At 63.6% G+C, this 56,122-nt stretch carries 52 protein-coding genes and 1 tRNA gene (2 of these 53 running past the window's edge); 34 read left to right on the plus strand and 19 right to left on the minus strand.

Annotated features, from left to right (window positions below; genetic code table 11):
- Positions 1-563: the 5' portion of an FMN-dependent NADH-azoreductase gene (locus EPB08_RS09025; RefSeq protein ID WP_130618759.1), read on the minus strand. The gene continues 22 nt to the left of window position 1, outside the view; the window shows 563 of its 585 coding nt (coding positions 1-563); the start codon lies at positions 561-563; its stop codon lies off the left edge, out of view.
- A gap of 115 nt (positions 564-678) precedes the next feature.
- On the opposite strand from EPB08_RS09025, the gene EPB08_RS09030 reads away from it, so the two are divergent.
- Genes EPB08_RS09030 through EPB08_RS09040 form a run of 3 tightly spaced genes read left to right on the plus strand, consistent with a single transcriptional unit; the run spans position 679 to position 3,629 of the window.
- On the plus strand, positions 679-1,632 hold the full coding sequence (locus EPB08_RS09030) for a LysR substrate-binding domain-containing protein (protein WP_130618760.1): 954 nt from the start codon (positions 679-681) through the stop codon (positions 1,630-1,632).
- 60 nt (positions 1,633-1,692) lie between these two features.
- Complete coding sequence (locus EPB08_RS09035; protein ID WP_130618761.1) at positions 1,693-2,838, plus strand: pyridoxal phosphate-dependent aminotransferase; 1,146 nt, start codon at positions 1,693-1,695, stop codon at positions 2,836-2,838.
- A complete protein-coding gene (locus tag EPB08_RS09040; RefSeq protein ID WP_130618762.1) occupies positions 2,826-3,629 on the plus strand; it encodes an amidohydrolase in 804 nt (267 codons plus the stop codon). The genes EPB08_RS09035 and EPB08_RS09040 overlap by 13 nt, the downstream gene beginning before the upstream one ends.
- A gap of 44 nt (positions 3,630-3,673) precedes the next feature.
- On the opposite strand, the gene EPB08_RS09045 is transcribed toward EPB08_RS09040, so the two are convergent.
- Complete coding sequence (locus tag EPB08_RS09045) at positions 3,674-5,011, minus strand: pepsin/retropepsin-like aspartic protease family protein (protein ID WP_130618763.1); 1,338 nt, start codon at positions 5,009-5,011, stop codon at positions 3,674-3,676.
- Between the two features lie 134 nt (positions 5,012-5,145).
- Here EPB08_RS09045 and EPB08_RS09050 point away from each other — a divergent pair, with 134 nt between their 5' ends.
- Positions 5,146-5,577, plus strand: a complete 432-nt coding sequence (locus EPB08_RS09050) for a DUF2975 domain-containing protein (RefSeq protein WP_165418455.1) — start codon at positions 5,146-5,148, stop codon at positions 5,575-5,577.
- A gap of 7 nt (positions 5,578-5,584) precedes the next feature.
- The gene (locus EPB08_RS09055; RefSeq protein ID WP_130618765.1) at positions 5,585-5,821 is read left to right on the plus strand and encodes a helix-turn-helix domain-containing protein; all 237 of its coding nucleotides are present in this window, start codon (positions 5,585-5,587) and stop codon (positions 5,819-5,821) included.
- A 31-nt stretch (positions 5,822-5,852) separates the two neighbouring features.
- Here the strand turns inward: EPB08_RS09055 and arsC are convergent, their stop codons facing one another.
- The 4 genes from arsC to EPB08_RS09075 are packed head-to-tail and all read right to left on the minus strand — an operon-like array spanning position 5,853 to position 9,551.
- A complete protein-coding gene (gene arsC / locus EPB08_RS09060) occupies positions 5,853-6,200 on the minus strand; it encodes an arsenate reductase (glutaredoxin) (protein ID WP_130618766.1) in 348 nt (115 codons plus the stop codon).
- Positions 6,200-7,717, minus strand: a complete 1,518-nt coding sequence (locus EPB08_RS09065) for a pseudouridine synthase (RefSeq protein ID WP_130618767.1) — start codon at positions 7,715-7,717, stop codon at positions 6,200-6,202. The genes arsC and EPB08_RS09065 overlap by 1 nt, the downstream gene beginning before the upstream one ends.
- Positions 7,714-8,592 (minus strand): SMC-Scp complex subunit ScpB, encoded by an 879-nt coding sequence (gene scpB / locus EPB08_RS09070; RefSeq protein ID WP_130618768.1) that lies wholly within the window; start codon positions 8,590-8,592, stop codon positions 7,714-7,716. The genes EPB08_RS09065 and scpB overlap by 4 nt, the downstream gene beginning before the upstream one ends.
- A 50-nt stretch (positions 8,593-8,642) precedes the next feature.
- A complete protein-coding gene (locus tag EPB08_RS09075; RefSeq protein WP_130618769.1) occupies positions 8,643-9,551 on the minus strand; it encodes a segregation and condensation protein A in 909 nt (302 codons plus the stop codon).
- Positions 9,552-10,020: 469 nt separating this feature from the next.
- On the opposite strand from EPB08_RS09075, the gene EPB08_RS09080 reads away from it, so the two are divergent.
- Together EPB08_RS09080 and EPB08_RS09085 are read left to right on the plus strand one after the other, a co-directional pair.
- A complete protein-coding gene (locus tag EPB08_RS09080) occupies positions 10,021-11,196 on the plus strand; it encodes a DNA polymerase IV (protein ID WP_130618770.1) in 1,176 nt (391 codons plus the stop codon).
- A 91-nt stretch (positions 11,197-11,287) separates the two neighbouring features.
- Positions 11,288-11,656, plus strand: a complete 369-nt coding sequence (locus EPB08_RS09085) for a PilZ domain-containing protein (RefSeq protein ID WP_130618771.1) — start codon at positions 11,288-11,290, stop codon at positions 11,654-11,656.
- 75 nt (positions 11,657-11,731) lie between these two features.
- On the opposite strand, the gene EPB08_RS09090 is transcribed toward EPB08_RS09085, so the two are convergent.
- A complete protein-coding gene (locus tag EPB08_RS09090; RefSeq protein ID WP_130618772.1) occupies positions 11,732-13,420 on the minus strand; it encodes a long-chain-fatty-acid--CoA ligase in 1,689 nt (562 codons plus the stop codon).
- A gap of 137 nt (positions 13,421-13,557) precedes the next feature.
- On the opposite strand from EPB08_RS09090, the gene EPB08_RS09095 reads away from it, so the two are divergent.
- Positions 13,558-13,992, plus strand: a complete 435-nt coding sequence (locus EPB08_RS09095; RefSeq protein WP_229238276.1) for a nuclear transport factor 2 family protein — start codon at positions 13,558-13,560, stop codon at positions 13,990-13,992.
- Positions 13,993-14,171: 179 nt separating this feature from the next.
- Here EPB08_RS09095 and acnA read toward each other — a convergent pair whose 3' ends face one another.
- A complete protein-coding gene (gene acnA, locus EPB08_RS09100) occupies positions 14,172-16,925 on the minus strand; it encodes an aconitate hydratase AcnA (protein WP_130618773.1) in 2,754 nt (917 codons plus the stop codon).
- A gap of 401 nt (positions 16,926-17,326) precedes the next feature.
- Between acnA and EPB08_RS09105 the strand changes: the two genes are divergently transcribed.
- Together EPB08_RS09105 and EPB08_RS09110 are read left to right on the plus strand one after the other, a co-directional pair.
- Entirely contained in the window at positions 17,327-19,918 is a 2,592-nt protein-coding gene (locus EPB08_RS09105; RefSeq protein ID WP_130618774.1) for a bifunctional aconitate hydratase 2/2-methylisocitrate dehydratase, read from the plus strand.
- A gap of 859 nt (positions 19,919-20,777) precedes the next feature.
- A complete protein-coding gene (locus EPB08_RS09110) occupies positions 20,778-21,689 on the plus strand; it encodes a LysR family transcriptional regulator (protein ID WP_130618775.1) in 912 nt (303 codons plus the stop codon).
- A gap of 185 nt (positions 21,690-21,874) precedes the next feature.
- On the opposite strand, the gene EPB08_RS09115 is transcribed toward EPB08_RS09110, so the two are convergent.
- The gene (locus tag EPB08_RS09115; protein ID WP_130618776.1) at positions 21,875-22,561 is read right to left on the minus strand and encodes a DUF2461 domain-containing protein; all 687 of its coding nucleotides are present in this window, start codon (positions 22,559-22,561) and stop codon (positions 21,875-21,877) included.
- Positions 22,562-22,568: 7 nt separating this feature from the next.
- Positions 22,569-24,017: an exodeoxyribonuclease I gene (sbcB, locus tag EPB08_RS09120; protein ID WP_130618777.1), complete on the minus strand. Its 1,449-nt coding sequence runs from the start codon at positions 24,015-24,017 to the stop codon at positions 22,569-22,571.
- Positions 24,018-24,108: 91 nt separating this feature from the next.
- Between sbcB and orn the strand changes: the two genes are divergently transcribed.
- The 5 genes from orn (at position 24,109) to EPB08_RS09145 (ending at position 29,251) form a co-directional block, all read left to right on the plus strand.
- Positions 24,109-24,669 carry an oligoribonuclease gene (orn, locus tag EPB08_RS09125; RefSeq protein ID WP_130618778.1) on the plus strand — a complete coding sequence of 187 codons (561 nt, stop codon included), beginning with the start codon at positions 24,109-24,111 and terminating at the stop codon, positions 24,667-24,669.
- 24 nt (positions 24,670-24,693) lie between these two features.
- Positions 24,694-25,602: a dihydropteroate synthase gene (gene folP, locus EPB08_RS09130; RefSeq protein ID WP_130618779.1), complete on the plus strand. Its 909-nt coding sequence runs from the start codon at positions 24,694-24,696 to the stop codon at positions 25,600-25,602.
- Positions 25,603-25,660: 58 nt separating this feature from the next.
- On the plus strand, positions 25,661-27,013 hold the full coding sequence (gene glmM / locus EPB08_RS09135; protein WP_130618780.1) for a phosphoglucosamine mutase: 1,353 nt from the start codon (positions 25,661-25,663) through the stop codon (positions 27,011-27,013).
- 207 nt (positions 27,014-27,220) lie between these two features.
- Positions 27,221-28,156, plus strand: coding sequence for an isopenicillin N synthase family dioxygenase (locus tag EPB08_RS09140; RefSeq protein WP_130618781.1), 936 nt, complete (start codon positions 27,221-27,223; stop codon positions 28,154-28,156).
- Between the two features lie 594 nt (positions 28,157-28,750).
- On the plus strand, positions 28,751-29,251 hold the full coding sequence (locus EPB08_RS09145; RefSeq protein WP_130618782.1) for a hypothetical protein: 501 nt from the start codon (positions 28,751-28,753) through the stop codon (positions 29,249-29,251).
- Here the strand turns inward: EPB08_RS09145 and EPB08_RS09150 are convergent.
- Entirely contained in the window at positions 29,245-30,060 is an 816-nt protein-coding gene (locus tag EPB08_RS09150; RefSeq protein ID WP_130618783.1) for an SDR family NAD(P)-dependent oxidoreductase, read from the minus strand. The genes EPB08_RS09145 and EPB08_RS09150 overlap by 7 nt on opposite strands.
- A 122-nt stretch (positions 30,061-30,182) precedes the next feature.
- Between EPB08_RS09150 and tpiA the strand changes: the two genes are divergently transcribed.
- The 7 genes from tpiA to EPB08_RS09185 all read left to right on the plus strand — a co-directional run bounded on the left by tpiA (position 30,183) and on the right by EPB08_RS09185 (position 34,571).
- Positions 30,183-30,932 carry a triose-phosphate isomerase gene (gene tpiA / locus EPB08_RS09155; RefSeq protein WP_130618784.1) on the plus strand — a complete coding sequence of 250 codons (750 nt, stop codon included), beginning with the start codon at positions 30,183-30,185 and terminating at the stop codon, positions 30,930-30,932.
- 24 nt (positions 30,933-30,956) lie between these two features.
- Positions 30,957-31,406 carry a preprotein translocase subunit SecG gene (gene secG, locus EPB08_RS09160; RefSeq protein ID WP_130618785.1) on the plus strand — a complete coding sequence of 150 codons (450 nt, stop codon included), beginning with the start codon at positions 30,957-30,959 and terminating at the stop codon, positions 31,404-31,406.
- Between the two features lie 11 nt (positions 31,407-31,417).
- Positions 31,418-31,502 (plus strand) — tRNA-Leu (locus EPB08_RS09165).
- A gap of 175 nt (positions 31,503-31,677) precedes the next feature.
- On the plus strand, positions 31,678-31,992 hold the full coding sequence (locus EPB08_RS21145; RefSeq protein WP_205746320.1) for a putative quinol monooxygenase: 315 nt from the start codon (positions 31,678-31,680) through the stop codon (positions 31,990-31,992).
- A gap of 142 nt (positions 31,993-32,134) precedes the next feature.
- The gene (locus tag EPB08_RS09175; protein ID WP_130618786.1) at positions 32,135-32,494 is read left to right on the plus strand and encodes a BRCT domain-containing protein; all 360 of its coding nucleotides are present in this window, start codon (positions 32,135-32,137) and stop codon (positions 32,492-32,494) included.
- A 494-nt stretch (positions 32,495-32,988) separates the two neighbouring features.
- Positions 32,989-33,423: a hypothetical protein gene (locus tag EPB08_RS09180; protein ID WP_130618787.1), complete on the plus strand. Its 435-nt coding sequence runs from the start codon at positions 32,989-32,991 to the stop codon at positions 33,421-33,423.
- A gap of 581 nt (positions 33,424-34,004) precedes the next feature.
- The gene (locus EPB08_RS09185; RefSeq protein ID WP_229238277.1) at positions 34,005-34,571 is read left to right on the plus strand and encodes a sugar O-acetyltransferase; all 567 of its coding nucleotides are present in this window, start codon (positions 34,005-34,007) and stop codon (positions 34,569-34,571) included.
- Positions 34,572-34,771: 200 nt separating this feature from the next.
- On the opposite strand, the gene EPB08_RS09190 is transcribed toward EPB08_RS09185, so the two are convergent.
- The 5 genes from EPB08_RS09190 to EPB08_RS09210 all read right to left on the minus strand — a co-directional run bounded on the left by EPB08_RS09190 (position 34,772) and on the right by EPB08_RS09210 (position 38,581).
- Positions 34,772-35,137 carry a hypothetical protein gene (locus EPB08_RS09190; RefSeq protein WP_130618789.1) on the minus strand — a complete coding sequence of 122 codons (366 nt, stop codon included), beginning with the start codon at positions 35,135-35,137 and terminating at the stop codon, positions 34,772-34,774.
- 151 nt (positions 35,138-35,288) lie between these two features.
- Positions 35,289-35,594: a HigA family addiction module antitoxin gene (locus EPB08_RS09195; protein WP_165418456.1), complete on the minus strand. Its 306-nt coding sequence runs from the start codon at positions 35,592-35,594 to the stop codon at positions 35,289-35,291.
- Positions 35,595-35,734: 140 nt separating this feature from the next.
- Positions 35,735-36,079, minus strand: a complete 345-nt coding sequence (locus tag EPB08_RS09200; RefSeq protein ID WP_130618791.1) for a hypothetical protein — start codon at positions 36,077-36,079, stop codon at positions 35,735-35,737.
- Positions 36,080-36,437: 358 nt separating this feature from the next.
- Complete coding sequence (locus EPB08_RS09205; RefSeq protein ID WP_130618792.1) at positions 36,438-36,851, minus strand: hypothetical protein; 414 nt, start codon at positions 36,849-36,851, stop codon at positions 36,438-36,440.
- Between the two features lie 260 nt (positions 36,852-37,111).
- Positions 37,112-38,581 (minus strand): DUF2334 domain-containing protein, encoded by a 1,470-nt coding sequence (locus EPB08_RS09210; protein WP_205746321.1) that lies wholly within the window; start codon positions 38,579-38,581, stop codon positions 37,112-37,114.
- Positions 38,582-39,326: 745 nt separating this feature from the next.
- Here EPB08_RS09210 and wecB point away from each other — a divergent pair.
- Genes wecB through EPB08_RS09230 form a run of 4 tightly spaced genes read left to right on the plus strand, consistent with a single transcriptional unit; the run spans position 39,327 to position 46,501 of the window.
- On the plus strand, positions 39,327-40,439 hold the full coding sequence (wecB, locus tag EPB08_RS09215; RefSeq protein ID WP_130618794.1) for a non-hydrolyzing UDP-N-acetylglucosamine 2-epimerase: 1,113 nt from the start codon (positions 39,327-39,329) through the stop codon (positions 40,437-40,439).
- Between the two features lie 16 nt (positions 40,440-40,455).
- Complete coding sequence (locus tag EPB08_RS09220; RefSeq protein ID WP_130618795.1) at positions 40,456-42,693, plus strand: glycosyl transferase family protein; 2,238 nt, start codon at positions 40,456-40,458, stop codon at positions 42,691-42,693.
- The gene (locus EPB08_RS09225; RefSeq protein WP_130618796.1) at positions 42,690-45,602 is read left to right on the plus strand and encodes an NfrA family protein; all 2,913 of its coding nucleotides are present in this window, start codon (positions 42,690-42,692) and stop codon (positions 45,600-45,602) included. Before EPB08_RS09220 ends, EPB08_RS09225 begins: the two co-directional genes overlap by 4 nt.
- A 5-nt stretch (positions 45,603-45,607) precedes the next feature.
- Positions 45,608-46,501, plus strand: a complete 894-nt coding sequence (locus EPB08_RS09230) for a DUF4434 domain-containing protein (protein ID WP_165418457.1) — start codon at positions 45,608-45,610, stop codon at positions 46,499-46,501.
- A gap of 149 nt (positions 46,502-46,650) precedes the next feature.
- Here EPB08_RS09230 and EPB08_RS09235 read toward each other — a convergent pair whose 3' ends face one another.
- Positions 46,651-47,628 carry a hypothetical protein gene (locus tag EPB08_RS09235; RefSeq protein WP_130618798.1) on the minus strand — a complete coding sequence of 326 codons (978 nt, stop codon included), beginning with the start codon at positions 47,626-47,628 and terminating at the stop codon, positions 46,651-46,653.
- Between the two features lie 721 nt (positions 47,629-48,349).
- On the opposite strand from EPB08_RS09235, the gene EPB08_RS09240 reads away from it, so the two are divergent.
- Positions 48,350-48,763, plus strand: a complete 414-nt coding sequence (locus EPB08_RS09240) for a GFA family protein (RefSeq protein WP_130618799.1) — start codon at positions 48,350-48,352, stop codon at positions 48,761-48,763.
- Positions 48,764-48,804: 41 nt separating this feature from the next.
- Here EPB08_RS09240 and EPB08_RS21050 read toward each other — a convergent pair whose 3' ends face one another.
- Positions 48,805-48,981 (minus strand): hypothetical protein, encoded by a 177-nt coding sequence (locus tag EPB08_RS21050; protein ID WP_165418459.1) that lies wholly within the window; start codon positions 48,979-48,981, stop codon positions 48,805-48,807.
- Positions 48,982-49,233: 252 nt separating this feature from the next.
- Between EPB08_RS21050 and EPB08_RS09245 the strand changes: the two genes are divergently transcribed.
- From EPB08_RS09245 to asnB, 4 genes are all read left to right on the plus strand, one after another.
- Positions 49,234-49,524 carry a 2-hydroxyacyl-CoA dehydratase gene (locus tag EPB08_RS09245; protein ID WP_130618800.1) on the plus strand — a complete coding sequence of 97 codons (291 nt, stop codon included), beginning with the start codon at positions 49,234-49,236 and terminating at the stop codon, positions 49,522-49,524.
- A 124-nt stretch (positions 49,525-49,648) separates the two neighbouring features.
- Positions 49,649-50,041, plus strand: a complete 393-nt coding sequence (locus EPB08_RS09250; protein ID WP_130618801.1) for a SpoIIAA family protein — start codon at positions 49,649-49,651, stop codon at positions 50,039-50,041.
- Positions 50,042-50,092: 51 nt separating this feature from the next.
- Positions 50,093-50,221, plus strand: coding sequence for a hypothetical protein (locus EPB08_RS21355; RefSeq protein WP_267873346.1), 129 nt, complete (start codon positions 50,093-50,095; stop codon positions 50,219-50,221).
- A 92-nt stretch (positions 50,222-50,313) separates the two neighbouring features.
- Positions 50,314-51,987, plus strand: a complete 1,674-nt coding sequence (gene asnB / locus EPB08_RS09255) for an asparagine synthase B (protein ID WP_130618802.1) — start codon at positions 50,314-50,316, stop codon at positions 51,985-51,987.
- Positions 51,988-52,103: 116 nt separating this feature from the next.
- Here the strand turns inward: asnB and EPB08_RS09260 are convergent, their stop codons facing one another.
- Positions 52,104-53,405, minus strand: a complete 1,302-nt coding sequence (locus EPB08_RS09260) for a retropepsin-like aspartic protease (protein ID WP_229238278.1) — start codon at positions 53,403-53,405, stop codon at positions 52,104-52,106.
- Positions 53,406-53,557: 152 nt separating this feature from the next.
- Here EPB08_RS09260 and prfB point away from each other — a divergent pair.
- The 3 genes from prfB to lysS all read left to right on the plus strand — a co-directional run.
- A protein-coding gene (prfB, locus tag EPB08_RS09265) for a peptide chain release factor 2 (protein ID WP_130618803.1) occupies positions 53,558-54,683 on the plus strand; the annotation gives its coding sequence in 2 pieces (ribosomal slippage) (positions 53,558-53,632 and positions 53,634-54,683; 1,125 coding nt in all).
- Positions 54,684-54,722: 39 nt separating this feature from the next.
- Positions 54,723-55,061, plus strand: coding sequence for a hypothetical protein (locus EPB08_RS09270; protein ID WP_130618804.1), 339 nt, complete (start codon positions 54,723-54,725; stop codon positions 55,059-55,061).
- Between the two features lie 104 nt (positions 55,062-55,165).
- A protein-coding gene (gene lysS, locus EPB08_RS09275) for a lysine--tRNA ligase (RefSeq protein WP_130618805.1) crosses the window boundary here: on the plus strand, positions 55,166-56,122 show its 5' portion. The gene runs 564 nt beyond the window's last position; 957 of the gene's 1,521 nt are visible here — the first part of the coding sequence; it begins with the start codon at positions 55,166-55,168; the stop codon falls past the right edge of the window.

Genomic DNA, 56,122 nt, shown 5'->3' on the forward strand with positions numbered 1-56,122 from the left:
TCACCAATCGACGCATGAGCCGTCTTCAGTGACGCCACCTTGTTGTCCTCACCCAGATTCACACCCTCGGCGCGGACAAACTCGATATCGGTGACACCGAGGAAGCCGAATACGGCACGCAGGTAGGTCTCCTGGAAGTCCATCGGCGCTGCGGCGCTGCCTTCGCTGTACACGCCACCACGCGATGAGGCGATGATCACGCGCTTGCCGCCTGCCAGGCCTTCCGGGCCATTGGCGGTGTAGCGGAACGTCTTGCCGGCCACCGCGACGCGGTCGATCCAGGCCTTCAGCTGGCTGGGGATCGAGAAGTTGTACATCGGCGCGCCGATCACCACCACGTCGGCGGCAAGGAACTCCTCGATCATCTGGCTGCCAAGTACAGCGGCCGGGTCGCTGGCATCAGCCACCGGGGTCCAGTGCGGGAGCGGGTTGGCGACCAGATCGTGGTAGATAACCTCCGTAGCGGGGGAGTTATGCGTCAGTTCGGCTACGATGGCAGCGGTCAGCGTGCGCGAAACGGAGTGGCCACCCAGGGCGCTAGCGTCGAGATGCAGCAGTTTCATGGCAAATTCCTCAGTAACGGGCCGGACCATCCGGCGACGGAACAAAGGTACTCGGGAGACAATCTCTCGATAAGACGGGTAAAATCGAACGTATTGTTCCAATAAGGAAACAGCGATGACGGTATTGGACGGTGCCTTGCAGGATCTCAATGACCTGTATTTCTTCGCTGCGGTCGTGGAGCACGGCGGCTTTTCCTCCGCGGGCCGGGCGCTTGGCATTCCCAAGTCGCGGCTGAGCAAGCGCATTGCCCAGTTGGAGGAGCGCCTGGGCGTGCGCCTGCTGCAGCGGACCACGCGCCGCTTCGTGGTCACCGAAGTCGGTGAGCGCTTCTACAGCCACTGCCGTGCCGTGCTCGAGGAGGCGCGTGCCGCGCAGGAGGCGGTGGACGAGGTGCGTTCCGAGCCGCGTGGCGTGGTGCGTGTGAGTTGCCCGGTGTCGCTGGTGCAGACCGTGGTGGGCCACATCCTGCCGGACTTCCTGGAGCAGCACCCGAAGATGCAGGTGCGCCTGCAGGCCACTGACCGCCGCGTGGACGTGATAGGCGAGGGCTTCGATATCGCCATCCGCGTGCGCAGCAAGCTGGATACCGACGCCACCCTGGTGATGCGTACCTTTGGCCAGTCGACCACCATGCTGGTGGCCAGCCCGGACCTGCTCAAGCGCTATGGTCGCCCCGAGCAGCCGTCGGACCTGTCCAGGATTCCCGCACTCAGCATGCAGGAGCACGAGGGCGCGCAAAGCTGGGAGCTGCTCGACGCCCATGGCGACCGCATCGTGGTCGACATCCAGCCCCGCCTGATCTGCGGGGATTTCGCCGCGTTGCTGCAAAGCTGCAAGAGCGGCATCGGCGTGACCCTGCTGCCGGAGTTCGTGTGCGGCCCCGCGATTGCCCGCGGGGAGCTCGAGGTGGTGTTGCCCGAATGGAGCGTGCCGCAAGGCACTATGCACTTCGTCTATCCAAGCCGCCGGGGCCTCTTGCCCGGCGTGCGTGCCTTCGTGGATTTTCTTGCGGAGAAGCTGCCCGATACCGTGCGCGAGAAGCACGCCCAATGCAGCAAGTACGTCTGACCTCGGCCTGCCACAGGGCGCGTGTTAGCATCTTTGTTTAGCCTTCCAGACATCCGGACCATGCACATCGATACCAAGCTGCCGAAAGTCGGTACCACCATCTTCAGCGTCATGAGCCAGCTGGCGGTCGAACACAAGGCCGTGAACCTGGGGCAGGGCTTTCCGGATTTCGAGCCGCCCGAGCCGCTGCGCGACGCCATCACGCGCGCCATGGCCGAAGGACGCAACCAGTACGCGCCCGGCATCGGCCTGCCGACGCTGCGCGAACAGATCGCACTCAAGACCGAGCGCATGTACGGCCACAAGCTGAGCGCCGACACCGAAGTGACGGTGACCTCCGGCGCTACCGAGGCACTGTTTGCCGCGATTGCCGCGGTCGTGCGCGCGGGTGATGAAGTGATCGTGTTCGATCCCGCCTACGACAGCTACGAGCCGGCGATCGAACTGCAGGGTGCGCGTGCCGTGCACATCCCGTTGCAGGCGCCGACCTTCTCGGTCGACTGGCAGCGCGTGCGCGATGCGGTGACGCCGAAGACGCGCATGATCCTGATCAACAGCCCGCACAACCCGACGGGCGCGGTACTGTCGTCGGCGGATCTCGACGAGCTCGCGTCCATCGTGCGCGACACCGAGATCGTGGTGTTGTCCGACGAAGTCTACGAACACATCGTGTACGACGGCGCCCAGCACCAGAGCGTGTTGCGCCACGCGGAACTTGCCGCGCGCAGCATCGTGGTGTCCTCGTTCGGCAAGACCTACCACTGCACCGGCTGGAAGCTTGGTTACGCCGTCGCGCCCAAGGCGCTCTCAGCCGAGTTCCGCAAGGTGCACCAGTACCTCACGTTCTGCACGTTCCATCCGGCGCAGGTGGCGTTCGCCGAGTTCATGGCAAGCACGCCCGAGCACTACCTGGAACTGCCGGCCTTCTACCAGGCCAAGCGCGACCGTTTCCGCGAGCTGATCAAGCCGTCGCGCTTCAAGCTGCTCGACGTGCCGGGCGGCTATTTCCAGCTGGTGGACTACTCGGCCATCAGCGACCAGGACGACGTGGCGTTCTGCGAGTGGATGGTGAAGGAGGGCGGCGTGGCCGCGATTCCGCTCACGCCGTTCTACGAGACGGCACCGGGCACGCATCTGCTGCGCCTGTGCTTTGCCAAGAGCGACGCCACCATGGAAGCTGCCGCGGAGCGCCTATGCAAGCTCTGAGAATCTCCCTGGTGCAGGGTGCCACCCGTTGGCACGATGCGCCCGCCAATCGCGAGTACTACGGCGAGCTGGTGCGTCGCGTGGCCGGCCAGACCGATCTCGTCGTGCTGCCGGAAACCTTCCTGTCGGGCTTCAGCAACGACACGCGTGCCAGCGCCGAGACCATGGATGGCGAAGGCGTGGCGTGGATGCGCGCACTCGCGCAGGAAGTCGATGCCGTGCTGTGCGGCAGCCTCGCCATCCGCGAAGGCGACAAAGTCTTCAATCGCCTGATCTGGGCGCGCCCCGATGGCAGCTTCGCGCAGTACGACAAGCGCCATTTGTTCCGCATGGCGGGTGAACACACGCGCTATGGCGGCGGCAACGAACGCCTGATCGTCGAGCTCAAGGGTTGGCGCATTCTTCCGCAGGTCTGCTACGACTTGCGCTTCCCGGTATGGCTGCGCAATGGCCGTCGCGAAGAAGCGACGGGCGGCATGGATTACGACCTCGCCATCTTCGTCGCCAACTGGCCGGCACCGCGCCGCCAGCCGTGGCGCACGCTGCTGCGCGCACGCGCGATAGAAAACCTGAGCTACGTGATCGGCCTCAATCGCGTTGGCGTGGATGGCAATGACTTGCCGTATGCCGGCGACAGCGCCGTGCTCGATCCGGTCGGTGAGCCGCTCGTCGAGCTGGGCCCGCAGGAGCAGGTGGTGACGGTAACGGTCGATCCGGCGCCGCTGCTCGCACATCGCGAGCGGTTTCCCGCCTGGATGGATGCCGACAGCTTCACGCTCGATTCGAACTGAGCGACGACGCGACCAAACCCGAGCGGCTGGTCGCGCTTCCATCGTCAACGCACTGCGGCCTCCCTGGTGGAGGCCGTTTGCGTTTTCGGCGCGCCAACGTCGAATTGCATGCGCCTGAAGTCGATGGTCCAACCGTCGAACGCACGCAGGATGTCGCCACCAAGCACGTTCGGTTCCTTGACGTTGCCGGCGTCACCCAGCGAGACGCTGATGCCGTTGATCTCTACCTGCTGGTCGCCGATATGCACGCGCACATGCGGCCACATCACCGAGGTGCGGTCGCGCGCTCCGCCGGCGCCCGCCACGTGATCCTTCTGCGATGCAAGACCCTTGAACAATGCCGCATGCTCGCGCGCGAAACGCGACGAGAGGGCGGAATGCGAGCCGCCGCTATCCAGGTGCATCGCTACCGGAAGATCGTTCAACGTGACATCGACATAGAGGTCGCTGCCTGCGAGGCGCATGTTGCCCGGCACGTTTGCGGCAGTGCTGCGCGAGGGCACCAGTTTCCCGTCCGAGGTGAACTGGATGCGTTGCAACTCGCGCAGCACGGGAAAACCGACGATGGCATCGATGTGGTAGCCGCCAGGCACCGGCATGCTCAGCTGATCGTCGTCGAGCACGAGAAACGCCACATGGTCGAGTTCGAGACCGGCGAGCGCCAGGTGATCCGCCACGCCGATGCGCGTGGCGACTGCCTGTCGACTTGAGCTGCCTACGCTCGCCGCACCGTCGAGCATGTGCAGCTTGAGCTTGCGTGCGGTGCTCAACGATACGACGGAGAGATTGGCGCCGGTATCGAGCACGGCATCCTGCGCCATGCCATTGATGATGACGCCGCCACGCGGCAGGCCGACCTTGTCGTGCACGATGGTCATGGATTGCGGCGCGTATGTCGTCACTTTCTGCGCGAGTGCGTGGCTCAACTGTTCGGACAGCGTTGCCATCTGCAGCGCATCCGCTTGTTGCTCTGGCTTTGCGCCGGCATCGGCCAGCGCGGTCTGCCACGCGTGGGAAGCCTGTGCAGCCTTGGCGTAATCACCGGCGGCAAAGCTGGCATCCGCGGCGATGGGCCATGCCAGGGCGCATTCGGCCGGGCTGCGTTCGGCCGCCGCGAGGTAGCTGTCGACCAGGCGCCGCGCTTCCACGACATCCATTCGCGCCGCAGCGATCCGCGCGCGGGCGAGCAGGGCGATGCCTGGATCCTTGATACGGGGAAGTTGCGCTTCGAGGCGAAACACCTCGCCCCCGGCAGCATCCTCAAGGGCCGCTCGAGGGTCGGCGTCCGGCGCGACAGCCGTCGCCGTAGCGTGGGTCGGCCCCAGTGCAAGCGCGGCGGCCAGCCACAGCGGTGAAAGCCTGATCAGATAACTTTGTTTCATGCTATGGTGCCCGTATGACGATTAAAAATTATCGTAATACAGAAAAAAATGTTCATGCAACAGCACGGCGACTGACGTCGGCAGCGCATGCGCTCCGCTGGGCAGCCTGGCTGGGTGCTGCCGTTTGCCTGGCGGTGACCGCGCTCGGCATCTGGGGCCCGGGCGGCTCGGGCAGCATCGTGGCGGCCACCTTGTTCACCGACGGATTGCCTCGTGCCTGGGCGGCCGGTATCGCCGCCGTGCTTGCCGTGATCACGAGTGCGGCGTTGGTCGAACTGGCGCGCATGCTTGGACATGTGCACCCGGACGCCTTGTTCTCCGTGGCGGTGACGCGGCACTTTCGCCGCTTCGCGTGCCTGCTGATGGTCGCTGCCCTATTGCGCGTGCTGTTGCCACCCATCGCCTCGTTGTGGGAGGCATGGCAACAGGGTGCGAGCGGGTCACTGCGCCTGACGTTCTCGGGTGACGATCTGTTCTCGCTGCTGCCGGCGGCGGTGTTCTTCTTCGTGGCGCGTCTGTTCGACGAGGCGGCCCGCCTCGAAGACGACCAGCGCTCGATCGTCTGAGGCGCGCATGGCCATCGTAGTCCGACTCGATGTCATGCTGGCCCTGCGCAAGGCGCGATCGCGCGAACTCGCGCAATTCGTGGGCATCACCGAATCCAATCTCTCGCTGCTCAAGTCCGGCCGCGTGCGTGGCGTGCGTTTTGAAACGCTGAGCAAGATCTGCGAGTTCCTGCAGTGCCAGCCGGGTGACCTGTTGGCCTACGAGCCGGGTGATGAGGAAGAGGGCGCGCCAGGCGCCGAATGAAAAACGCCCTGTCGATGACAGGGCGTTTTGATCACAGGATGCAGAGCACCGCTTCGGGCGGACGCCCGATCGCCGCCTTGCCATGTGCGACGACGATGGGACGTTCGATCAGGCGAGGGTGGGTCGCCATCGCGGCAACCAGCGCGGTGTCGTCGAGCGTGGGATTGTCCAATCCCAGCTCGGTGTATTCCGCTTCGTTCTTTCGCATCAACTCGCGCGGCGTCATGCCGAGCATGTCCAGCAACTCCACCAGTTCGGCCGTGCTCGGCGGCGTCTCCAGGTAGTTCACCACCTGGCAGACTTCGCCGCGCGACTCGAGCAGCTCGAGCGTCGCGCGAGACTTCGAGCAACGGCTGTTGTGGTAGATGCGTACCGTCATCAGTGGTTACCGCCGCCGTGGCGATTGCCGCCGCGACCGCCGCCGCCGTGGGGACGTCCACCGCCGGTGCCGCCGCCGTGGCCCTGCGGACGATTGCCGCCGCGACCCTGCGGACGACCGCCCTGGCCGCCGCCGGAACCGGGACGACCGCCGGGCTTGCCGCCACGGCTGCCAGCCGGGCCGCCACTGCGATTACCGCCGGCACCGCCGCCGAAGCCGCCATAGGGGCTGTTGCCGCCGCGGCTTTCACCGGAACGACCGCCGCCACCGCCACCGCCGCCGCCGAACGAGCGGCCGCCTTCGGCCGAGCGTGCGCCAAACGGCTTGCCGCCGCCGGGGCCGCGACGGTTGCCGCCACCAGCGGCGCCACCACGGGCACCACCGCCTTCGCGGCTTTCACCGGCGAACCAGGTGCGCACCGACGGCAGCTCCTGGCCCGGAGCCACGCCGCGCTTGTTCTTGCGCTGCATGCCGCCGGCCGGACGATCCGGACGGGCGACGTTGCCGTTGACCTCGCGGCCGGGCTTGCGGCGCTGCTGCTTGCCGCGCGCCGGTTCCTCGCGGATGCGGTCATAGGCGCGCAGCTCGCGCGCTTCGTCCTGGTAACCGGAGCTGTAGCCGCCGGTTGCACCACGCTCGGGGCGATATTCGGTGACGTTGCGCGGGGCGCGACGCTGGTGCAGCACCGGGCTCAAGGTGAGCACCGGTTGCGGGGCGCCGAGACCGGTGGTCTTGCGCAGGTCCTTCACGGATTCCTCGCCCAGCGCTTCGCAGTCGCCGCGACGCAGGTTGCGCGGCAGTTCCACGCTGCCATAGCGGATGCGCTTCAGGCGGCTGACCAGGAAGCCCTGCGAGTCCCACAGGCGGCGGACTTCGCGGTTGCGGCCTTCGCGGATCACCACGCGGAACCAGCTGTGGCTGCCGCCCTGGCTGATCACGCCGATCTCGTCGAAGCGGGCGGGGCCGTCTTCCAGTTCCACGCCGGCCTTGAGCTTTTCGATGATCTCGTCAGGCACTTCGCCGTGCACGCGGCACAGGTACTCGCGCTCGAGCCCGCTCTTGGGATGCATCAGCGCGTTGGCCAGTTCGCCATCCGTGGTGAGCAGCAGCAGGCCGGTGGTGTTGATGTCGAGGCGGCCCACGGCGACCCAGCGCGCACCCTTCAGGCGCGGCAGCTGTTCGAACACGGTGGGGCGGCCTTCGGGGTCTTCGCGCGTGGTCACCACGCCTTCCGGCTTGTGATAGACCAGCACTTCGGTTTCGTCGCGGTTGTCGGTGGCGACGACGAACTGCTTGCCGTCGAGCACGACGCGGTCGCCGGCGTGGACGCTGGCGCCGATGGTGGCCGGCGCGCCGTTGAGTTCGACTTCACCGGCCTGGATACGCTGCTCGAGCATGCGGCGCGAGCCGAGTCCGGCGTTGGCCAGGACCTTGTGCAGGCGCTCCTCGATGGCGGGCGTGGTTTCGTCGCGCGGGGTGCGCTTGAGGGTCAAAACGGATTTCTGGGGCGCAGTCATGCGCGGTACTCCTCGGTGTCTTGCGTGGCGTCGCCTTCATCGGCGTCCGCGTGGGTCGCTGCCTCATCGGCAGTGTCTGTCGGGGTATCGGCGTGCGGGGCAGCGCCGGGTTCGGTAGAGGCGACTTCCATCGCCTCGGGTTGTTCGTCGGCTGGCGCGTCGGTGACGGCGGCGCCGGTGGTTTCGTCGTCGGCGGGCGCGGGCGCCTCGTCGTGGGTGTCTTCCACGATGGTGTCGGTTGCTTCGCCGGCCACCACCAGGGTTTCGTTCTCTTCGTCCGGATCGATCGGCAGGTCGCGCGCCACGCGAACCGGCAGCGGTTCGGGCGCGATGCTCATCTGAGGATCTTCCATGTCGCGGATTTCCGACAGCGGCGGAAGCTCATCCAGCGACTTCAGGTTGAAGTAGTCGAGGAAGGCGCGGGTGGTGCCGAACAGTGCCGGCTTGCCGGGCACGTCGCGATAGCCCACCACGCGGATCCACTCGCGCTCTTCCATCGTCTTGATGATATTGGAAGAGACCACGACGCCGCGGATTTGTTCGATCTCCGGACGGGTGATCGGCTGGCGGTAGGCGATCAGCGCGAGCGTTTCGAGCAGGGCGCGCGAGTAGCGGCTGGGCTTTTCGGTCCACATCCGCGAAATCCACGGATGCACGTCCTGCTTCACCTGGTAGCGGAAGCCGGAGGCGACCTCGCGCAGTTCCACGCCGCGGTGGGCGCAGTCTTCGGCGAGTTGCTCCAGGGTCCTGGATATCTCCTCGCGGCCGACTTCGTCCTCTTCGCCGAACAGTTCCAGCAATTGAGGAACGGTCATCGGCTGGCTGGATGCCAGCAATGCCGCCTCGATGATGGGTTTGAGTTGTTCGATCTGCATGGCCTCAGTTCGGGTGAGGATGAATGGATGGGCTTGTGCGGCCAGGGTGTTTATTCGACAGCCGCGGCCGGCTCGTCATCGGCGAACAGGTCGCCCGGTTCCTCGGCGTGCGCCGTCTTCGAGCGCACGTAGATCGCCGACAGCGGTTCTTCCTGCACGATCTCCACCAGCATCTCCTTGGCCAGTTCCAGCATGGCCAGGAAGGTGACCACCACGCCCAGGCGCCCTTCGCTTATGTCGAACAGCGTCTCGAAGCGATGGAAGCTGGTGTCGTTCAGGCGGCTGAGCAGTTCGCCCATGCGCTGGCGCACACTCAGTGCCTCGCGCTTGATGGCGTGATGCCCGAACAGCTCGGCGCGGTGCAGCACGTCCTTGAGCGCCAGCAACAACTCCTTCAGTTCCAGCGGCGGCGGCAGCTTGATCACCGTCCGTTCGCCCGTGTCCGCATGGGCCGGCGCGAAGTCGCGTTCCATGCGGGGCATCGCCTCGATATCTTCCGCCGCCCTCTTGAAGCGTTCGTACTCCTGCAGGCGACGGACCAGCTCGGCGCGGGGATCCTCTTCCATGCCTTCTTCGGCCGGCGGCCGCGGCAACAGCAGCCTCGACTTGATCTCGGCGAGGATGGCGGCCATCAGCAGGTATTCCGCTGCCAGCTCCAGCCGCATCACATCGCGCATCATCTCGATGTAATCCATGTACTGCCGGGTGATCTCGGCGACAGGGATGTCCAGGATGTCCAGGTTCTGCCGGCGGATCAGGTAAAGCAGCAGGTCAAGCGGGCCTTCGAATGCTTCGAGGATGACCTCAAGCGCATCCGGCGGGATGTACAGGTCCTGCGGCATCTGCAACAGCGGTTCGCCGCGCACGATGGCCAGCGGCATTTCCTGCTGTTGCGGTACCGACGCGAACGCGTCCTGCGGTGCTGTGACCGGCTGAGGCTCGACTGGCTCAGTGCTCATCAATACCTGTCGTTGGGCCGCCCACGACGGCCTGCGTTGCTTTCAACACGTTAGGAAAGGTTCTGTTCCGCCGCATTCGCCTGACGAATGCCCCCGCCCGGATCACGGCCATCAGCTGGCAATCCGTTGAAGCTTTGTTGCGCGATGCCTAGCCGGTGCGCCTCGCGTCACCGTTACGGGCATGCATGATGAAATCGCGCATCTGGCGTTTCGATCAGGCTGGCCGTAAGCGACCCTTGAGCGCCCTCGGGTGGACTGTGCCACTGCAAGAACGCAAGCCACAACGTGACGAAACCTGCGTCACTGGCTTCTCAATCGGTCGGCTGTGTGCATCGGGATGGGTGCCGTAGCGGTCGATCCTGGTCGACAGTGCGCGCACCCTTATGACCCACGCGTGACCTAGGTTAGCGGCTGCAAGCCTGCAAGTCCAGTGCGCTGATGGACCAGACTGAGGGCAAAATAGCGGTACATGCCGCCCGATGAACGCTCGATCATTCACGTTGATATGGACGCCTTCTATGCGTCCGTGGAGCAACTCGACCAGCCGGAGCTGCGCGGGCGGCCGGTGATCGTGGGCGGATTGGGTCCGCGCGGCGTGGTCTCCACCTGCAGCTACGAGGCGCGGCCGTTCGGCGTGCGCTCGGCCATGCCGACGGCGCAGGCCCGGCGGCTGTGCCCCGATGGCATCTACCTGTGGCCGCGCATGGCGCGCTACGAAGAAGTCTCGGTGCAGGTGTTCGAGGTGTTCCACGAAATGACACCGATGGTCGAGGGCCTGTCGCTGGATGAGGCCTTCCTGGACGTCAGCGCCAGCCTGCGCCTGCTGGGCTCGATGGAGGCCATCGGGCGTCGCATCAAGGATGCCATCCATGAGCGCACTCGGCTCGTGGCTTCGGTGGGGATGGGCCCCAACAAGCTGCTGGCCAAACTGGCCAGTGAGCTGTCCAAGCCGGACGGCTTGCACCGCATCACGGCGCAGCACGCAGCGCAGGAACTCGCGCCGCTGCCGGTCGGGAGGCTGTGGACGGTAGGCAAGGTGACCGAGGAATCACTGCATCGCATCGGCGTGCGTACCATCGGTGAATTGGCAGCATGTGACACAGTGCGTCTGACCCGAGCGTTGGGACGTCAGGCCGACGTCCTCCAGGCATTGGCGCGCGGAGAGGATGCTCGCGACGTGGAGCCCGATCAGGCCGAGCAATCGATCGGTGCCGAGCACACTTTCGACACGGATCTGGCGGACCTGGCCATGGCGGAATCCTGGCTGCTGCGCCACTGTGAGCGCATCGCCGCACGTGCCCGCCAGCGTGGCCTCACCGGCAGGACGGTCACGGTGAAACTGCGCGAACCGCCCTTCGTCACCTCCACCCGGCAGTCCCGGCTGCAGGCTCCCAGCGCCTCGGTCAGCGAGATTTACGAGGTGGCACGAGGCTTGCTTCAACGCTGGTGGAACGCTCAACGCACCCCGCGTCTGCGCTTGTTGGGCGTCAGCCTGTCGGGGTTCGAGGGGCGCAAGCAATCGGACCTGTTCGAGGCGGAACCATCGGCTCAGGCGTCGGACCAAGTACAGGACCGGATCAATTCGAAGTTTGGCTCGGGGAGTCTGGTGCGTGCGGGTGTTTTGCGTACGCGTGGACAGGATTGACGTGTGACAGGAGTGCGCCATCATCACGGCGATGGGGTGTCACTTTCAGGAAGAAACGGCTGGCGGGTCCAGCGTGGGGAGAGCAGGCAGGATGAGCAAAGCGGAAGACAACGCCCGGAACGGCTCCGATACGGAGCAGCTGCGTCCGGCGCGCATGCGGATCGAAACCACGGTACTGATGAGCCGCGGCGGTGAATCGCATCCCACTGAGCTGGTGGATATTTCCGCAACCGGCGTGCTGTTGCGTCGTCCCCTGGGCTGGGACGGCGAGCAGGGGGAAAGCTGGATCCTGGACATGATCTTCGGCCACGACCTGCACATTCATCTGGAAGCGCAGGTCATGCGCATTTCCGACCGCCACCTGGGTTTTGCCTATACGCGCATCCCGGAAGACAAGCAGGTGCCGCTGTGGAACCTGCTCGGCGGTTATGCCGACATCCTGGAGCTGTGGCACGACTGATCGCCGATCACGTTGTCGCACAGCAAAACGCCCGCCTTTCGGCGGGCGTTTGCTTTGGTGAGGCGAAAGCCCGGCTCAGCCGTGGGCGGCGGCGGGCTTCTTCTCGTCGCGCAGTTCGCGGCGAAGAATCTTGCCCACGTTGCTCTTGGGCAGGCTGTCGCGGAACTCGATGATCTTCGGGCGCTTGTAGCCGGTGAGATTGTCGTGGCAGAACTTCTTGAGTTCCTCCACGGTGAGGTTCGGGTCCTTGCGCACCACGAACAGCTTTACCACTTCACCCGAATGCTCATCAGGCACGCCAACCGCGGCCACCTCGGCTACACCCGGGTGCTGCATCACCACGTCCTCGACCTCGTTCGGATACACGTTGAAGCCGGATACCAGGATCATGTCCTTCTTGCGGTCGACGATATAGAAGTAGCCGTTCTCGTCCATGCGCGCGATATCACCGGTATGCAGCCAGCCATCGGCGCCAAGCACCTTGGCGGTTTCGTCCGGGCGCTGCCAGTAACCCTTCATCACTTGCGGGCCGCGCACCATCAGTTCGCCCACTTCGCCTTGCGGTAGCGGCTGGCCTTCTTCAGACCAGATGGCGACGTCTGTGGAGGGGATGGGCAAGCCGATCGAGGCGTTATAGGCCTTCAAATCAAGTGGATTCATGCATGCCGCCGGGGAGGTTTCGGTGAGGCCGTAGGCCTCCACCAGCGTGACACCTGTGACCTTCTTCCAGCGCTCGGCCACCGCGCGCTGCACCGCCATGCCGCCGCCCAGGCTGATGTGCATACGCGAGAAATCGAGCTCCGCGAAGCCCGGTGTATTGAGCAGGCCGTTGAACAGCGTGTTGACGCCGGTGAGCGCGGTGAAATTGGACTGCTTGAGCTCCTTGACGAAGCCGGGCATGTCGCGCGGGTTCGTGATCAGCCAGTTCAGGCCACCCAGGCGCATGAACACCAGTCCGTTCGCGGTGAGCGAAAAGATGTGATACAGCGGCAGCGCCGTGATGATCACTTCCTCGCCGGGCTTGGCGTTGCCGCCAATCCAGGCGCCGGCCTGCATCATGTTCGCCACCATGTTGCCGTGGGTGAGCATGGCGCCCTTGGCCACGCCGGTGGTGCCACCGGTGTACTGCAGGAAGGCGATGTCGTCATGGCTCAGCGCAACCTTCGGCAGCGGGTGCGCGGCCCCCTGCGAAAGCGCGTCGCGGAAACGTACGGCATTCGGAATGCTGTACGGCGGCACCATCTTCTTGACGTTCTTGAGCACGAAGTTGATCAGCACACCCTTGGCGCCCAGCAGATCGCCGATGCCGGTGGTGATGACGTGCTTGACCTCGGTCTCGGCCACCACCTGCTGCAGGGTGGCGGCGAAGTTGTCCAACACCACGATGGCCTTGGCGCCGGAGTCCTCAAGCTGGTGCTTGAGCTCGCGCGCGGTGTACATCGGGTTGGTATTGACCACCACCAGACCCGCGCGCAGCGCGCCGAACAGGGCGATGGGGTACTGCAGGACGTTGGGCATCATGATCGCGATGCGATCGCCCTTGCCGAGCTTGAGCACGCCGGTGAGATAACCGGCGAACTGACGGCTCAGTTCATCGATCTGGCCGTAGCTGAGCTGCTTGCCGAAGCTGGCGAAGGCCGGGCGCTGGCGGAAGCGCTCGAAGGATTCTTCCACCACGGCGGCCACGGAGGCGTACTGGTTGATGTCGATCTGCGCGGGAACGCCTTCCGGATAGTGGGCCAGCCACGGACGCTCGTTGCTCATGTGGAATCCAAAGCTCCTTAGTTGATCGGCCCGTTGGTGATAGTGGCACGCCTGGGGCAAGATGACGTCGCGGCATTGGAGCATACGCCCGCGTATAGCGGCAAGCCGCGCCGCAGCGAGATTCCAGGGGGACGATCGTGCGAAAACTGCTTATGAATCCGCTGCTTTGCAGCGCGCTGCTGTTTGGTCTCGTGGCCTGCCATCGCGCGCCCGACGAAAGTCTGGTGCGCCAGGGCATCGAAACGGCCCAACATGCGGCCGAGACGGTGGACGCCTCGGCACTTGGCGACGTCCTTGCCGATGATTTCACCGGCAACAACGGCGAGATGGATCGACGCCAGTTGCTGGGCATGTTGCGCGCCGCCGCCTTTCGCGGCGAGACGATTCATGCGCTCACCGGTCCGCTGACCGTCGAACCGCGGAGTGACCGCTACGTCGCGCGCTTCACCGTCACGCTGACCAGTGGTGGCAAGTTGTTGCCGGCGCAGATCGGTGTCTATGAAGTCGAGACCGCGTGGCGCAAGGACGGGCGCGAATGGCGTTGCTATTCGGCGACCTGGAAGTCGGCCTAGGTTTTGGGCGGAACAATCAATCTTCTGTGGGAGCGCACCCTGTGCGCGACAAACCAACGGAGCGGCGACGCCGATGTGCCGCTGTCGCGCACAGGGTGCGCTCCCACAAATAACCGCGCCTATAGATAAAAGAATGCCGCCCGAGGGCGGCATTCTCGCTTGAATCACGACAAAGGCTTTCAGGCCGCAGCCTTCTTCCCCGCCAGCTGACGCAGCACGTACTGCAGGATGCCGCCGTGGCGGAAGAACTCGCGTTCCTTGGGCGTGAGCAGCAGCACCTTCACCTTGAAGGTCTTCTGACCGCCGGCGGGGTTGGTCGCGGTGACCTTCGCGGTCCTCGATTCGCCACCATCCAGGCCGACGATGTCGAACGTCTCCTTGCCGGTCAGGCCCAGCGACTGTGCGTTCTGGCCGTCCTCGAACTGCAGCGGCAGCACGCCCATGCCAACCAGGTTGGAGCGGTGGATGCGCTCAAAGCTTTCCGCGATCACGGCCTTCACGCCGAGCAGCAGGGTGCCCTTGGCCGCCCAGTCTCGCGATGAGCCGGTGCCGTATTCCTTGCCGGCAATGACCACCAGCGGCGTCTTCTCGGCCTTGTATTTCATGGCCGCGTCGTAGATGGCCAACTGCTCGCCCGAGGGAACGTGCAGGGTATAGCCACCTTCCACGCCGTTGAGCATCAGGTTCTTGATGCGGATGTTGGCGAAGGTGCCGCGCACCATCACGTCGTCGTTGCCGCGACGCGAGCCGTAGGAGTTGAAGTCCTTCGCATCCACGCCCTTGCTGATCAGGAAGCGGCCCGCCGGGCTGTCCTTCTTGATCGAGCCGGCCGGCGAGATGTGGTCGGTGGTGATGGAATCGCCGAACAGGCCCAGTACGCGGGCGCCGTGGATGTCCTCGACCGTGCCCGGCTCCTTGGTCATGCCGTCGAAGTACGGCGGGTTCTTGATGTAGGTGGAGTCGTCCCACTTGTAGACCGCGCCGTCGGGCGAGGCGATGTGGTTCCAGCGGCTGTCGCCCTTGAACACATCGGCGTAGTTCTTCTCGAACATCTCCGGGTTGAGCGCGCTGCCCACCACGTCCGAGATTTCCTGGTTGCTTGGCCAGATGTCCTTCAGATACACCGGCTTGCCATCGCTGCCGGTGCCCAGCGAATCCTTGCTGAGATCGATGTCGAGCGTGCCCGCCAGTGCATACGCCACCACCAGCGGCGGCGAGGCGAGGTAGTTCATCTTCACTTCCGGATGCACGCGGCCTTCGAAGTTGCGGTTGCCCGACAGCACCGAGGCCACCGCGAGGTCGCCCTCGGCGATGCCCTTGCTGATCTCCGCCGGCAGCGGGCCGGAGTTGCCGATGCAGGTGGTGCAGCCGTAGCCGACGACGAAGAAGCCGACCTTTTCCAGCTCCTTCAGCAGGCCAGTCTTCTCCAGATAGTCGGTGACCACCAGCGAGCCCGGGCCGATCGAGGTCTTCACCCATGGCTGGGCCTTCAGGCCCTTGGCGGCAGCCTTCTTGGCGAGCAGGCCGGCACCAAGCATCACGCTCGGGTTCGAGGTGTTGGTGCACGACGTGATGGCGGCGATCACCACCGCGCCGTCGCCGAGCTTGAAGCTCTCGCCATCCTTCACCACGCGCACGCCGGTGTCGGTGATGTCGTTGGCCGGGTTGCCAATGGCCGACGAACCACCCTCGGCGATGAAGTTGGAGGTTTCGAGGTTGCGCGGCTTGCGGTTGGCCGTGAGCGGGCCGACCGCATCCTGGAAGCTCTTCTGCACGCCTTCCAGCAGCACGCGATCCTGCGGACGCTTGGGGCCGGCCAGTGAGGGCTTCACGTCGGCGAGATTCAGCTCCAGCGTGGTGCTGAAGCGCGGCTCCGGCGTGTTCGCGTCATGCCACAGGCCTTGCGCCTTGGCGTAGGCCTCGACGAGGCCGATCTGCGCTTCGCTGCGGCCGGACAGGCGCAGGTAGTTCAGTGCCTCCTGGTCGATCGGGAAGATGCCGCAGGTCGCGCCGTATTCCGGTGCCATGTTGCCGATGGTGGCGCGGTCGGCCAGCGCCAGGTGCTGGAGGCCGTCGCCGAAGAACTCCACGAACTTGCCTACCACGCCGAGCTTGCGCAGCATTTGCGTAACAGTGAGCACCAGGTCGGTCGCGGTCACGCCTTCGGGCAGCTTGCCGCTCAGCTTGAAGCCCACCACCTGCGGAATCAGCATGGACGACGGCTGGCCGAGCATCGCGGCCTCAGCCTCGATGCCACCCACGCCCCAGCCCAGCACGCCGATGCCATTGATCATGGTGGTGTGCGAATCGGTGCCGAACACGGTGTCCGGATAGGCCCACTGCGTACCGTCCTTGTTCGCCGTGAACACCACGCGAGCGAGATGCTCCAGGTTCACCTGGTGCACGATGCCGGTGCGCGGCGGCACGACCTTGAAGTTGTCGAACGCCTTCTGGCCCCAGCGCAGGAACGAGTAGCGCTCCTGGTTGCGATGGAATTCGATCTCGACGTTCTTTTCGAGCGCGGCCTCGGAGCCGTAGACGTCGACCTGCACGGAGTGATCGATCACCAGCTCGGCCGGTGCCAGCGGATTGATCTGCTTGGCGTCACCACCCAGCTTCACCACGGCATCGCGCATGGCGGCAAGGTCGACCACGCAGGGCACGCCGGTGAAATCCTGCAGCACCACGCGGGCGGGCATGAAGGCGATTTCGGTGTCGGGTTCGGCCTTGGCGTCCCAGTTGGCGACCGCCTCGATTTCCTTGGCGGTGACGTTGACGCCGTCCTCGTGGCGCAACAGGTTTTCCAGCAGGATCTTCAGCGAGAAGGGGAGGGTCTTGAGGTCGAATCGCTGGCCGAGCTTGGCGAGACTGGCGAACTGATACGGGCTGCCGTTAACGGTGAGGGTGTCGCGGGTGGCGAATGAATCCAGCATGGGCTAACTCCTGTTGCTTGAATCTGGCAAACGCGCGAGGCGTATCCGGGGGATCCTAGGACACGGTACGTGAGAGGAATTGCAAGGAGAGGCTTCCCTGAGGGGATAAGGGTCAGTTTGGGGCAAACCACGGAGGGTGCAAGCTGCCTCCTTGCTTATTCCAACCCCGTCGCATTGCAAGATTTCGAACGCTGCCGGAAGCATTGTCTTGCGTTGCGGCAGTTGGGCCGCGGCTGGCAAAATAGGGAGCTGTCATGCCGCCCCAAAGCGGCGTGGCGACAAGGTTTTACGCCTTGCCGAGCGCCGGTAGCGGCCACGCGGAATCTCCCTCGGGCGACCTCCGTCGCGGTGGTGCAAGCCATCGCTCGCTGCCCCTTATGTTGTTCACCGGACGAGATCACATGCTTATCGCCTACCGCCAACACGTTGCCGAGCGCGCCGCGCTGGGAATCCCGCCGCTGCCGCTGTCGGCCCAGCAGACCGCCGACCTGATCGAGCTGCTGAAGAACCCGCCGGCCGGTGAGGAAGCCTTCCTGGTCGACCTGATCACCAACCGCGTGCCGGCTGGCGTGGACGATGCAGCCAAGGTCAAGGCCTCGTACCTGGCGGCCGTGGCGTTCGGCACGGAGAAGAGCGCGCTGATCTCGCGCGAGAAGGCCACCGAACTGCTCGGCACCATGCTGGGTGGTTACAACATCCATCCGCTGATCGAGCTGCTCGACGACGCACAGGTCGGCACCGTTGCCGCCAACGCGCTCAAGCACACGCTGCTCATGTTCGACTCCTTCCATGACGTGAAGGAGAAGGCGGACAAGGGCAACGCCAACGCCAAGTCCGTGCTGCAGAGCTGGGCCGACGCCGAATGGTTCACCAGCAAGCCGGAAGTGCCGGCGAGCCTGACCATCACCGTGTTCAAGGTGCCGGGCGAAACCAACACCGATGACCTGTCGCCGGCGCCCGACGCCACCACGCGTCCGGACATCCCGCTGCACGCGCTGGCCATGCTGAAGAACAAGCGCGATGGCGCGCCGTTCCAGCCGGAAGAAGACGGCAAGCGCGGCCCGATCGCCTTCGTCGAATCGCTCAAGGCCAAGGGTCACCTGGTCGCCTACGTGGGCGACGTGGTCGGCACCGGTTCCAGCCGCAAGTCCGCCACCAACTCGGTGCTGTGGTTCACCGGTGAAGACATCCCGTTCATCCCGAACAAGCGCTTCGGCGGCGTGTGCCTGGGCAGCAAGATCGCCCCGATCTTCTATAACACGATGGAAGACGCCGGTGCGCTGCCGATCGAACTCGACGTCTCCAACATGGAGATGGGCGACGTCGTCGAGCTGCGTCCGTATGACGGCAAGGCGCTGAAGAACGGCGAAGTGATTGCCGAATTCCAGGTGAAGTCCGACGTGCTGTTCGACGAAGTGCGCGCCGGTGGCCGCATTCCGCTGATCGTGGGCCGTGGCCTCACCGCCAAGGCGCGCGAAGCGCTGGGCCTGCCGGTCTCCACCCTGTTCCGCCTGCCGCAGCAGCCGGCCGATAGCGGCAAGGGCTACACGCTGGCGCAGAAGATGGTCGGTCGTGCCGTCGGCCTGCCGGAAGGCCAGGGCGTGCGCCCGGGCACCTACTGCGAGCCGAAGATGACCTCGGTGGGTTCGCAGGACACCACCGGCCCGATGACCCGCGACGAGCTGAAGGACCTGGCCTGCCTGGGCTTCTCGGCCGACCTGGTCATGCAGTCGTTCTGCCACACCGCGGCCTACCCGAAGCCGGTGGACGTGAAGACCCACCACACGCTGCCGGAATTCATCAGCACCCGTGGCGGCATCTCGCTGCGTCCGGGCGACGGCGTGATCCACTCCTGGCTCAACCGCATGCTGCTGCCCGACACCGTCGGTACCGGCGGCGACAGCCACACCCGCTTCCCGATCGGCATCTCGTTCCCGGCCGGCTCCGGCCTGGTGGCCTTCGCGGCCGCCACCGGCGTGATGCCGCTGGACATGCCGGAATCGGTGCTAGTGCGCTTCAAGGGCGAGCTGCAGCCGGGCGTCACGCTGCGTGACCTGGTCAACGCGATCCCGCTGTACGCGATCAAGAGCGGCCTGCTCACGGTCGCCAAGCAGGGCAAGAAGAACATTTTCTCTGGCCGCATCCTCGAGATCGAAGGTCTGCCGAACCTCAAGGTGGAGCAGGCGTTCGAGCTGTCCGACGCCTCGGCCGAGCGTTCGGCTGCCGGTTGCACGGTGCACCTCGACAAGGCGCCGATCATCGAATACATCAACAGCAATATCACGCTGCTGAAGTACATGATCGCCCAGGGCTACAAGGATCCGCGCAGCCTGCAGCGCCGCATCAAGGCGATGGAAGCATGGCTCGCCAACCCGCAGCTGCTGGAGCGCGATGCCGACGCGGAGTACGCCGCCGTCATCGAGATCGACCTGGCCGATGTGCATGAGCCCATCGTGGCCTGCCCGAACGATCCGGACGACGTGAAGACGCTGTCCGACGTGGCTGGCGCCACCATCGACGAAGTGTTCATCGGTTCGTGCATGACCAACATCGGTCACTTCCGTGCGGCCTCGAAGCTGCTGGAAGGCAAGCGCGATATCCCGACCAAGCTGTGGGTCGCTCCGCCGACCAAGATGGACCAGCAGCAGCTGACCGAGGAAGGCCACTACGGCGTGCTCGGCACCGCCGGCGCCCGCATGGAAATGCCGGGTTGCTCGCTGTGCATGGGCAACCAGGCGCAGGTGCGCGAGGGCGCCACCGTGTTCTCCACCTCCACCCGCAACTTCCCGAACCGTCTGGGCAAGAACTCCAACGTGTACCTGGGTTCGGCCGAGCTGGCCGCGATCTGCTCGCGCCTGGGTCGCATCCCGACCAAGGCGGAGTACATGACCGACATCGGCGTGATCGACGCCAATGGCGAGAAGATCTACAAGTACCTGAACTTCGACCAGATCGCCGACTATCAGGACGTGGCCAACACGGTCTCGGCATAAGCCGGTCAGGTCGTAGATAGAGAGCAGGGAAGGGCGGCGCAAGCCGCCCTTCTTTTTTGCCGCAGCCACGGCGTCCGTTCCTCTTTTTTGTAGGAGCCCACCCAGTGGGCGACCGCAGCGCGTCGGCATCACCGCTCCGTAGGCTTATCGCGCACTGGGTGCGCTCCCACAGCAGGACTATCAGGCGTGAGGGGCGTTGCTTATCTGTTGTAGGAGCCCACCCTGTGGGCGACCGCAGCGCATCGGCATCACCGCTCCGTAGGCTTATCGCGCACTGGGTGCGCTCCTACAGTCGGCCTCTCAGGCGAGAAGGGAGTTCCTTCTCTGTAGGAGCCCACCCAGTGGGCGACCGCAGTGCATCGGCATCACCGCTCCGTAGGCTTGTCGCGCACTGGGTGCGCTCCCACAGCGGGACTGTCAGGCGTGAGGGGCGTTGCTTATCTGTTGTAGGAGCCCACCCTGTGGGCGACCGCAGCGCATCGGCGCCACCGCTCCGTAGGCTTATCGCGCACTGGGTGCGCTCCCACAGCGGGACTGTCAGGCGTGAGGGGCGTTGCTTATCTGTTGTAGGAGCCCACCCAGTGGGCGACCGCAGTGCATCGGCGCCACCGCTCCGTAGGGTTGTCGCGCACAGGGTGCGCTCCCACAGCGGGACTGTCAGGCGTGAGGGGCGTTGCTTGTCTGTTGTAGGAGCCCACCCTGTGGGCGACCGCAGCGCATCGGCATCACCGCTCCGTAGGCTTATCGCGCACTGGGTGCGCTCCTATAGGTGAGGGTTCGCCTGAGGTTGAGGGGTAACAGCCCGCACATCGCTCTCTGTCGTTTATGCTTTCGCTGTCCCACCGGCCACAGGCAGCGCATGATCTCCAGCCATCTCTCGGTAGTTTCGTTGCGTGACCTGATGCTGGTGCAGGCGGTTCATCGCCATGGCAGCTTCAACAGCGCCGCGCGGGCGATGCACATCAGCCCGTCGGGCCTTTCGCATCAGGTGCAGAAGGTGGAGCAGGCCCTGGGCGCACCCTTGTTCGAACGTGGCGGCCGCCGCGTGGTGCCCACGGCCGGTGGCCAGCGACTGCTGGAACAGATCGATGCCGTGCTTGCCGCGGGCGAGCATCTGCAGCAGGTGGCGCGTGCAGGCGAGGTGGCCTTTGGCGGCGAGCTTCGCCTGGGCGTGCCGGCGTCGCTGGGCCCTTATCTGCTACCGCACCTCATCGCGCCGTTTCCCCAGCACTTCCCGGGCACCCGCCTCAGTCTTTCGGAAGGCAAACCGCGTGGCCTGCTGCGTCGCCTGAACGAAGGTGAGCTCGATGCCGTGCTGGCGCCGAGCGTGACGCCGGTGAGTGGCGTGGCAATGCGCCCGTTGTTCTTCGAACCGTGGGAGGTGATGTTCCGTGCCGACCATGCGCTTGCGGGCAAACGCACCGTCGCGCTGGAACAGCTGGAAGCGAGTGACGCCACGTTGATGACCGAGAGCCACTGCGAGGACATCCTTGGTGGTGGCCACGTGCAGGATGTGAGCCTGGAGAGCCTTGCCGCGCTCGTGGAGTTGCGTGGCGGCTACGCCCTCGTGCCCGCGCTCGCGCACGATCGCCTGGCCTCGATGCCGAACGTGGTGCTGGCCAAGCTCAAGGGGCAGCAACCGGGGCGCGAGATCGCGCTGTATTGGCGAGAGGCTTCGCCGTGGCATGCGGATCTGCAGAACTTCGCGTTGCTGTTGCGCAAGCTGGCGAAGCAGCGGCCGGGTCTCAAGCTGGCCGATGAGGCCGCCTAGCCCCGGCTCTTGAGCCCCTCTCCCATCGGGAGAGGGGTTGGGGAGAGGGTGCGGGGCTTGCGAGGACTTTCATCATTCGCTCCGCTCGTACCCTCATCCGGCTGCCGCCACCTTCTCTCCCACAGGGACTACCTTCGGGTCGCCGGAGGGAGAAGGATTCACTCAGGTGGCTTACGACACGCCCCCTAAAAATCCAACTCCTGCGAAGCACACAGGTAATCGACCATCGGCGCCGCGCGCTTGTACGTCTCCACCAGCCACGGCAGCAGTTCCGACGAGCACGCCAGCTTCTCGTCAAACCCTTCGCCGCAGGCGAAGTCTTTGCGCTTGATGTCGTCGATCAGCTCATGGTTCGGATCAAAGCCACGCGGCGGACGACTCAGCGTTTCGCCCCAGAACGCGAAGTGATCGCGGAAAGTCTTGCTGCGCGTTGCTCGCTTCCAGGCTTCCGGGTTGTCGGCAAGAAAGTCGCGGATGCGCCTTAGCGAGTCCTTCTCCGGATGCCACATGCCGCCACCGGCAAAGCAATCACCGGGCTGGATGTGCATGTAGAACGACGGCGCGTGCACTTCGTTGCGCCGCTCGTGGAAGAAGCGCGCGCCCTGCCACGGCTTGTACGGCTGTTTGTCGTTGGAAAAGCGCGTGTCGCGATAGATGCGGAACAACGAGCCACCGCTCTTGCGCGGATCGGCGCGGTAGTGCGGGCTGATCTTCTTCAGCGGAGCCTGCATATCGGTGATGAGCGCGAGGAACGGATCGCGCACGTCACGTTCATAGGCATCCTTGTGGTCCTGGAACCATTCGCGGTTGTTGTTGTTCGCGAGCGATCGCAAAAAGCGGAATGTGGCGGGCGTGAAGTAGGCGGTCGGCATGGTGTGGTCAGGCGGGAAGGGTGGCTACGTCGTCGGCGAGCTGTTCGCCCCAGAGCTGGAGCTGGTCGAGCAGCGGGATCTTGCCCTGGTGCAGCGGATCGGCGCGCAAGCTGGCGATGCGCGCGAAGTAATCATCCAGGGTGAGGTTGGTCAGTGGCGAGGGCTTCAGCAGGCGATCGCGGCGGAACGCCTGCCAGCGGGCCTGTTCGTCCGCGCTCAAGGTGTCGGGCCAGTTGCGCGCGCGATAGCGGAACAGCAGCTCGGCATAGCGTGGGTCGCGGAAGGGAAACGCACGTTGTCCCAGTTCCGCGGGCGGTGTGCCGCGCACGTCCGTCAGCAGGCGCTTGTCGGCATCAGGCAGGAAGGCACCGTACAGCCCAAGCTCGGGGTCGGCCGGTGGCGGCAGGTCCGCAGCACGCTGGAACACCCGGCGCAGCTTGGCCGCAAGTCCGTCGGCGCTTGCCAGCATGTCGCGATGGGCCTGCACCTGTTCCAGGTTGATCTGCAGGCGATCGAGGTCTACGCCCTTGAGCACGGACAGCGGCGCCAGTGCCGGCGCACGATTGGCACGCACGGTACGCAATGGGATGCGTGTCACGCCCTCGGGAAGATCCGCGCGCGCAGTGAACACGCGATCGGCGATCTCTTCTTCGTCGAGGGCAAGCAACCCGGAAGGGTCGCTGGCGAGGTCGTACACGATGACTTCACCGGGGCGGCTCGGATGCGCAGCGAGCGGCGCGACCACCGCAAGGCAATGCCGGCTCGACGGATATCGCGACGACACGTGCACGACCGGCGTCATCGTCGTCACATCGAGCATTTCGAACACGCGCTGCTTGCGGCGCAGTGCGAAGTACCAGTCCCACAGGCGCGGCTGGCGGACGCGGATCAGGCGTGCGAGGTCGATCAGTGCGTGCACGTCCGACAAGGCATCGTGCGCGCGCTCCTGCTGCAGATGGTTGGCGGTGGCGAGATGTTCGAGCTTGAAGCTGGGGGTTCCGTCCTCGCGCGTGGGCCATACGATGCCTTCGGGACGCAGCGCCTGGCACATGCGCACCAGGTCGATCAGGTCCCAGCGCGAATTGCCGTTCTCCCACTCCCGTCCGTACGGCTCGTACATGTTGCGGTAGAGCATCTGGCGCGTGATTTCATCGTCGAAGCGCAGGGAGTTGTAGCCCACGCCGCAGGTACCGGGCTGGGCCAGCTGCTCGTGCACGCGCGCCGCGAACTCCGCCTCGATCACGCCCTCCCGCTCAGCCTGCTGGGGCGTGATGCCGGTGATCAGGCAGGCCTCGGGATGCGGGGGCATCTCGCGTGGCGGCTTGCCGAAGAACATCACGGGCTCTTCCACGATCTCCAGTTCGAGGTTGGTGCGGATGCCGGCGAACTGTACCGGGCGGTCGCGCCAGGGATCGGCGCCGAAGGTCTCGTAGTCATGCCAGAAGAAGGTCTGCATGCCGGGATCATCGCACAGGGCTACCCGGCGCTTGCCGAAAAACGAAGCCGGCCCCCGGGCCTGCTGCTAGACTTCGCTGCCAGGAGGGCGCATGAGCCAAGCGAACGACGACAATCTGATCTGGATCGATCTGGAAATGACCGGCCTCGATACGGACAACGACTCCATTCTGGAGATCGCCACCATCGTCACCGACAAGGACCTTCGCATACTCGCCGAAGGGCCGGTGTTTGCCATCCATCATCCGCTGGACCGCCTCGAAAGCATGGATGCATGGAACCGCAACCAGCACCGTCGGTCCGGTCTCTGGGACCAGGTCGTTGCCTCGGCGGACGATCACGCCGCCGCCGAGCAGGCCACGTTGAATTTCCTCAAGGAATGGGTACCGCCGGGCAAGTCGCCCATGTGCGGCAACTCCATCTGTCAGGATCGCCGCTTCCTTCACCGGGAGATGCCGCGGCTGGAGCGCTTCTTCCACTACCGCAACCTCGACGTGTCCACGCTGAAGGAGCTGGCACGCCGCTGGGCGCCAGGCGTCGGCAAGGGTTTCTCCAAGGAATCCGCGCACACGGCCCTGTCGGATATCCGCGATTCGATCGACGAGTTGCGCTATTACCGCCAGTTCATGGGGCCGCTGGGCGGCGAGTCCTGACGCACTTCATCAACGGGAGTCTTCATGTCCCTTGACCTGTTCGCTCCCGTGCTCGACTGCGCCGGTCGGCCGCTGAAGCTCGATCGCGCGCGCGTGGTCGGCATCCTCAACGTCACGCCCGACTCCTTCTCCGACGGCGGCAGTTACGCCAGTCTTGACGCGGCCGTGGCACATGGCCTGCGCATGGTGGAAGAGGGCGCGGACATGCTGGATATCGGTGGCGAATCCACGCGTCCTGGCGCCGCCGACGTATCGGTGGAGGACGAGCTGTCCCGCGTGGTGCCGGTGCTCCAGCAGCTGGCCGCCAAGACCACCGTGCCGCTGGCCATCGACACCTCCAAACCGGAGGTGATGCGGGCCGCCGTGGCGGCTGGCGCCGGCATGGTCAACGACGTGTATGCGTTGCGTCGCGAGGGTGCCCTGGATGCGGTCGCCGAGCTGGGTGTGCCGGTGTGCCTCATGCACATGCTGGGCGAGCCGCGCAGCATGCAGGACGACCCGCAATACGACGACGTGGTGGGCGAGGTCCATCGCTTCCTGACGGACCGCCTGTTCGCCTGCGAAATGTCGGGCATCGACCGCCGCAAGGTCATGGTCGATCCCGGCTTCGGCTTCGGCAAGACGCTGGAGCACAACCTGGCGTTGCTGCGCGCGCTGGAGCGGTTCGCCAACCTCGGCAGCGGCGTGTACGCGGGCCTGTCCCGCAAGTCGATGATCGGTGCCATGACCGGACGCCAAGTGGCGGCTGAACGGGCGTCCGGTTCGGTGGCCGCGGCACTTGTCGCGGTTCAGCGTGGTGCGCGCATGGTTCGCGTTCACGACGTGGCTGCCACGGTCGACGCGTTGGCCGTGTGGCATGCAATACAAGCAGGCGATACCCCGGTGCGCCGCGATCCCAAGCCGTCCGCGCCCCGTTGGCCGGACGACGAATAAGACAATGGAATAAGGGCAAGGAGCGCGCGTTGACCGCGCGGGCCTTTGGAGTGCAGCCATGACGCAACGCAAGTATTTTGGAACGGACGGCATTCGTGGCCTGGTGGGCGAGTGGCCCATCAGCGCGGACTTCATGCTGAAACTCGGTCGCGCCGTCGGCGTGGTGCTGGCACGCCAGGGCCATGTCCGCCCGAAAGTGCTGATCGGCAAGGACACGCGCGTTTCCGGCTACATGTTCGAAGCCGCACTGGAAGCCGGCCTCGTTGCGGCGGGCGCGGACGTGGGCTTGCTGGGCCCGATGCCCACTCCCGCAGTGGCCTTCCTCACCCGCTCCCTGCGGGCCGATGCGGGCATCGTCATCAGCGCCTCGCACAACCCGCACCACGACAACGGCATCAAGTTCTTCTCCGCCGATGGCGAGAAGCTCTCCGATGAGACCGAGCTGGAGATCGAGCAGGAGCTGGAGCTCGAGTTCACCACCGTCCCGTCAGAACGACTGGGCAAGGCGATCCGCGTTGCCGACGCGGTGACGCGCTATGCCGAGTTCTGCAAGTCCACCGTCGAGGAAGACTTCAGCCTGCGTGGCATGAAGATCGCACTCGACTGCGCCAATGGCGCGACCTACCAGGTGGCCCCCAAGGTGTTCTCCGAGCTGGGTGCGCAGGTGACTACCATCGGCGACCGGCCGGACGGCTTCAATATCAATCGCGCCGTCGGTTCCACTCACCCGCAGGCGCTGCAACTCGCCGTGCTGGAGCAGGGGGCGGATATCGGCATCGCGTTTGATGGCGACGGCGATCGCGTGCAGCTGGTCGACCGTAACGGCGAAATCGCCGACGGCGACGACATCCTCTATGTGCTGGCCCATGCCTGGCACGCCAACGGGCAGCTCGAAGGTCCGGTGGTCGGCACGCTGATGAGCAATTACGGCCTGCAGCTGGCATTGAGCAAGCTGAACGTCTCGCTGATCCGCGCGAACGTGGGCGACCGCTACGTGCTGCAGCAGATGAAGCAGAACCAGGGCAACCTGGGCGGTGAAACCTCTGGCCACATCCTGTGCCTGGATCGCGCCACCACGGGTGACGGCATCGTCGCCGCGCTGGCCGTGCTGGAAGCGCTCAAGCAGTCCGGGCAGGACCTCATGGAGGCCCGCCGTGGCCTGCAAAAGATGCCCCAGACCATGATCAACGTACGTGCCGACGGCGCCCGCGAGGCGCTGGACGGTAATGCCGTGCGCGAGGCGCTGGCCGAGATCGAGCAGGCCCTGGCCGGCCGGGGCCGCGTGGTGCTGCGGGCTTCCGGCACCGAACCGGTGGTTCGCGTCACCGTGGAGGCCGCCGACGAGGCCGAGGTTCGCCAGTTGGCCGAAAGGTTGGCTGATGTCGTAAAATCATCGGCAGAACGCTCGTGAGCCTGTAAGAGCCTGAGCAGCTCTACACCCAGGTCGCCAAGGATTGGCCCGACGTGCCCCGCCCCTGCGGTGGCGGATTGACGAGTCTGTTCAACATCTCCATGCAGCCCGCGCCGGCATGGCCGGCCCGGCGGGGCAGCCCCGGCGGCTGCATGGAGATGTTGAGCAGCCTCCAAATGGACCGCACGCACTACCTGTGGACAAGCCATGAAGAAAGTTCCGACCCTCGACATCCGTCGATATGACACTGACCGTGTCGCTTTCGTTGCCGAACTGGGCAACGCCTACCGCGAATTCGGCTTCTGCTGCATCAGCGGTCACGGCATCCCGCGCGAGCTGATCGACGGCGCCTACGACTCGTTCCAGCGCTTCTTCGCGCTGCCGACCGACACCAAGATGAAGTACCACGTGACCGGCAGTGGCGGCGCGCGTGGCTACACGCCTTACAAGGTGGAGACGGCGAAGGACAGCAAGCACGCCGACCTCAAGGAGTTCTGGCACATCGGCCGCGAGATTTCGCGCGACTCGAAGTTTGCCGACGTGATGCCGCCGAACATCTGGCCGGAAGAAATCACCGACTTCAAGCAGAACGGCTACGGCCTGTTCGACGCACTGGACCAGCTCGGTTCGCGCGTGCTGCGCGCGCTGGCGCTGCATATCGACCTGCCCGAGCATTTCTTCGACGACAAGATCGACCAGGGCAATTCCATCCTGCGTCCGATCCACTACCCGCCGATCACCGAAGACAACATCCCGAACGTGCGTGCGGGCGCACATGAAGACATCAACTTCATCACGCTGCTGGTCGGTGCCAGCGCCGAAGGCCTGGAAGTGCTCACGCGCGAAGGCGAGTGGCTGCCGATCACCACCGAAGGCGACGCCATCGTGGTGAACATCGGCGACATGCTGCAGCGCCTGACCAACCACGTGTATCCGTCCACCAGCCATCGCGTGGTGAACCCGCAGAACGACAACGCCCGCAAGCCGCGCTACTCGGTGCCGTATTTCCTGCATCCGAACCCGGACGTGGTGCTCGATCCGTTGCCGCAGACCGTTACCGCGGAAAACCCCAGCCGCTACGACACCAGCATTACTTCGCATGAGTACCTGCTGCAGCGCCTGCGTGAGATCAAGCTGATCTGACAGGCTTCAGGCCCTCTCTCTCCGGGGAGAGGGCTGGAGTGAGGGGCGGGTGCTCGCGACAGCGCTACCTCTCCCTCTCCTGTAGGAGCGCACCCAGTGCGCGAAAAGCCAACGGAGCGGTGACGCCGTAACGCCGCGGTCGCGCAGTGGGTGCGCTCCTACAAAAGGTAGTTCGCGGCCCTGCAGACGGTCACTGCGGAAAACCCCAGCCGCTATGACACCAGCATTACTTCGCATGAGTACCTGCTGCAGCGTCTGCGTGAGATCAAGCTGATCTGACAGGCTTCAGGCCCTCTCCCTCCGGGGAGAGGGCTGGGGTGAGGGGCGGGTGTTCGCGACAGCGCTGCCTCTCCCTCTCCTGTAGGAGCGCACCCAGTGCGCGAAAAGCCAACGGAGCGGTGACGCCGTAACGCCGCGGTCGCGCACTGGGTGCGCTCCTACAAAGGGTAGTTCACGGCCCTGGTGTGCCTCCCAATATCGTGCGGCCACTTCATCCCTCGCCCGGGCCGGCCACCCACGCACACATGACTTGTGGTCGATCCCCCAGCTCGCGGGCCCTACTACGCTGGCCACTCCAGCAAGGAGTGCCCCGCCATGCGCCTGAAGCCCTTCCTCTGTGTCATCAGCCTGCTGTCCAGCGCCGCCATGGCGTCGACCGACGCGCCCCTTCGTGACTTCACCGACCTGCAAGGCACATGGACTTGCCACGGCGTCTTTCCCGCCAGCGGCAAGACCATCGATTCCACCGTGCGTTTCGCGCTCGACCTCGACGGCAAGGCGCTGGTCAAACACCACGACGACACGTCGCCGCCGGCTCTCTACCACGCGCTCGAAGCCTGGGGCTACGACGCGAAGAACCAGCGCTACAACGCCACCATCCTCGACAGCTTCGGCGGTGCGCGCCTGTTCTCATCGACCGGCTGGAAGGACGACCAGCTGGTGTGGAGTTCCGCGTCGGAGGTAAAGCCCGCGCAGCGCTTTACCTATGTGCGCGAAGGCCATGACGGCCTTCGCATCGATTGGGAAGTGGAGCGGGACGGGGCGTTCGTGATCGGCGATACGTTGCACTGCTCACGCCACGACGGCACTCACTGATGGGATTCCAGCGCGCGATAGCGACGCGACTCGCGTGCTGACAACGAAAGCGCCAACCGATCGGGCAGCAGCTTGACCAGCGCCTTGATGAAACGATTGACGCCGCCCGTCACGTGCACGATCTCGCCGCGTTCGACCGCGTCGTATCCCTCGCGAACCACGGCCTCCGCCGTCTGCCACATGAACTTCGGCAGCTTGTTCATCAGCTCACGGGTGCCGGTGACGTCGTGGAATTCCGACCAGGTGAAGCCGGGGCACAGTGCGCAGACATTCACGCCGAGATGGCGGTTCTCCAGCGCGAGCGATTGCGAGAACTTGATCAGATAGGCCTTGCTGGCTGCGTAAAGCGTATGGCCCGCGGATCCCGGCACGTGCCCCGCCAGTGAAGCCACGTTGATGATGCGGCCGTAGCCACGCTGGCGCATGCCGGGCAGCAGTCGCCAGGCCAGTTCGGCCGGCGCGGTCATCAGGACGCGGATGAAGGCCTCGTGCGTGGCCCAGTCGTTTGCCTCAAACGTCCCCGGCACGCCGTAGCCGGCGTTGTTCACCAGCCAGTCCACCGTCAGACCACGCTGGGCGATCGTGTCGCACAGCACGGCCACCGCCTGCGGGTCCGCCAGGTCGGCCGGGAGCACGGTGACGGTGCAGCCGTGTCGCGTACTCAGTTCATTGGCCAGCGATTCCAGGCGCTCGACGCGTCTGGCCGTCAGTATGAGATCGTGTCCGCGTGCCGCCAGATCGCGGGCGAAGGTGGCACCAATACCGGCGGAGGCACCCGTAACGAGGGTGGTTGGACGGGCTGGCGGCATCAACTGGTCTCCTTGTGGTTTGGTGAATTTTTGCCCTGCAGGCAATGGGTTGTCGGTGCTGGCATTGCTGGCGGCTTGCTCGCTCGCTATGCTTTCGCGTTTACACGCAACGGAATAGCGATATGCGCAAGAAGCTCGTCGCAGGCAACTGGAAGATGCATGGTAGCCGCAGCATGGCCACCACTCTGGTGGGCGACATCGTCGCCGCGCTGCCTTCTTCCATCGACGTGGCCGTGTTCCCGCCATTCCCGTATCTGGGCGAGCTGGCCGTCCAGCACGTCGGTTCGGGCCTGGGTTTCGGTGCGCAGGACGTGAGCGAACACGACGGGCAGGGCGCCTACACCGGCGAAGTGTCGGCGGCGATGCTGGCCGACCTGGGGGCGCAGTGGGTCATCGTGGGCCACTCCGAGCGCCGCCAGTACCACCATGAAACCGACAAGATGGTGGCCCACAAGTTTGCGGCGGCACGCGCCGGTGGGCTGACCCCGATCCTCTGCGTGGGTGAGACGCTGGCCGAGCGCGAGGCGCATCTCACCGAGGCCGTGGTGGCCCGCCAGCTCAAGGCGGTGATCGAGCACAACGGCATCGACAGCTTCGCCACCGCCGTCATCGCATACGAGCCGATCTGGGCCATTGGCACCGGTCACACCGCTTCGCCGGAGCAGGCACAGCACGTGCATGCATTCATCCGTAGCCAACTCGGAAAAGAAGATGCTATGATTGCCCGTCTGACCCGGCTGCTTTATGGCGGCAGTGTCAAAGCGGCGAATGCTGCGGACTTGTTCGCGCAGTCGGACGTGGATGGAGGATTGATCGGAGGCGCCTCTTTGGTGGCTGCCGATTTCCTGGGAATCTGCGCTGCGGCGCACTAAGCGCTACGGACTCTTAAGAGAACCATGTTCGTCATCTTCAGCGTCTTCTACATCTTGATCGCCGCGGCGATGATCGTGCTGATCCTCATTCAGCGCGGCGCCGGCGCGGACGCGGGCTCAGGCTTCGGTGGTGGTGCATCCGCTACCGTATTCGGTGCGCGTGGCTCGGCAAGCTTCCTCACCCGCACCACGGGTGTGCTCGCTGCGCTGTTCTTCGTGCTCAGCCTTGGCATGGGTATGTACCTCGGCCATCACGGTGCGCCGCAGAGCTCCAACGGCAGCGATCTCGGCGTGATGTCCGGTCTTGCCAACAAGCCGGCTGCAACGCAGAATGCGCAGCCCGCCGCTCCGGCCAACGCGGAAATCCCGCAGGCCACGAAGCCGGCAAGCCAGGGCGATGTCCCGGCAGCCACCGCTCCGGCCAAGGCCACAAGCGATGTGCCGCCCGCGACGGAACCCGCAAAGAAAAATTAAGTAGTACACCTGCCCAGGTGGCGGAATTGGTAGACGCACTACCTTGAGGTGGTAGCGCCGAGAGGCGTGGGGGTTCGAGTCCCCCCTTGGGCACCATATGTAAGTTTCCGGACGTTTCCTGCAGTCCGGTAACAGTTAAAGAAACCCGCCGACAGGCGGGTTTTTTTATGCCTGAATGTCTGGAGGCGCCGCTATCTGCTGTTCTTTGCTTTGAGTAAGGACTGGCATAGCCTGCTCAATTCACGGTTCAGGACGCAACGGGGGTTACACCATGGCCATACAAGATCAGCCCGCTTACATCATCAGGATGCGCGCCAAGCCGGGCATGGGCGACAAGTTGTTTGAACTGGCCACTATCGGGATGATGAAGTCCGGGGCCTCTGATCGATTCATCATCGCTCGTGAGGACCAGGATCCGGACGTGCTCTGGAACATTGAAGTCTTCAAATCGAACGAAGCGAAGGCCGGTTATGAAAGCAGCCCGCTGGCTGATCAATTGCGCGATGAAATCCTCGGCCTCTTGGCCGAAGCGCCCATGCGCGTCGCGGTTCATCCGTATTCTGCCCTTCCCATTATTGAGACCTAACGATCCATTTGGGGGGGCGGAAGATGTAGGCGGGGCGACGCATTTTGGGTGTTTCCGCATGGCGGGATGCCGTCAGCGTAAAGTTCGCATTCGGCCCAAAAGCAGACCTTAGAAAGTTCGCGCAGGCGCAAAGGGGAAGTTCATGCCATCTGAAAAAGTCACGCGGATATTGACCAAGCGTGGACTGCCAGACGCGGACATCGCCGCCATGTCCGAGGCCCAGGCTTGGGACTACGTCTACGCCACCGAACCACCCAAGCGTGAGAAGGGACTAGAAGTCTGCTTTACGGGCTTTGCCGATGCCGAGAAGGCGGAACTTGTAGCTATGGCCAGGCAGGCCAATATGACTGTGGTCACCAGGGTGACAGTGAGCCTATTCATCTTGTGCGCTGGTCCTGCGCCAGGGGCCGCCAAGATCAAGCACGCGACGGCGCAAGGCGCCCGCATAGTCAGCCGCGAACAGTTGGAAGAATTCATTCAGACCGGCGAGATTTCCGCCTGAACCGCACTGAATGAATCGGCTAGAGATCCAAATAGCGGCGCGAGCTGGTGGCAAGACGGACAGAGGGGCAATCGTCAATTTACTCTGATCGCCGACAGTCCTACTGCGTCCGCTTCCGATCCGACGCAGACATAAAACGTAGAGGGAGATCGTGGCAGTCGCGACCGAAGCGCAGTCTAGGGATGTCCGGCTCCGTCGGTGCCGGTTCAACTTAGTCGCCGTGCTTATTGGCCTACTTTGGTTGTCTGGTTATGCCCTTGTCGACAGTGTGCTGGGGACTCAGTGCGACGGGGCTTACACGATTGCCAGTCTGATGGTGATCGTAGCGCTGGTGATCTTCGTCGCACCTGGCTACTTACGTTGTCCGGTATGTGGGGTTCACTTCTCCCGAGGTGGCTGCTGCGGCTCTTGCGACGTGTGTGGAGCGACCTTTGGCGTATAGAAATAGAGTCCGCTTTCGATTCGGAACGGATGTTCAAGGGGGTATTTCTGTTATGAACAGAGCTGCGCGTTTCGGGATGATTTTCGCAGTCGTTTCTGGATTTTTATCTTCAACCGCATCAGAGGCAACACCGCATTCACACGCCTATAGGCTCAGTTTTCCGCGTCTTGCGCTTCAGCCGGATGAGCAGATAGAGAGCTTCAGGGTGGTGATACCTTGCGGGCACATCGAATCAATTGTTGGTATTCCGCTTGACTGGAATATTGAAGTTACGAGGGCAGTTTCTGAAGTGGAGGAACTTCGCGCTTCGGCGGGCCATGGTGCTTCTTATGTACGACAGATGGATGAGTTCAACGGTGTTATTAACATTGTTTCGACTTCAGACGCCTGCTTCAGCGTGTCCAGCGAAATAACGGTAGTTTTTGACGACGAGAGGGTCATTAAGCTTTCTCGAAAGGAACTCGCGTTGGATCAATCCGGCACCTAGTGGTTCGTCAAGCGCGGACGGCTTCGTTGCTACTTTTGACGCCAATGCCTGATGTCCGCCTTCGACCCACAGTGGACATTCCATCGAACGCCTAGGGGGGGATTCAATGCGCTACTGGTTCTGGGCTCTTCTGGTCCTATCGCTGGCCTCGGGTCCCGTTTTTGCACAAACATCCAAGACGAAGGTAACCGGGATCTATAGCAATCTTCACTACAACCAAGAGGGGGCGACCTGCTGGGGATGGAGTTGTTAGTGATTCCCAGCGAGACTGGATACACCGCCTTCGTGCAAATAGTCGAGGGTGATGCGCCCTACACAGCGGTTGTACCAGTTGCTTTGGTAGGCTCGCAAATCTCATTCACGTTGCCATCCGGCGGCCCATATGGCGGAATGAAATTAGATGGCGAGCTGAGAGGGGCATCACTTGTCATCAAGTCGTCGGACGGAGCCAGCGAGACATTGAGGCGAGGCAAGAGCTACTGGCAATAATCGCTTTAGGAAAGCGCTTGCTTTCGCCCCAAAGTAGGTACGCGAGCATTCGCCAGAATCGGTCGTAGGTATGGATGCAGAAACCATCAATGATGAATGACGATCACATCAAGGTAGTCCACGGTCGGACGCCGGAGTCGGCGAAGATGGTGGCTGGCATCAAGCGAGCGGCGACGATTACCGCGGCACTTAACCGGTTGACGTTCAACGATGCCGACGAAGTGCGTGCGTTGCTCAGCGAACTTATCGGTCGGCCGCTGGATAGCAGTTTTATGTTGATCCCACCGTTCTACACCACCGGCGGTGACGAGATTTACATAGGGCGGAATGTCTTCATCAACCAGAACTGCACCTTCTACGATCTTGGCGGTATCCACATCGCGGATGATGTGATGATCGGGCCGAACGTAAGCATCATTACGTCTGGGCATCCGCTGGAACCGTCGCAGCGCCGATCCGTCACTATCGGGAAGCGCATCGTGATTGAGCGCAACGTTTGGATCGCGGCGGGCGCAACGATCATCGGCGGGGTGACGGTGGGCGAAAATTCGGTGGTCGCTGCAGGTTCTGTAGTCACCAAGGACGTCCCTCCCAATAGCCTCGTCGGAGGAAATCCAGCGCGGGTCATCCGCCGAGTCGACGGCTCCGTGCCGGAATAGAGAGACGCCAGGTAGTACGTCCGCTTCAGCGCCATGGCGGACATCACAGACCATTCCCGGTGTACCGTCTAACACCCGGGTCAGAGTGCACTTTCCGGCGTGGTCATCGCCGACGGCGATGGGATGACCGGAAAAGTGGAATCTGACCCTGGTTATGTTTTCCTGGATGGCAGGCTTTGCGGGCCGGGGCTCGCTTTCGCTTACTTGCTGGACAGCGTGTCCGACTGGGCCTGCGAGGTTGACGAGGCAGCCTGGATGAACAGGCCGTTCTGGTCGAACGTGAGGGACTCGGTCACCGTGTTGGCGTCGGCATGGCCGCGGAACACGCCGACAAAGGGAATCCAGCTGCCGCTGCCTTGCTTGTGCGTGTAGGCGTAGACGATCTGGATGCTGCCGTCGGGCAGCCGGGTCGAAGCGTTCGGCTTGCCAAGCTCGGCCTCCACCTGGGCGATGGTCGTTGTGCCGGGCTGGAACGTGCTGACGACACGGGGGTCCACCTTCGTGCCCGAGCTGGCGCAGCCGGCGAGCAGGGCGGAGGCGAGTAGGGCGAACTTCTTGGTCGTCACAGGGTGTCCTTACGAGGCTTGGCAGTAGGTATCGGGTCATGTCATCGGGTTATCGCCTTGAGCGGCTGGCCGATGAGAGGGAAAAGAAAACTCCCCTGATAGCACATTCTCCCTTTATTGCGCGCGCTGCACTGTTGCCGAGCGCCCATATCTAGCGACTGAGTGTGGCGTCGCGCTGCGCCTCGCGGGCCAGGTCATGGCGCGCCTGCAGCACCAGCCAGTAGAGCGGGGTCGTGCCCAGCACGATGGCAAGCCGTATGGCGTGCCGGGGACTTATGGGTCGGGCGTCGGTGAGGAACTCCCTGAGATGAGGCGCCCGGATGCCTGTGCGGCGGGCGAGCTGCTGGTGATTCATGGTTGCGGGGAGCATGTAGTCGAGCAGCAGCACCTCGCCGGGGGAGCGCAGGTGCAGTGAAGGATTGACGCTCATGCGCGGGGAGAGTTGGATCAGTTCCATGGGCTTCCCTTTCTTGTCAGGCACGACTGCACAACAGGCGGGCGCTTGCAGCCCTCTATGTCGGTGCATGCCTAGTGGCTATGTCGGTGATTGCCAGGGGGTGGCGCATCGCCGTGTCGGCCAATGCGCCGCCACGACGATCATCGAATGCGTGGCGTGTTCACTCGGGGCTCGTGGCCGAGCAGGCTGGCGTACTGCTGGAGGCAGTGGATGGCGGTGCCCAGGCTGGCCGTGAGGGCCACGGGAAGCGGCCATTCCAGCGGTCTGCCGGGGAATCCGCGTGCCTGCGCCTTGCGGCACTGCTCGCTGTCATGACGCAATCGGGACAGGGCGAGCACCGCCAGTGCGATGTCACCGCGAGTGCTGTAACGCAGGGTTTCTGGCCATGTCACACACGTGCGTGACGGGTCGCCTAGCGGAGGCGTGAGGGTGCCGTTGTGAGGAACGGGCGGCCGAATGCGTCCCGTATGATCGTGGGTAGCCATGATCAACTCTTAGGTAGTTGGTGATGGTTAGCGGGTCGTGGGTGTTCCTAGCACTCACGGCTCGCGCCTCATGACTTCGTAGTCATGGTCATTCGCGAAGCCTTTCAAAACGACAGCGCAAATGACTGCCCGACCCTAACAAGCGGGGTGGTCATCGTCTGTCAGGGTTGAGCGGGATGGATGTCCGTCTGGCCGAGGGGGAGCGTGACGGCGTCGAGCCGACAGCATGTCAGCGCCTGACCTCGTGGACTTCAGTGGCATGGGGGGGCATGCAGCTGCATTGCCTGCATCGAGGTGTGCCTTCGATCGATGGATGGCAAGCCAAGCCCGATCACTCTACGCAGCCCCGGCGGAGTGCCTAATCGACGGCGAGCGACGCCAGCCATCGCTTTGCATAGGCTTCCTGGGCGGACACCTTCACGTGCGGCGTACCGGCGGCGTCCTCGAAGATCTCGACTTCCTGCGTCGCGATTTCCCCGGGTTTGCAGACATAGGCCACAAGACCGGCCTGCGATCGGCGCGATCCCGGCGACGGCCAGACGTCCTCCCGCGAGCCGTTGCAGAGCACCTGCACACCGCGCCCCTCGAGGATGAGGCGTATCGCTTTTAGCGCGTCAAAGAAGTCTTTCGCTGCGCATATGTAGCAACGCTCCCTGTCTGTCACCGACAGACTGCAGATGCCGGTGGGGGAGCGCTCGGCCTTTATATGGACAAACGAGCCCGGGCGCCCCGAGCGCAGCACCGGCAGGTTCATGGAGAAGGGGGGAGACATATGCACTGTCCTTCCCGTTTCGCAGGGGAGATGCGGCCGTCTCGGCAGAGTTCATCAGTCAGGCGTGAGCTGATGGCTGCTTCCGGCTTGGGCCTTTTCCCCTTGGACGGTTTAGGCCAGGAAGTGCGCGGGAATGCGATGGTCGATGGGGCGTGGTTGTCTTTGATGCGTCATGAAGATGGCGAGGTGCGGGTCGTGTTGTCGGCGGTCGTCACGTCCGCGCCTGGTCGCCTTCCGTGGCGACCGGGTGGATTGATGGATCAACCTTGTTTGACGGTGGCTGCGGGCACGAAGGTGTAACCCATGGCCTGGATACCCGTCACGATCTGCTGCAGATAGCTGATATCAAGGTAGGGATGGAAGAAGAAGCTCATCACGCTGTCCTTGATGACCGTGTTGCTCGTGGCGCTCAGCAGGATGTCAGCCGGGAAACGCGGCGGATTGTTGTTGAATTCCACCAGTTCGACGTTGCCAAGCTGCTCCGGTATGACCACCGTGCCGTAGATGTCGCGCACGAGATACGGGAAGAACTCGCCATAGATCTCCGTGTAGTTGGGGGTTCCCGTTCCGCAGACGCCATTGGGGCACCAGCCCGTGGCATACAGTCCGCGGTCATAGCGTGCGGCGAACATCGAGTTGAACACCTGGTAGTCGATGGCCGATGCGGCGTAGTGCGGCGGTTCGAAGATGGTTGGCGCCTGGAGGCCAGCGTTCGCAAATCCGAGCAAGCCGTTCTGGATACGCCCCTGTGCCCATGACATGGAGTCTTCCGGAGGGGGCGTGTCGTAGATCACGTAGTTGGTCGAGCTGATGTGTGAGAGATAGAACTCGAAGTCGTCGGCGGTGACGCCGCTATAGGGGTTGTCCACGTTGGAATACTGATGCGTGTAGCCATGCATGATCAGCGTTCCGCCCTTGGATTGCATGTACTTCAGTGCGCTGACCACGGCGCGCACCTGCGCGATATGCAGTGCGACGGGTACACCGTTGTTGTAGTAGCCGTTCGGATCCAGGTAGTAGGGAATCACGGCGACACTGAAGGGGACGTTCTTGCTGAAGAGATAGTCGGCGATCGCACGCAGTTCCGTCGGGTCGGCATCCGAGCTCACATCCTCGATGCGTACGAGTGCACGCTTGCGCGCCAGCATGGCGGGGTTGGACACGGTGCCCACCAGGTCGATGGCGGCCAGATAGCGATCGTTGGGGCCGGTGTAGCTGAAGGGGACCTCGCCGATGTAGGTGAGGTTGGCACCTTTGGTGGCCCAGTTGACCACGCCGCCGGTGTCATTGGGTGCCGTAGCAAGCACCGTGGCCTTGGTGGGATCGTTGATGACCGTCGCAAGCAGGCCCGATGACACTGCCAACGCATTGCGTTGCAGGGTGACGCCCTTGTAGATCACGGAAAGCGTGTTGGTGAAGTCGAAATACATCGGCGTGAAGCCGTACTGCGTGGCGAAGTTCGTTGCGCGCGCAGACAGCTGCCAGATGTTGTCGCCCATCCACAGCACGGGTTTGGTGGTTGCCAGCACGTCATCAAGCAGCGCTGTCGGCAGGGGTTCGTCGTAGGTCGATCCGATGTAGATGAGTCCGGTGTAGCCGTTGAGTTCACCGGAAACATAATTCACCGCCTCATGCACGGTGAACTTGCTTCCATGGCTGACAAGATTGCCTGCCATGATGCCGTAGTCTTCGCCCAGCCAACCCCATTGTCCCGTGCTGTCATACAGCACGAGTGTGTTCTGCGCTGCGTTGGAACCGGGTGCACCTGCAAACGAATTCGTGGGCGTTGCAGTGGCTGCCGCGAGTAGTTTGGCGGGCTTTACACTGAGACTTGGCGTTGCTTTTGGCCTGCTCATCAAGGCCGCCAACGTTGCCTTCTTGCTTGGCAATGCGGCATCGGGTGGTGCGGGTGGAGCGGGAAGCAGTCTGGCTTCAGTGACCTGCCCAGCCGGGGATGGCAAGGGCGCGGCGTTGGCTGTGGGTATCGGGTCTGAAATCGCGGCAAATGCCAGCATGGCGGCGACCGCGAGGGACCCGAGTGCGCGCGGCGCAAAAGGCGCGAACCTGGTCATGACGAATCCTCGCAAGGATATGGAATCGATGCGCGGTATGGGTGTACGCGCGCACTGCCGAGAATGCGATTCACATCCCGATTGCCCAGGCCCCTGGTCCCGCAGTGGGGAAGCCTCGCTTTCCGTCGGCGAGCTTACCCTCGCACATCCATCGCGCGAAATTCGCTACTGGAAATAGTACTTATAGTCAAGTGCAAAGTACGGCTGTATGTGGCAATAATTTCCTGAAACTTAACGTCGACATCTCAAAAAAAGAGTGTGTCGGCTCAGGTCTCGACTCCTGATGCTTGATTGACCGTGGGCGCCGCCAGGGTGGCCGCCCTCGACCAGGGCATGTTTTTGCCTTGGGGTGGGACCGGATGCCCGGGTAGCAGAACCGTGACGACATCATCCGGGGAAGCTCATGCTCGACGTCCTGATCACCTGTGGAACGCGCCCGGAAATCATCAAGCTGGCGCCGCTCTATCACAGCCTGCGCGCCTGTGGATGGGCGCAACCACGCTGGCTACATACCGGTCAGCACGGCGACATGGCTCGCCAGATGCTCAACTGCTTCGACATCACACCCGACATCGAACTCGAGCGTGGTGGCGACAGCCTGGGCGAATTCAGCGTGCGCTGCCGGTCGTTGCTCGATGGCGTGATGAGCGACGCGTCCTGGTCGCTGGTCGTCGTGCAGGGCGACACCGAAAGCACGTTCCTTGGCGCGCTTACCGGCTTCTATCACCGCATACCGGTCGCGCATGTCGAGGCAGGGCTGCGCACCTACGATCTCGAGCGACCGTTCCCCGAGGAAGGGTTGCGCCAGATGGTGAGCCGCATCACCAACTTCCACCTGGCCCCGACCCGTCGCGCCGCCTCGGCGTTGAGCGCGGAAGCGATTCCGGAGGAGCGGATATTCATCACCGGGAACACCGTCATCGATGCCCAGCACTGGGCGACCCGGCGTCACCAGATCCGGCGCCGCGCGAACGGGCAGGGCCATCTGCTGGTGACGTCGCATCGGCGCGAGAACTGGGGCAGCGACCTGCGCGAGATCTGCTATGCCGTGGCAGACGTGGCGACTCGCCATCCGGAGCTGCAGGTGCTGTTTCCCGTGCACCTCAATCCCGTGGTGAGCCAGCCCGTACATGCGATTCTCGGTGGCCTGACCAATGTGCGGCTGACGCCACCCTTCGATTACCTGGAGATGCAGCAGGCCCTGATGGATGCCTGGCTGGTTCTCACCGATTCCGGCGGTTTGCAGGAAGAGGCGCCCACGTTCGGCGTGCCGTTGCTGGTATTGCGTACGGAGACAGAGCGGCCGGAAGCCATCGAAGCCGGCTGTGCGCAATTGGCAGGCACCCGGCGCGCATCGATCGTGAACCATGTCGAGCGCCTGTGGGCGGATCCCGAAGCACACAGCGCGATGGCACATGCAGGCAACCCGTTCGGGGACGGTCACGCCTGCGATCGCATCGTCGACTATCTCCGCGACGCGTTGATTGGCGACGAACGCCGGCGCGAAGCGGTTTGACCGTTGGAGAACCAGCATGTGGTTGCTGGATGCATTCTCGATCTATCTCTACGGCCTGAGCGTCGTCGTCACGGCGATCGCGGTGCTGATGTTGATCAGCGGTCTGGATGATCTTTTCATCGATATCGTCTATTGGCTGCGGCGGCTCTGGAAGTCGCTGTTCATCTACCGCAAGCAGCGGCGCGCCTGTTATTACGACCTGTATCGCCCGGCGGAAAGGGCGCTTGCGATCATGGTGCCGGCCTGGCACGAAACCGGTGTCATCGGAAACATGGCCGAGCTGGCCGCCACGACGCTGGATTACGAGAATTACCACATCTTCGTCGGCACCTATCCCAACGATCCCGACACCCAGCGTGACGTCGACGAGGTATGTGCCCGCTTTCCCAATGTGCACAAGGTGGTGTGTGCGCGCCCCGGGCCGACCAGCAAGGCCGACTGCCTCAACAACGTGCTCGATGCGATACTCCAGTTCGAGCGCCGGGCACGCGTGACGTTTGAAGGATTCATCCTCCATGACGCCGAGGATGTGGTCTGCGGGCTCGAACTGCGTCTGTTCAACTTTCTCGTCGAGCGCAAGGATCTGATCCAGATTCCCGTCTACCCGTTCGAGCGGCAGTGGAACAACTTCACCAGCCTGCATTACCTGGATGAGTTCGCTGAACTGCACGGCAAGGACATACCGGTGCGCGAAGCGTTGGCGGGTCAGGTGCCCAGCGCCGGCGTGGGCACCTGTTTCAGCCGGCGCGCCATCCTGGCCCTGATCGACGCCGGAAACGGCGTCGCGTTCGATGTGCAGAGCCTCACCGAGGACTACGACATCGGCTTGCGCCTCAAGGAATGGGGCATGGCCGAGATCTTCGTTCGCTTTCCGGTGCTGCGCTATCAGCGGCATCATCCGCAGACCAGCCACCTTGGACAGAACGCGCGCGATTGCAACGTGATCTGCGTGCGCGAGTACTTCCCCGACCGCCTGGAAACCGCCGTGCGGCAGAAGTCGCGCTGGATCATCGGCATCGTCTACCAAGGTTATAGAACACATGGCTGGTCGCGCGGGCCGGTGCTCAACTATTTCCTGTGGCGGGATCGCAAGGGCGCGATCAACAACTTCGTCAGTTTCGCGGCCATGCTCATCCTGTTGCAGTTGATGGCTACCTGGGTGTTCCAGCAGGTGTGGCCGAGTGCGCCGCGTTTCGTGTCGATCTTTGAAGGTCGACCCTGGTTCAACGCGATCCTGACGACAAACATCGTCCTCATGTGCAACCGGGTGTTTCAGCGCGTCGTTTTCGTTTCGGGGTATTACGGCGTCAAGCAGGGCCTGCTTTCGGTTCCGCGGCTGCTGTGGGGCAACCTGGTCAATTTCCTGGCCAACTGGAGGGCCATACGCCAGATCATCAAGACGGGCGACCCACGCCGGGTTGCCTGGGACAAGACCACGCACGACTTTCCCAGTATTGGTGGCGAGAACCGGATCAAGCGGTCGATCGACGAATTGCTGGTCGAGAATGGTTCCATCTCCAGGGCAAAGATGACCGATGCCGCAGAGCGTCGAATTGACGGCCTGCGTATCGGCAGCTCATTGATCCACGAGGGGCTGATCACGGCGGAGCAGTTGGCGAAGCCAATGGCGGACCAGATCGGCGTTCCTTGCGAGTCGGTCAACCTGGCGGAGATATCGCAGGAGCTGCTCGATTCGGTGCCCGCCAGCGTCGCGCTGCACTACGCGGTGCTGCCGTTGCGTGTCGAGTACGGCAAGCTCGTGCTTGCGAGCGAGTCCTACATCGATCCGGTATCCCTCGCCGCCATCGCGCGGCAGCTGCAGCGCCCGGTGCGTTACGTCATCGCGCACAAGGGCCAGGTCACCGTGGGCTTGCGTTGCTGCTACGCCCACGTGCGCCATCGTGACAACGAGCGCTGCCTCTTGATGGATGTCGCATCGCGGTGCGCGGGTGAGAGGCCTCAGCGCTGGTCCAGGCTGTGGGAGCGTTATGTTTCCCGCCAGGTGATGCTGGGAGAGATCCTGGTGGCACAGGGACATCTCGACGAGGTCGCGTTCAGGGCTTTGCTGCTCAGTCACTCGCGCAGTGGGAAGCCGCTCGGAGAGTTTCTTGTCGAGCAGGGCGTCATCAGTCGCGACACGCTGGATCGAGCGCTTGCGCTGCAGCGTTCGCTGCAGCCGACACTTGTCGGGCTGCTGGCGAAAGATGCGGGAGAGTTGCTGCCCCGGGTCACACCCAAAGAGAGGGCAGCGTGAACAGGTCATGGCCTGCCGGGTGTGCCGTAGCGTTTTTCGTGATGGCGCCGGCGTGGCCTGCCTGTGCGCTTGGCCAGTCATCCGATACGGAGTCGAGCCGCTATCAGCAGTTCGTGGTGTACCCACACCGGCAGGCCGGCTATGCCGCCCTGCGGGCAGGGGATGAGGGCAAGGCGATCGCGGAGTTCTCTCGCGCACGCGAACTGGCGCCACGGAATATCGACACGGCGCTCGACCTGGCCGAGGCATACCGGCACTTCGGCCATGCCGCGCAGGCCAAGCAGGTCATGGATGAGCAGCAGCGCTATACGCCTGACGATGCGCGCTTGCGCGCCTGGGAGGCGAGTGTCGGCGCGCCAGTCGTGAACTGCCAAACGGACAACGGGAACGTCTGTCGTGCCAAGCGGGGCTTCGACGACCTGAATCATGGCGACCTGGCCAAGGTGGAAACGGAGCTGGCCGCGCCGGACTTCGCCCGCAGCGCCGAGGGGCGCGCACTGCGGCATGCATTGGCCCAGCGCGCGATCTATCTCGGAGACAGTCAGCGCGCCGAAGCACAGTTCGCGATCCTGGATCGCGACGACAAGCTGAGCGCCGAGGAGCGCGGGCAATGGTTTGAACTGCTGCTCAAACAGGGCAAGCTCGATGATGCGCGCCAGTTGCAGTCGCGGGGCGGACTCGATGCACCGGCGCAGGATCTGGCCTTGGCGCAAGCCATTGCCAATACCGGCAATCGCCAACAATTGGCGGCGTACCTGGGATCGCGGCAGCCGGCTTTTGACAAGGAAACCGATGAGCGGCAATGGATATACCTGATGTCCCAGACGGGGCGCATCCAGCCGACGCTGCTGGCTGGATACACGCCGCGTTATCCCGCCAATACGATGTTTCAGGCGCGGCTGCTGGTACCGCAGGCCATGACCCATGGAGACCATGCCGCGGCCCAGCGCATGCTTGCGCGGCTTCCCGCCGACAGCTTCCGCGAAGAGCGTTTCACCCTGTACCTCGAACAGAATGACTATGCCGACGCGCGTGCAGAGGCCGAAGCCTTGATCGCCCAGCCCGAGGGCTATCGCCTGCTCGATCCCCTCAGTTACCGGTTGATGGAAGCCGGTTCGCCTTCGGATGCGAAGGCGCTGCTGATGGCGTCGTATCCCTTCACCGGCAATCCCGCGTCCGCGTCCCTGTTTGCGCGTCTGGCCGTACTCGCTGGCGAGCAACCCGCGCTCTTCGCCTCTGCCGACGATCGCGGCAAGCTAAGCCGGCCGCTGGACAACGTGCCGCTGCGAATGGCACAGGTGCGCGTGCTCGGGGCACTGCATGATTGCGACGGTATTCGCGCGGTGATGTCCGACTTTTCGCCGGACTATCCCGCCGACCTGTGGCGACAGCTGGGCGACTGCTACAGCAGTGACCGGCAAGGGTTGGCCGAATACGCGTATCAGCAGGCAAGCCGGCGTGATCCCGGTGGTGATGTGACACGTGCACTGGCTTACGAGGCCTACAGCGCCAAGGACTATGAGACGGCGCTGAAGGCCTGGCAGACGGTGCCGGTGGCGCATATGAAGCCCGATGACCTGCTTGCAGCCGCGAATACGGCGCTTGCCATCAATGAGCCGGCGATAGCGCGATCCTGGCTGGATACCTATGCCGCGCAGGGTGGACCCAAGGACCACAACTACTGGTGGTTGCTCGCACAGGCCGATGAGCCAGGCAACCCGACGCTGGCGCGCAGTGATCTGGAAAACGCCATCGCGCTGCACCCCGATGCACGCTACTACCAGCGCCTCGCCGCCCTGCAGACACAGGCCGGCGAGTCGCAACAGGCCCTGGTTTCCCTGCAGCGCGCCAGTCTGCTTGCACCGGACGATCCGCAACTCGCCGCGTCTCTCGGTTATGCCTATCTGCAGGCGGGCAAGCCGGACCAGGCCAGGGTGCAGTTCGAGCGCGCAAGCAAGGCCAATCCCGATGATCCGGCGCTGACTCGCCAGCTGTTGTATGTGCACCAGCAGATGGGCGACAACGCGGAGGCGCAAGCCTATGCCGCGAAGGCCATCGACCAGTTGGGTCCGTCCAGTGATCCTGTGGCATCGAGCAACGATCCACAGGAAGACGACGACCAGCAGCTCTACAACCTGCGGCGCTTGCACGAAGACCTGGGCCGGTCGTGGCGTTTCAACGCCGACATGTCCCTGGGCGACTCCGTATCGTCGGCGGCAAACGCGGCGGCGCCGGGCGTGTCCTATCGCAGTTATCTGCAGCTGGAAGGGCAGTACCGCTTCGATCCGAGCCTGACCGGTGGCGATATGAATACGCTTGCGGCTTATGCGCGCGTATTCGCGGGCAGCGGGGAGAATGGAAGCTTCTGGCCGGTCAATGCGCCCATGCTCGGCGTCGGCCTGCATTGGAAGCCCCTGCGTTCACAGAACATCGTCCTCACGGTCGAGCAGCAGACGCCATTGAGCAACAACCAGGACACGCATAACGACACCATGCTGCGCGCAAGCGGTTCGTGGGCGTTCGGGACGCAGTTCAGCGACGACTGGCACGCCTCGGTACAGGGCTGGATCGCGCAGAATTTCTATGTCGACCTTGCCTATTACCTTCGCGCGGAGGAGGGTGTAGGCACCCTGGATTACACATTGGGGTGGGAGCACAAGCTGATCGAGGGACAGACGATCGAGCCCTATGTCCACCTGCAATACACGGGTATCGATCGTTCCCATGGGCTGGGTTACGAAAAGGACGGCCGCATGGGCCTCGGCCTGCAGTGGAACCTTTGGTATGGCGAAACGCACTACGACGCGTATCCGCATCGGTTGAGCCTGGCGCTCGAAGGCCAGCATGCCTTTACAAGCTATCTTCGCGAGAACAACGTGGTGTTCCTCATCGTAAGGACGCAATGGTGAAAGCCTTGCTGCGCTGGCTTGCAGGCGTGCTGCTGGTGGCGCTGCCGCTTTGGACGGCGGCGGCGACGGCGGTCATCTATCAACCGCAGCGGCGGGACAGGGATGTGGCAGCGGCACAATGGCCCAGGCTTTTTGCCGAGGTGCGCAAACAAGGGTTTGACACGCTGGTCGTGCAATGGACCCAGTACGGCGATGCCTTCGCCAACCCCGACGAGCATGCGTGGCTGCTGCAGCGCGTGCGCGATGCACGTGCCGCTGGCCTGCATATCGTGCTCGGACTGGGTAGCGATCCCGCCTTCTTTACGGTGCAGAACCAGAAAAAGGGCGACGAGATGACCGGCTACCTGCAGTCGTTGTCCCGGCGCAACGCCGAAGTCGCCCATCGATGGGTTGCCGATCTCGGCAGCGACGCAATTGCCGGCTGGTATCTCCCGATGGAGATCGACGATGTCCGCTGGAACGATCCGAAGGCCCGGGTACAACTTCGTGATTATCTGTCCACGGAGCAACGCCAGCTCGACGGCATCGCGCCGCGACCCGTCTACGTGACGTCGTTCTTCGCGGGTCATATGGCGCCCGACAGCTACGCGGCGCTGGTGGCCGACGTGCAGCGCAGCGGCGTGCGGGCCTGGGTGCAGGACGGGGCGGGCACGCAGCGGTTGGAGCAAGGGGCGCGCAATCTCTATCTGGCGGCTGCCGGACAGTGCGAAGGAGCCCATGCCCAGGGATTCGTCTATGAGATGTTCCGACAGACCGGTACGGACCAGGCGTTCACGGCGACCGCGCTGTCGCCAGCAGATGCGGATGCGACTCTGGCACGCCGCGCGCCATGCGGCGGCGACAGCGTGTTTTTCGAGCTGCGTTACTTGCCGGTCGCCGATGGCGTACTGCCGCGCTAGTCGGTGCGGTCGGTCGAAGCGTTCGTCAGCGGAAAATTCGCCGAACCGGAAAAAACGAAACGCCCCATCGGGGCGTTTCGTGCCTTGGCCCATGTGCGCGAATCGCACGCATGGCCAAGGGTTACAGCGTCTTGAATCGCTCGCAGCGGTTACTGCGGAGCCTTCAGCGGGGCGATCGTCTGGTTGAGCGTGGTCCAGTAGGACTTGGTGTAGGGCACCATTTCCTCTGCGTAGTTCCACCAGAAGACACCGCCGATGAACTTCGGATCCTTGAGCGTATTGACCATCGGGTAGTACGTCGTGATCAGGTTGTTCTGTACCGACACGGGAGCCTTGATGCTCGACGTGCCGATTTCACCGAAGCCGACCTTGGCATTCGGGAACATGGCTTCCAGGGCGGCGAAGTCCGTCGTCCAGTTCGGGGTCAGGCCCGGGCAATCCTGGTACGGGTAGTAGCTGAACAACGCATAGTCCGTGTTCTGCAGCACCGTGCTGGGCAGGAAGGTGGTCGGCCAGGTGCGCCAGTTGTCCGTGGTCTTCTCCCAGCAATTGTTGCCCTTGGGATCGTTGTTGTAATACAGCGTGATCGCGGTCTTGCCACCGGCAGCCTTCACGATGTTGTGGGCAGCGGTCACCATCTGGCCGATGGCCTGCTCCTGGGAATTGACCGTGGCGGCATTGCCGTTCGGGTTGGCGCGCAGCCATTCGCCGTTGATCTCGTTGGCGATTTCCCACACGTCAACCGTACCGTTCAAGCCGTTGACCAGTTCCTTGGTGCGGGCGGTGTAGGTGTTGATGTCGGTCGGGAAGTAGTACGAGTCCATGATCTCGCCCATCACGTAGGCGACGGTGTGCAGCTTGACCAGGGCGGGGTAGTACTGGGCGGCGGTGGTACCGGGGTCGAACACGACGCGCACGGTGGGCTTGTACGGCAGCTTGGTGAGCGAGGTGACGATCGCATTGATGTTGGACACATCGTCCACGGTGACACCGTAGATCGGCGCCTTGATGGCGGCGGCTGCCTGCGCATGGGCATTCATCGACAGCGGCGCCGAGGCGGCATAAAGCGACATCGAAACTGCAACAGGAACAAGGAACTTCTTTGCGGCAATGGCGAGTTTAGTCATTGAATAGGTTTTCGCGTACTTGGGCGATCCCTTACCCGGAATTGGAATGAGTGGCACAGAGGCAACTGGTTTTGGCCACGACATGTCGGCAATGCCACGGTGAAAGTCGGTGGCATCGGGTTAGTCGTGCTCATCCGAGCACTGGTAAAAGTCGTCCATAGAACGGCCTCCCCCTTCCCCTGAGCGCGAGGCCAGAGGTGGTGGGCGAAAGCCATTCGGGGTACCGGCAAAGACGACGTGCCACGGGGTGACCGATGCGAACTCGGCATGCAGCGCCCGAGTTGATCGATATCGCCCTTCCTGAGCGGGGTGGATGACGCGTACCCGGGAATCACGCACCGGGTTTCTGCTGGCGGGGTGGAGTCTAGCGAATCGATCCAACCGTTGATCAAATTTTGGTTAGATTCGTCGTTTTTTTGTGACTTTCGCGTGTTTCTTGAAATGACGCACATTGCGCCATACGCGTGATGCTGTCGCAGATGGTATTGAGTTCAAGGAACAGAAGATCGAGATAATCGGCACAAAGCGATGAGCTCAAAGCACATTATCCCGTCATGCGAAGACTATGGCGTGACAGGTATCCGTGTTGTGCCTTTCGTCTGGCCAACGGCCGCGTGAAGGCGATGCGGAGAGTGCGTAAACGTGTACCGCACGGTGTAGCAGTCAGGATTTTACGAAGTGCGGGTCTCGCGAACTTTGCGATAGGGAGGCGGATATGTCGATGAGTGCGAAAGACTGTCGATCACTGGCCGGCCAGTGCCTATGCGGCGCGGTGCGTTATGCCGTGCAGGACGCCTTCGTTTACGCGGTCTACTGCCACTGCTCGCGATGCCGGCGAACGACGGGCTCGGCATTCAAGCCACTAGCCGGCATCGAACGCGGCAAGCTGTCGATCGTTGAGGGTGAAGCCGATGCCACGCGTTTCGGGGATGAGCAGGGCTACGACCTGCATTGCCGGCGCTGCGGTTCGCTGCTCTATTCCGTGGTTCGCGAGGGCCAGTTCGTGCACGTCGCGATGGGGACGTTGGTGGATGAGCCGTCCATACGACCGGACAAGCATATTTTCGTGGGTTCGAAGGCCGCCTGGTTCACCATCACCGACGGATTGCCGCAATTCCTCGAACACGGGAATTAGCTGCACAAAGAAAACCCCGCGCATGGCGGGGTTGTTCGGAATCAGGATGGCATGCCTGGAGATGATTGCTGACGGTTGCGGTACGTGGCTTCCGTTTCCCTGTAGAGACCGGACCAGGGGTCCAGCACATAGCCGTCGACGGGCTCGGCCGATGTGCGCAAGGTAGACGGGAACTGTTCCTCGCTGGCAAAGGGTGTATCCAGAGTTGCGGTGTCCATAAGCACTCCTCGATTCTGTCGCGGGGATTTCAGACTATCGATCGGCGTGTTCGGGACCGGTTAAGTTCTCTGCGCGATATAGCGAACGCAAAACTTATGAACGGTCAAATCATTGTCCGACAGGGATCGTACGATCCGGCGGCATGTATCGGACAAGGTGGAGGCAGGCATGTTCGCGCAAGAGTCCGGCTGTCTTTGTCTCCGTCATGTCACAATGAAAGTCCCCACATCGCTCCCCCTTGACGCTCCGCGATGAATATCAACAAAGACGCTTATCGTCAGTTTCAGGAAGAACTGGCTGCACTGGACAAGGAAAAGGAACAGCGCCAACGACGCACGGCTGAGTCGCCGATGGAAAGTGCCAGGCGCGAATTTCTGTCGTTGCGCGATCGCTACCACCTGAGCGTTGCGGATGTGATCGCCTTCTTTCCCGAAGAGGAGGGCGTCGTTTATCTCCAGGGCTTGATCGCCGCTGCGGAAGCTGCGCCGGCAGTTGCCCGCAAGCGTCGGACAAAGCGACAGGTGGAAGACGGGCAGCCTTGAGCACGACGTCCCGTCGCCTTGCTTGAATGCCGTCACGGGATGGGCACTTGCCGGCAGAGCGGCCCGTGACGCCTCCGTAACAGCCGTTCTGCGATACACGGGATGAGCTTGTCGGGAGGCGAACATGATTGAGCAGATCAGCGGACTTCCGCCGGGAGCGCTGGGGTTTCGTGCCAGCGGGCAGGTGACGGCGACGGACTATGAGCGTGTGCTCGTGCCCGATATCGAGGCCGCATTCACCCTCAATCGCAAGCTTCGCCTGCTTTATCACGTCGGTCCGGACTTCACCGGATTCGATCCGGGAGCCATGTGGGACGATGCGATGCTCGGTTTCCGGCACTTCAGCGGCTGGGATCGCGTGGCGCTGGTGACCGATGTGCAATGGCTTCGGGTTGCCTCGCTGGCCATGGGCTTCGCGATCCCGGCGCACTTCAAGTTGTTCCGCAACGCTGAGATCGACCAGGCGCTGGGATGGATCAGCGAGCCCCGGCCGCCGGAAGAAGAAGGGAACACCTGAAACCTTTTTCTCCTATTGCCACGGCACGCAGGCTGTGGTGAAGTCGCTGTCATGACGCTTCTTCACGCCCGTATCGTTGCCATGGTCGCCGCATCCGCGGTGGCGAACGAGCACGTGCGCGCGCTGAACAACAATAACGCCAATAACAATACCCGCAATGACGGGTGGGCCGGCGTGTAAGCAACACAGATCCATACACACGCAAAAAGGCCCGCTCACAGCGGGCCTTTTTGTTTTTCTGCCTCGCGAAAAACAACCAGGAACTCCATCCCATGTGTTCGATCTTCGGCATGTTTGATCTGCAACCCGGCGACGACCTCGCCAGCCTGCGCCAGCAGGCGCTGGAACTGTCCCAACGCCAGCGTCATCGCGGGCCCGACTGGAGCGGCGTGTTCGTCGATGCCGGCGTGATCCTGGTGCACGAGCGCCTCGCCATCGTCGATCCCGCCAGTGGCGCACAGCCGCTGCGTTCGCGCGACGGCGAGCTGGCCCTGGCCGTGAACGGTGAGATATACAACCACCGGGAGCTGCGTGCCGCCAGCGGTTACGACTTCACCACGGGCTCGGACTGCGAGGTGATCAACGCGCTGTATCGCGAACAGGGATCGCCGGCGGAGTGGGTGGGCAGGCTCAACGGGATATTCGCCTTCGCGCTGTGGGACAGCGAGGCCGCGCGCTATGTCATCGCGCGCGATCCGATCGGCGTCTGTCCGTTGTATTGGGGACACGACAGCGTGGGACGCTTGTGCGTGGCCTCCGAGATGAAGGCCCTGGTCGGCATCTGCGCGGACGTCGCACCGTTTCCCCCGGGACATGTGTACGACAGCGTCGACGGCGAGTTGCACAGGTACTACCGGAAGGACTGGCGTGACTACGCGCGTACCGAGGGCCACGCGGTTTCGTCGGACGCGTTGCGCGAGGCATTCGAGCAGGCGGTACACCGCCAGTTGATGACCGATGTGCCCTATGGCGTGCTGCTGTCGGGTGGGCTGGATTCCTCGCTGGTCGCCGCGTGTGCCGCACGGTTTGCGCGCCGGCGCGTGGAGGACAACGACCAGGCCGAAGCGTGGTGGCCGCGCCTGCATTCCTTTGCCATCGGTCTCGAAGGCTCACCCGATCTCGCGGCGGCGCAGGTGGCTGCAGATGCGCTGGGTACGGTGCACCACGGCTTCGTCTATACCTTCTGGGAAGGCCTGGATGCGTTGCCCGAGGTGATCCGCCACATCGAAACCTACGATGTCACCACCATCCGCGCCTCCACGCCGATGTACCTGCTGGCACGCCGCATCAAGGCCATGGGCGTGAAGATGGTGCTGTCGGGCGAAGGGTCGGACGAGATCTTCGGCGGCTATCTGTACTTCCACAAGGCGCCTTCGGCCGAGGCCTTCCACGAGGAAACCGTGCGCAAGCTCGATGCCTTGCACAGTTACGACTGCCTGCGCGCGAACAAGTCGATGATGGCCTGGGGCGTGGAGGCGCGTGTGCCGTTCCTAGACCTCGAATTCCTCGACGTCGCCATGGGCATGGACGCCCGGCACAAGATGGCCGGGCAGGGACGAATGGAGAAGGCCGTGCTGCGCGAAGCGTTCCAGGGTGCGCTGCCCGACAGCATCCTGTGGCGACAGAAGGAGCAGTTCAGCGATGGCGTCGGCTATGGCTGGATCGACGGATTGAAGGCGCATGCCGAGCAGACGGTGAGTGACCGCGAATTTGCCGCGGCGGCCACGCGCTATCCGCACAACACGCCGGCCACCAAGGAGGCGTACCTGTATCGCCGCATCTTCGAGAAGTTTTATCCGGGTCAGGCCTGTGCGGAGACGGTACCTGGCGGCAAGTCCATCGCCTGTTCGTCGCCGGCGGCACTGGCGTGGGACCCGGCGTTTGCCGCGGCGGCGGATCCGTCCGGGCGAGCGGTGCGTGATGTGCATCAGCAGGCGTTGACCTGAGTCCAGGCTCTACCTGTGGGAGCGCACCCTGTGCGCGACTGGCGCAAGCAGCAGGCCTGCGCTTCGCCGCAGTCGCGCACAGGGTGCGCTCCCACAATCATGCGTATGAGAAGTTGTCAGTGCAGGTTGTCGTGCACCAGTACGCAGGTGTGGCGGCGATCGAAGTCGAAGAAGAAGTCCATGTCGCCCAGCGAGCCGCTGCCGAGGATGTAACTCCACGGCAGGTCGGCATCGCGGAACACGCCGAACGTCATCTGGATGGGCTGGCCTGACACGATCACTTCGGCGGTGGCCTGGCTCACGCGCGCTGCATGCGTGGCCCCGACATCGCGAATGCGCATGCGGCGGTTGTAGATGGCTTTCACTTCGTCCATCGCCGCCTGGTTGCCGTTGAGGTAGAACGCGCTGCCGCTGTCGAGCAGGGTGGTGCGCGGCGTGCCATTGATGGACAGGTTGGTGACGGCACGCAGGCTGTTGGCCCACACGCTGGTCGAGACCAGCATGGGATCGTCACAGGCGGGACGGTTGCCGTCCTTGCCGTAGACGATCAGCTCGCGCTGAGTCAGGCGGAACGCACCCAGCAGGCGAAGGATGTCCATGCCGATCAGGTGCCGGTCGGCGGGTACGATCTCCACCGGCACGTTTTCCAGCGTGATCTCGCCGATATGCGCGGATTCGAGGATGCCGTGTTCGGTGGGAATGTTCTTGGAGAACACGCCCCGGGTACGACCATCGATGCCGACGGAACGAACGCCCAGTCGCTCGGCAGTGTCCTGGTCCAGGACGAGCGGCCCTGCGCCGGTATCCAGCGTCACGCGGGCCGACTCTCCATTGGCCGCCTCCACCCGCAGTGCACCGCGCTGGTCATAGGAAGCCTTGAGCAGCGGGATGGAAAAATCACCCTCGGGTTTGCTCAGGCGAAACTCCGGTGTCTCGCGGCGTGCAGCCACGTAGGTCGACATGCTGTCCAGTTCGGATTGCGGTACCCGGCCGGCGAACCGCTTCACCATGTCCAGCTCGTCGGCTTCCGCCGCCTTGGCGCCCTGCGCCAGGCGCAGGTTGCCGTTGGCGAGGCGGGCGCAGTACAGCGCCACGCCCGGCCGCTTGCCGATCAGCTCCTTCTCGCAGAGGCGGGCGTCCTCGGTGGCCTTGTCGAGGTTGTAGTGGATGCGTTCCAGTGCCATGGCGGCCAGCACGTGGGCAATGGGATCGGGGTTGTGCTGGTAGATGTCGAGCAACAGCGGCACGTCGACTCGACTGAGCGACTGGTTGACGGCATCCAGTGCCTGCCGCAGGGTCATGCTGGCGGGGGGCACGGGTGTCACGGCCGGAGGCGCGGCTTCTTCCGCCATGAGTGGCGTACCTGCCACTACCGCCATGAGCACGGCACTGCCAACCTTCGCCATCCACGATGCCATCTGCGCTTCCCTGCGTTGTAGGAGCGCGGAGTATAGGGAGCCACGGTGACGGTTTCATGCGGTGCCGGCGCTGGCTCCTGCCGGGGGCGGGAACCCCCGATCCGGCCTCGCTCTGCTACCATGCAAGGCCGTTTTCCCATGATTTCCCATCCATGATCGAAACCAATCCGATCCTTGCGCAGATTGCGGACCTGAAGGGCCGCGTCGAGTCGCTTAGGGGGTATCTTTGACTACGCCACCAAGCGTGAGCGTCTCGAAGAAGTAAGCCGCGAACTGGAAAGCCCCACCGTGTGGGACGATCCGCCGCGCGCGCAGGAACTGGGCCGTGAACGCGCCCGCCTGGACACCATCGTCAACGGCATCGACAGCCTCACGGCCGGCCTGGCCGACGCGAGCGAATTGCTCGAGATGGCCGCCGCCGATGGCGATGAGGACACCATCCAGTCCGTCGTCACCGATCTGGCCAGCCTCGAGGCCAAGGTGGCCAAGCTGGAATTCCAGCGCATGTTCTCCGGCAAGATGGACGCCAACAACGCGTTCGTGGACATCCAGGCTGGCGCCGGTGGTACCGAGGCGCAGGACTGGGCGGAAATCCTGCTGCGCATGTATCTGCGCTGGGCCGAATCGCGTGGCTGGAAGACCGAGTTGCTCGAAGTCTCCGGCGGCGAAGTGGCCGGCATCAAGTCCGCCACCTTCCGTGTGGAAGGCGACTACGCCTATGGCTGGCTGAAGACCGAGATCGGCGTGCACCGCCTGGTGCGCAAGAGCCCGTTCGATTCGGACAACCGCCGCCACACCAGCTTCACCTCGGTGTTCGTGTCGCCGGAAGTCGATGACGACATCGATATCGACATCAACCCGGCCGATCTGCGCACCGACGTGTACCGCTCGTCCGGCGCCGGTGGTCAGCACGTGAACAAGACCGAATCGGCGGTGCGTATCACGCATATCCCGACCAATACGGTCGTGGCCTGCCAGACCGAACGCAGCCAGCACGCCAACCGCGATCGCGCGATGAAAATGCTGGCAGCCAAGCTGTACGAGCTGGAGCTGCAGAAGCGCAATGCCGAGAAGGATGCGCTGGAAGCCTCCAAGTCCGACATCGGCTGGGGCAGCCAGATCCGCAACTACGTGCTGGACCAGAGCCGTATCAAGGATCTGCGCACCGGCATCGAGCGCTCGGATACGCAGAAGGTGCTCGACGGCGACCTCGACGAATTCATCGAGGCCAGCCTGAAGTCGGGCCTGGATGCGGGCGCCAAGCGCGTGGATGCCTGATCGCAAGCCATGGAATTTGCCAACGGAGGCATTGCCCGCATGAACAGCAGGAAGACTTTCCGGATTCTGGTCGTGTGGGCAGCCCTGGTGGCATTCCATGGTGCAGCCTTCGCGCAGCAGGAGGACACATCGTCCTCCTCCGGCCAGGGCATCAAGCAGGATGCCAAGGCAGCGGGCAAGGATATTGGCGATGCGGGCCGCAACGTCGGGCATGCCACCAAGGATGCGGCTGTCACGGTGGGGCACGGTGCCAGGGATGTGGGTGTCGCGGTCGGCCACGGCGCGAAAGAAGCCGGCCAGGGCATCGGGCATGGTGCGAAAGAGGGCTGGGACGCCACCAAGCACGCGGTAAAGCACGTGTTCGGCAAGGACGATTGACCGTCAGCGCAGCGGGCAAGCATGGTCCCGCGCGTCCGGTGATCGGATGAACATTAGACATGCGTCCGCCAAAGCGCGCGGGCGCCGGCAGCTACGGAAACCTCATGACTGAACCGACCGATATCCAGCCCATCGACGAGAACAAGCTGATCGCCGAGCGCCGCGAGAAACTCAAGGCGTTGCGCGGGCAGGGCGTGGCGTTTCCGAACGACTTCAAGATGGATGCGTTTGCAGGCGACCTGCAGGCCGAATTCGCCGATGTCGAGAAGTGGACCGGCGAAGCCATCGAGGCCCTGGGCCGCCAGGTGAAGGTGGCAGGCCGCATCATCCTCAAGCGCGACCAGGGCAAGGTCGCCTTCGTGCAGATGCAGGACTTCAACGGCCGCATCCAGCTGTTCATCCACCAGGGCACGGTGGGGGAGGACACCTACAAGGCGTTCAAGGGCTGGGACATGGGCGACATCGTCGGCGCCGAGGGCGTGCTGATGCGCACGCGTACCGGCGAGCTGTCGGTGAAGGTGGAGAAGCTGCGCCTGCTCACCAAGAGCCTTCGCCCGCTGCCGGACAAGCACCACGGCATGGCCGACGTGGAACAGCGCTACCGCCAGCGTTACGTCGACCTGATCGTCACCGAGGAAGCGCGCCGCACGTTCGCGCAGCGCTCCAAGATCATCGGCCATATCCGCAAGTGGCTCGAAGCCGAGCCGCGCCGCTTCATGGAAGTGGAAACGCCGATGATGCACGTGATCCCGGGCGGCGCCACGGCGCGTCCGTTCGTCACGCATCACAACGCGCTCGACATGGACCTCTACCTGCGCGTGGCGCCGGAGCTGTACCTCAAGCGCCTGGTGGTCGGCGGTTTCGATCGCGTGTACGAGATCAACCGCAACTTCCGCAACGAGGGCGTGTCCACGCGCCACAACCCCGAATTCACCATGCTCGAGCTGTACCAGGCGTATGCCACGTACACCGAGATCATGGACCTCACCGAGGAAGTGATCCGCGACACCGCGAAGCACGTCATCGGCAGCACCAAACTCAACTGGGAAGGCAACGAGATC

The organism is Dyella amyloliquefaciens (assembly GCF_004296575.1).
Lineage (GTDB): Bacteria > Pseudomonadota > Gammaproteobacteria > Xanthomonadales > Rhodanobacteraceae > Dyella > Dyella amyloliquefaciens.

What these genes read in the sequence shown, in the direction of transcription:
- EPB08_RS09080 (WP_130618770.1), top strand. Translation starts at nt 10,021, where the DNA reads ATGCCGCCCGATGAACGCTCGATCATTCACGTTGATATGGACGCCTTC.
- wecB (WP_130618794.1), top strand. Translation starts at nt 39,327, where the DNA reads ATGCTCGACGTCCTGATCACCTGTGGAACGCGCCCGGAAATCATCAAG.
- EPB08_RS21145 (WP_205746320.1), top strand. Translation starts at nt 31,678, where the DNA reads ATGGCCATACAAGATCAGCCCGCTTACATCATCAGGATGCGCGCCAAG.
- EPB08_RS09150 (WP_130618783.1), bottom strand. Translation starts at nt 30,060, where the DNA reads ATGCCGCCAGCCCGTCCAACCACCCTCGTTACGGGTGCCTCCGCCGGT.
- EPB08_RS09200 (WP_130618791.1), bottom strand. Translation starts at nt 36,079, where the DNA reads ATGGCTACCCACGATCATACGGGACGCATTCGGCCGCCCGTTCCTCAC.
- orn (WP_130618778.1), top strand. Translation starts at nt 24,109, where the DNA reads ATGAGCCAAGCGAACGACGACAATCTGATCTGGATCGATCTGGAAATG.
- EPB08_RS09145 (WP_130618782.1), top strand. Translation starts at nt 28,751, where the DNA reads ATGCGCCTGAAGCCCTTCCTCTGTGTCATCAGCCTGCTGTCCAGCGCC.
- EPB08_RS09270 (WP_130618804.1), top strand. Translation starts at nt 54,723, where the DNA reads ATGAACAGCAGGAAGACTTTCCGGATTCTGGTCGTGTGGGCAGCCCTG.
- acnA (WP_130618773.1), bottom strand. Translation starts at nt 16,925, where the DNA reads ATGCTGGATTCATTCGCCACCCGCGACACCCTCACCGTTAACGGCAGC.
- EPB08_RS21050 (WP_165418459.1), bottom strand. Translation starts at nt 48,981, where the DNA reads ATGGACACCGCAACTCTGGATACACCCTTTGCCAGCGAGGAACAGTTC.
- EPB08_RS09040 (WP_130618762.1), top strand. Translation starts at nt 2,826, where the DNA reads ATGCAAGCTCTGAGAATCTCCCTGGTGCAGGGTGCCACCCGTTGGCAC.
- EPB08_RS21355 (WP_267873346.1), top strand. Translation starts at nt 50,093, where the DNA reads ATGACGCTTCTTCACGCCCGTATCGTTGCCATGGTCGCCGCATCCGCG.
- EPB08_RS09105 (WP_130618774.1), top strand. Translation starts at nt 17,327, where the DNA reads ATGCTTATCGCCTACCGCCAACACGTTGCCGAGCGCGCCGCGCTGGGA.
- EPB08_RS09035 (WP_130618761.1), top strand. Translation starts at nt 1,693, where the DNA reads ATGCACATCGATACCAAGCTGCCGAAAGTCGGTACCACCATCTTCAGC.
- EPB08_RS09220 (WP_130618795.1), top strand. Translation starts at nt 40,456, where the DNA reads ATGTGGTTGCTGGATGCATTCTCGATCTATCTCTACGGCCTGAGCGTC.
- secG (WP_130618785.1), top strand. Translation starts at nt 30,957, where the DNA reads ATGTTCGTCATCTTCAGCGTCTTCTACATCTTGATCGCCGCGGCGATG.
- sbcB (WP_130618777.1), bottom strand. Translation starts at nt 24,017, where the DNA reads ATGCAGACCTTCTTCTGGCATGACTACGAGACCTTCGGCGCCGATCCC.
- EPB08_RS09250 (WP_130618801.1), top strand. Translation starts at nt 49,649, where the DNA reads ATGATTGAGCAGATCAGCGGACTTCCGCCGGGAGCGCTGGGGTTTCGT.
- tpiA (WP_130618784.1), top strand. Translation starts at nt 30,183, where the DNA reads ATGCGCAAGAAGCTCGTCGCAGGCAACTGGAAGATGCATGGTAGCCGC.
- asnB (WP_130618802.1), top strand. Translation starts at nt 50,314, where the DNA reads ATGTGTTCGATCTTCGGCATGTTTGATCTGCAACCCGGCGACGACCTC.
- glmM (WP_130618780.1), top strand. Translation starts at nt 25,661, where the DNA reads ATGACGCAACGCAAGTATTTTGGAACGGACGGCATTCGTGGCCTGGTG.
- EPB08_RS09030 (WP_130618760.1), top strand. Translation starts at nt 679, where the DNA reads ATGACGGTATTGGACGGTGCCTTGCAGGATCTCAATGACCTGTATTTC.
- EPB08_RS09090 (WP_130618772.1), bottom strand. Translation starts at nt 13,420, where the DNA reads ATGAGCAACGAGCGTCCGTGGCTGGCCCACTATCCGGAAGGCGTTCCC.
- EPB08_RS09075 (WP_130618769.1), bottom strand. Translation starts at nt 9,551, where the DNA reads ATGAGCACTGAGCCAGTCGAGCCTCAGCCGGTCACAGCACCGCAGGAC.
- EPB08_RS09240 (WP_130618799.1), top strand. Translation starts at nt 48,350, where the DNA reads ATGAGTGCGAAAGACTGTCGATCACTGGCCGGCCAGTGCCTATGCGGC.
- EPB08_RS09115 (WP_130618776.1), bottom strand. Translation starts at nt 22,561, where the DNA reads ATGCCGACCGCCTACTTCACGCCCGCCACATTCCGCTTTTTGCGATCG.
- EPB08_RS09065 (WP_130618767.1), bottom strand. Translation starts at nt 7,717, where the DNA reads ATGACTGCGCCCCAGAAATCCGTTTTGACCCTCAAGCGCACCCCGCGC.
- EPB08_RS09140 (WP_130618781.1), top strand. Translation starts at nt 27,221, where the DNA reads ATGAAGAAAGTTCCGACCCTCGACATCCGTCGATATGACACTGACCGT.
- EPB08_RS09175 (WP_130618786.1), top strand. Translation starts at nt 32,135, where the DNA reads ATGCCATCTGAAAAAGTCACGCGGATATTGACCAAGCGTGGACTGCCA.
- EPB08_RS09110 (WP_130618775.1), top strand. Translation starts at nt 20,778, where the DNA reads ATGATCTCCAGCCATCTCTCGGTAGTTTCGTTGCGTGACCTGATGCTG.
- EPB08_RS09245 (WP_130618800.1), top strand. Translation starts at nt 49,234, where the DNA reads ATGAATATCAACAAAGACGCTTATCGTCAGTTTCAGGAAGAACTGGCT.
- EPB08_RS09235 (WP_130618798.1), bottom strand. Translation starts at nt 47,628, where the DNA reads ATGACTAAACTCGCCATTGCCGCAAAGAAGTTCCTTGTTCCTGTTGCA.
- EPB08_RS09185 (WP_229238277.1), top strand. Translation starts at nt 34,005, where the DNA reads ATGAATGACGATCACATCAAGGTAGTCCACGGTCGGACGCCGGAGTCG.
- EPB08_RS09195 (WP_165418456.1), bottom strand. Translation starts at nt 35,594, where the DNA reads ATGGAACTGATCCAACTCTCCCCGCGCATGAGCGTCAATCCTTCACTG.
- EPB08_RS09260 (WP_229238278.1), bottom strand. Translation starts at nt 53,405, where the DNA reads ATGGCATCGTGGATGGCGAAGGTTGGCAGTGCCGTGCTCATGGCGGTA.
- EPB08_RS09205 (WP_130618792.1), bottom strand. Translation starts at nt 36,851, where the DNA reads ATGTCTCCCCCCTTCTCCATGAACCTGCCGGTGCTGCGCTCGGGGCGC.
- EPB08_RS09085 (WP_130618771.1), top strand. Translation starts at nt 11,288, where the DNA reads ATGAGCAAAGCGGAAGACAACGCCCGGAACGGCTCCGATACGGAGCAG.
- scpB (WP_130618768.1), bottom strand. Translation starts at nt 8,592, where the DNA reads ATGCAGATCGAACAACTCAAACCCATCATCGAGGCGGCATTGCTGGCA.
- EPB08_RS09180 (WP_130618787.1), top strand. Translation starts at nt 32,989, where the DNA reads ATGAACAGAGCTGCGCGTTTCGGGATGATTTTCGCAGTCGTTTCTGGA.
- folP (WP_130618779.1), top strand. Translation starts at nt 24,694, where the DNA reads ATGTCCCTTGACCTGTTCGCTCCCGTGCTCGACTGCGCCGGTCGGCCG.
- EPB08_RS09045 (WP_130618763.1), bottom strand. Translation starts at nt 5,011, where the DNA reads ATGAAACAAAGTTATCTGATCAGGCTTTCACCGCTGTGGCTGGCCGCC.
- EPB08_RS09055 (WP_130618765.1), top strand. Translation starts at nt 5,585, where the DNA reads ATGGCCATCGTAGTCCGACTCGATGTCATGCTGGCCCTGCGCAAGGCG.
- arsC (WP_130618766.1), bottom strand. Translation starts at nt 6,200, where the DNA reads ATGACGGTACGCATCTACCACAACAGCCGTTGCTCGAAGTCTCGCGCG.